This is a genomic window from Vibrio cortegadensis (assembly GCF_024347395.1).
GTDB lineage: Bacteria > Pseudomonadota > Gammaproteobacteria > Enterobacterales > Vibrionaceae > Vibrio > Vibrio cortegadensis.
Genome location: NZ_AP025472.1, coordinates 115,343 through 173,013, shown reverse-complemented (window position 1 = coordinate 173,013; position 57,671 = coordinate 115,343). Strand labels below are relative to the sequence as shown.

57 protein-coding genes (2 of these 57 running past the window's edge) are annotated in these 57,671 nt (G+C 43.5%); 17 read left to right on the top strand and 40 right to left on the bottom strand.

Going from position 1 to position 57,671, the window contains the following annotated elements; all coding sequences use genetic code 11:
* The 13 genes from OCV39_RS00790 to OCV39_RS00730 form a co-directional block, all read right to left on the bottom strand.
* Positions 1-186, bottom strand: the start of a protein-coding gene (locus OCV39_RS00790) for an acylneuraminate cytidylyltransferase family protein (protein WP_261888735.1). Its footprint begins 510 nt before the window's first position; the window shows 186 of its 696 coding nt (coding positions 1-186); its start codon is at positions 184-186; the stop codon falls past the left edge of the window.
* Between the two features lie 9 nt (positions 187-195).
* The gene (locus tag OCV39_RS00785; RefSeq protein WP_261888734.1) at positions 196-1,179 is read right to left on the bottom strand and encodes a Gfo/Idh/MocA family protein; all 984 of its coding nucleotides are present in this window, start codon (positions 1,177-1,179) and stop codon (positions 196-198) included.
* Positions 1,180-1,184: 5 nt separating this feature from the next.
* Entirely contained in the window at positions 1,185-2,243 is a 1,059-nt protein-coding gene (locus tag OCV39_RS00780) for a nucleotidyltransferase family protein (RefSeq protein ID WP_261888733.1), read from the bottom strand.
* A gap of 59 nt (positions 2,244-2,302) precedes the next feature.
* Entirely contained in the window at positions 2,303-2,956 is a 654-nt protein-coding gene (locus OCV39_RS00775; protein WP_261888732.1) for an acetyltransferase, read from the bottom strand.
* Positions 2,949-4,022: an N-acetylneuraminate synthase gene (neuB, locus tag OCV39_RS00770; RefSeq protein ID WP_261888731.1), complete on the bottom strand. Its 1,074-nt coding sequence runs from the start codon at positions 4,020-4,022 to the stop codon at positions 2,949-2,951. Before neuB ends, OCV39_RS00775 begins: the two co-directional genes overlap by 8 nt.
* A 7-nt stretch (positions 4,023-4,029) precedes the next feature.
* On the bottom strand, positions 4,030-5,214 hold the full coding sequence (neuC, locus tag OCV39_RS00765; protein ID WP_261888730.1) for a UDP-N-acetylglucosamine 2-epimerase: 1,185 nt from the start codon (positions 5,212-5,214) through the stop codon (positions 4,030-4,032).
* A gap of 35 nt (positions 5,215-5,249) precedes the next feature.
* Positions 5,250-6,395 (bottom strand): LegC family aminotransferase, encoded by a 1,146-nt coding sequence (locus tag OCV39_RS00760; RefSeq protein WP_261888729.1) that lies wholly within the window; start codon positions 6,393-6,395, stop codon positions 5,250-5,252.
* A 59-nt stretch (positions 6,396-6,454) separates the two neighbouring features.
* Positions 6,455-7,645 carry a UDP-N-acetylglucosamine 4,6-dehydratase gene (locus OCV39_RS00755; RefSeq protein ID WP_261888728.1) on the bottom strand — a complete coding sequence of 397 codons (1,191 nt, stop codon included), beginning with the start codon at positions 7,643-7,645 and terminating at the stop codon, positions 6,455-6,457.
* Between the two features lie 174 nt (positions 7,646-7,819).
* Complete coding sequence (locus OCV39_RS00750; protein WP_261888727.1) at positions 7,820-9,793, bottom strand: acyltransferase family protein; 1,974 nt, start codon at positions 9,791-9,793, stop codon at positions 7,820-7,822.
* A gap of 107 nt (positions 9,794-9,900) precedes the next feature.
* On the bottom strand, positions 9,901-10,512 hold the full coding sequence (locus OCV39_RS00745) for a PhoP regulatory network YrbL family protein (protein WP_261888726.1): 612 nt from the start codon (positions 10,510-10,512) through the stop codon (positions 9,901-9,903).
* 105 nt (positions 10,513-10,617) lie between these two features.
* Positions 10,618-12,474 carry a DUF3413 domain-containing protein gene (locus OCV39_RS00740; RefSeq protein ID WP_261888725.1) on the bottom strand — a complete coding sequence of 619 codons (1,857 nt, stop codon included), beginning with the start codon at positions 12,472-12,474 and terminating at the stop codon, positions 10,618-10,620.
* A gap of 9 nt (positions 12,475-12,483) precedes the next feature.
* Positions 12,484-13,227 (bottom strand): 3-deoxy-D-manno-octulosonic acid kinase, encoded by a 744-nt coding sequence (locus tag OCV39_RS00735; protein WP_261888724.1) that lies wholly within the window; start codon positions 13,225-13,227, stop codon positions 12,484-12,486.
* Between the two features lie 33 nt (positions 13,228-13,260).
* The gene (locus tag OCV39_RS00730; protein ID WP_136994049.1) at positions 13,261-13,653 is read right to left on the bottom strand and encodes a diacylglycerol kinase; all 393 of its coding nucleotides are present in this window, start codon (positions 13,651-13,653) and stop codon (positions 13,261-13,263) included.
* Positions 13,654-13,757: 104 nt separating this feature from the next.
* Between OCV39_RS00730 and OCV39_RS00725 the strand changes: the two genes are divergently transcribed.
* The 4 genes from OCV39_RS00725 to coaD are packed head-to-tail and all read left to right on the top strand — an operon-like array spanning position 13,758 to position 17,150.
* Positions 13,758-14,816 (top strand): glycosyltransferase family 9 protein, encoded by a 1,059-nt coding sequence (locus tag OCV39_RS00725; RefSeq protein ID WP_261888723.1) that lies wholly within the window; start codon positions 13,758-13,760, stop codon positions 14,814-14,816.
* Positions 14,806-15,600, top strand: coding sequence for a glycosyltransferase family 2 protein (locus tag OCV39_RS00720; protein ID WP_136994051.1), 795 nt, complete (start codon positions 14,806-14,808; stop codon positions 15,598-15,600). The genes OCV39_RS00725 and OCV39_RS00720 overlap by 11 nt, the downstream gene beginning before the upstream one ends.
* A gap of 36 nt (positions 15,601-15,636) precedes the next feature.
* Complete coding sequence (locus OCV39_RS00715) at positions 15,637-16,668, top strand: glycosyltransferase family 4 protein (protein WP_261888722.1); 1,032 nt, start codon at positions 15,637-15,639, stop codon at positions 16,666-16,668.
* Complete coding sequence (gene coaD / locus OCV39_RS00710) at positions 16,665-17,150, top strand: pantetheine-phosphate adenylyltransferase (protein WP_017052181.1); 486 nt, start codon at positions 16,665-16,667, stop codon at positions 17,148-17,150. The genes OCV39_RS00715 and coaD overlap by 4 nt, the downstream gene beginning before the upstream one ends.
* A gap of 60 nt (positions 17,151-17,210) precedes the next feature.
* Here the strand turns inward: coaD and OCV39_RS00705 are convergent, their stop codons facing one another.
* The 7 genes from OCV39_RS00705 to OCV39_RS00675 all read right to left on the bottom strand — a co-directional run bounded on the left by OCV39_RS00705 (position 17,211) and on the right by OCV39_RS00675 (position 24,025).
* Positions 17,211-19,202, bottom strand: a complete 1,992-nt coding sequence (locus tag OCV39_RS00705; RefSeq protein ID WP_261888721.1) for an LTA synthase family protein — start codon at positions 19,200-19,202, stop codon at positions 17,211-17,213.
* 86 nt (positions 19,203-19,288) lie between these two features.
* Positions 19,289-20,098: a bifunctional DNA-formamidopyrimidine glycosylase/DNA-(apurinic or apyrimidinic site) lyase gene (gene mutM / locus OCV39_RS00700; protein ID WP_261888720.1), complete on the bottom strand. Its 810-nt coding sequence runs from the start codon at positions 20,096-20,098 to the stop codon at positions 19,289-19,291.
* 2 nt (positions 20,099-20,100) lie between these two features.
* A complete protein-coding gene (locus tag OCV39_RS00695; RefSeq protein ID WP_241807257.1) occupies positions 20,101-20,523 on the bottom strand; it encodes a hypothetical protein in 423 nt (140 codons plus the stop codon).
* A 302-nt stretch (positions 20,524-20,825) separates the two neighbouring features.
* Positions 20,826-20,993, bottom strand: coding sequence for a 50S ribosomal protein L33 (rpmG, locus tag OCV39_RS00690; RefSeq protein ID WP_002535344.1), 168 nt, complete (start codon positions 20,991-20,993; stop codon positions 20,826-20,828).
* Positions 20,994-21,006: 13 nt separating this feature from the next.
* Complete coding sequence (gene rpmB / locus OCV39_RS00685) at positions 21,007-21,243, bottom strand: 50S ribosomal protein L28 (protein WP_004728407.1); 237 nt, start codon at positions 21,241-21,243, stop codon at positions 21,007-21,009.
* Between the two features lie 309 nt (positions 21,244-21,552).
* Positions 21,553-22,227: a RadC family protein gene (gene radC / locus OCV39_RS00680; RefSeq protein ID WP_261888719.1), complete on the bottom strand. Its 675-nt coding sequence runs from the start codon at positions 22,225-22,227 to the stop codon at positions 21,553-21,555.
* A gap of 118 nt (positions 22,228-22,345) precedes the next feature.
* Complete coding sequence (locus OCV39_RS00675; RefSeq protein WP_017052176.1) at positions 22,346-24,025, bottom strand: methyl-accepting chemotaxis protein; 1,680 nt, start codon at positions 24,023-24,025, stop codon at positions 22,346-22,348.
* 200 nt (positions 24,026-24,225) lie between these two features.
* Here OCV39_RS00675 and coaBC point away from each other — a divergent pair, with 200 nt between their 5' ends.
* Both coaBC and slmA read left to right on the top strand, forming a co-directional pair.
* Positions 24,226-25,431, top strand: a complete 1,206-nt coding sequence (gene coaBC / locus OCV39_RS00670) for a bifunctional phosphopantothenoylcysteine decarboxylase/phosphopantothenate--cysteine ligase CoaBC (RefSeq protein ID WP_261888718.1) — start codon at positions 24,226-24,228, stop codon at positions 25,429-25,431.
* 58 nt (positions 25,432-25,489) lie between these two features.
* Positions 25,490-26,080, top strand: a complete 591-nt coding sequence (slmA, locus tag OCV39_RS00665) for a nucleoid occlusion factor SlmA (protein ID WP_017052174.1) — start codon at positions 25,490-25,492, stop codon at positions 26,078-26,080.
* A gap of 103 nt (positions 26,081-26,183) precedes the next feature.
* On the opposite strand, the gene pyrE is transcribed toward slmA, so the two are convergent.
* Together pyrE and rph are read right to left on the bottom strand one after the other, a co-directional pair.
* Positions 26,184-26,825, bottom strand: a complete 642-nt coding sequence (gene pyrE, locus OCV39_RS00660; protein WP_017052173.1) for an orotate phosphoribosyltransferase — start codon at positions 26,823-26,825, stop codon at positions 26,184-26,186.
* A gap of 106 nt (positions 26,826-26,931) precedes the next feature.
* Positions 26,932-27,648 carry a ribonuclease PH gene (rph, locus tag OCV39_RS00655; protein WP_017052172.1) on the bottom strand — a complete coding sequence of 239 codons (717 nt, stop codon included), beginning with the start codon at positions 27,646-27,648 and terminating at the stop codon, positions 26,932-26,934.
* Between the two features lie 162 nt (positions 27,649-27,810).
* On the opposite strand from rph, the gene OCV39_RS00650 reads away from it, so the two are divergent.
* Positions 27,811-28,677 (top strand): YicC/YloC family endoribonuclease, encoded by an 867-nt coding sequence (locus OCV39_RS00650; RefSeq protein ID WP_017052171.1) that lies wholly within the window; start codon positions 27,811-27,813, stop codon positions 28,675-28,677.
* 77 nt (positions 28,678-28,754) lie between these two features.
* Here the strand turns inward: OCV39_RS00650 and OCV39_RS00645 are convergent, their stop codons facing one another.
* Genes OCV39_RS00645 through OCV39_RS00635 form a run of 3 tightly spaced genes read right to left on the bottom strand, consistent with a single transcriptional unit; the run spans position 28,755 to position 30,705 of the window.
* Positions 28,755-29,720, bottom strand: a complete 966-nt coding sequence (locus OCV39_RS00645; protein WP_113796209.1) for a sensor domain-containing diguanylate cyclase — start codon at positions 29,718-29,720, stop codon at positions 28,755-28,757.
* Positions 29,717-30,340: a chemotaxis protein CheC gene (locus OCV39_RS00640; RefSeq protein ID WP_017052041.1), complete on the bottom strand. Its 624-nt coding sequence runs from the start codon at positions 30,338-30,340 to the stop codon at positions 29,717-29,719. Before OCV39_RS00640 ends, OCV39_RS00645 begins: the two co-directional genes overlap by 4 nt.
* On the bottom strand, positions 30,337-30,705 hold the full coding sequence (locus OCV39_RS00635) for a response regulator (protein ID WP_017052042.1): 369 nt from the start codon (positions 30,703-30,705) through the stop codon (positions 30,337-30,339). The genes OCV39_RS00640 and OCV39_RS00635 overlap by 4 nt, the downstream gene beginning before the upstream one ends.
* A 354-nt stretch (positions 30,706-31,059) precedes the next feature.
* Between OCV39_RS00635 and gmk the strand changes: the two genes are divergently transcribed.
* The 5 genes from gmk (at position 31,060) to OCV39_RS00610 (ending at position 38,372) form a co-directional block, all read left to right on the top strand.
* Positions 31,060-31,683: a guanylate kinase gene (gene gmk, locus OCV39_RS00630; protein ID WP_113796207.1), complete on the top strand. Its 624-nt coding sequence runs from the start codon at positions 31,060-31,062 to the stop codon at positions 31,681-31,683.
* A 142-nt stretch (positions 31,684-31,825) separates the two neighbouring features.
* Positions 31,826-32,098: a DNA-directed RNA polymerase subunit omega gene (rpoZ, locus tag OCV39_RS00625; RefSeq protein WP_004735648.1), complete on the top strand. Its 273-nt coding sequence runs from the start codon at positions 31,826-31,828 to the stop codon at positions 32,096-32,098.
* A 39-nt stretch (positions 32,099-32,137) separates the two neighbouring features.
* Entirely contained in the window at positions 32,138-34,258 is a 2,121-nt protein-coding gene (gene spoT, locus OCV39_RS00620) for a bifunctional GTP diphosphokinase/guanosine-3',5'-bis pyrophosphate 3'-pyrophosphohydrolase (protein ID WP_017052044.1), read from the top strand.
* Positions 34,259-34,528: 270 nt separating this feature from the next.
* A complete protein-coding gene (recG, locus tag OCV39_RS00615) occupies positions 34,529-36,607 on the top strand; it encodes an ATP-dependent DNA helicase RecG (protein WP_261888717.1) in 2,079 nt (692 codons plus the stop codon).
* Between the two features lie 373 nt (positions 36,608-36,980).
* Entirely contained in the window at positions 36,981-38,372 is a 1,392-nt protein-coding gene (locus OCV39_RS00610; protein ID WP_261888716.1) for a uracil-xanthine permease family protein, read from the top strand.
* A 132-nt stretch (positions 38,373-38,504) separates the two neighbouring features.
* Here OCV39_RS00610 and envZ read toward each other — a convergent pair whose 3' ends face one another.
* The 4 genes from envZ to OCV39_RS00590 form a co-directional block, all read right to left on the bottom strand.
* Positions 38,505-39,800, bottom strand: a complete 1,296-nt coding sequence (gene envZ, locus OCV39_RS00605; RefSeq protein ID WP_171756970.1) for a two-component system sensor histidine kinase EnvZ — start codon at positions 39,798-39,800, stop codon at positions 38,505-38,507.
* Between the two features lie 105 nt (positions 39,801-39,905).
* Positions 39,906-40,625 (bottom strand): osmolarity response regulator transcription factor OmpR, encoded by a 720-nt coding sequence (ompR, locus tag OCV39_RS00600; protein WP_017052048.1) that lies wholly within the window; start codon positions 40,623-40,625, stop codon positions 39,906-39,908.
* Positions 40,626-40,870: 245 nt separating this feature from the next.
* Entirely contained in the window at positions 40,871-41,356 is a 486-nt protein-coding gene (greB, locus tag OCV39_RS00595; protein WP_261888715.1) for a transcription elongation factor GreB, read from the bottom strand.
* Positions 41,357-41,432: 76 nt separating this feature from the next.
* Positions 41,433-43,313, bottom strand: coding sequence for a putative ATP-dependent zinc protease (locus OCV39_RS00590; protein WP_449369322.1), 1,881 nt, complete (start codon positions 43,311-43,313; stop codon positions 41,433-41,435).
* 382 nt (positions 43,314-43,695) lie between these two features.
* Between OCV39_RS00590 and OCV39_RS00585 the strand changes: the two genes are divergently transcribed.
* A complete protein-coding gene (locus tag OCV39_RS00585; protein ID WP_261888714.1) occupies positions 43,696-46,050 on the top strand; it encodes a Tex family protein in 2,355 nt (784 codons plus the stop codon).
* Positions 46,051-46,229: 179 nt separating this feature from the next.
* On the opposite strand, the gene OCV39_RS00580 is transcribed toward OCV39_RS00585, so the two are convergent.
* Entirely contained in the window at positions 46,230-46,700 is a 471-nt protein-coding gene (locus tag OCV39_RS00580; RefSeq protein ID WP_029203301.1) for a hypothetical protein, read from the bottom strand.
* A 175-nt stretch (positions 46,701-46,875) separates the two neighbouring features.
* Positions 46,876-47,646 (bottom strand): pimeloyl-ACP methyl ester esterase BioH, encoded by a 771-nt coding sequence (gene bioH, locus OCV39_RS00575; protein WP_261888713.1) that lies wholly within the window; start codon positions 47,644-47,646, stop codon positions 46,876-46,878.
* Between the two features lie 87 nt (positions 47,647-47,733).
* On the opposite strand from bioH, the gene OCV39_RS00570 reads away from it, so the two are divergent.
* The 4 genes from OCV39_RS00570 (at position 47,734) to cysQ (ending at position 50,867) form a co-directional block, all read left to right on the top strand.
* Positions 47,734-48,441, top strand: a complete 708-nt coding sequence (locus OCV39_RS00570; protein ID WP_261888712.1) for a ComF family protein — start codon at positions 47,734-47,736, stop codon at positions 48,439-48,441.
* A 119-nt stretch (positions 48,442-48,560) separates the two neighbouring features.
* Entirely contained in the window at positions 48,561-49,145 is a 585-nt protein-coding gene (nfuA, locus tag OCV39_RS00565; protein WP_029203303.1) for a Fe-S biogenesis protein NfuA, read from the top strand.
* Between the two features lie 324 nt (positions 49,146-49,469).
* Positions 49,470-50,027: an ADP compounds hydrolase NudE gene (gene nudE, locus OCV39_RS00560; RefSeq protein WP_261888711.1), complete on the top strand. Its 558-nt coding sequence runs from the start codon at positions 49,470-49,472 to the stop codon at positions 50,025-50,027.
* A 12-nt stretch (positions 50,028-50,039) separates the two neighbouring features.
* A complete protein-coding gene (cysQ, locus tag OCV39_RS00555) occupies positions 50,040-50,867 on the top strand; it encodes a 3'(2'),5'-bisphosphate nucleotidase CysQ (RefSeq protein WP_017052057.1) in 828 nt (275 codons plus the stop codon).
* Positions 50,868-51,034: 167 nt separating this feature from the next.
* On the opposite strand, the gene OCV39_RS00550 is transcribed toward cysQ, so the two are convergent.
* The 9 genes from OCV39_RS00550 to gspF all read right to left on the bottom strand — a co-directional run.
* Complete coding sequence (locus OCV39_RS00550; RefSeq protein ID WP_261888710.1) at positions 51,035-51,799, bottom strand: type II secretion system protein N; 765 nt, start codon at positions 51,797-51,799, stop codon at positions 51,035-51,037.
* Position 51,800: 1 nt separating this feature from the next.
* Positions 51,801-52,295: a type II secretion system protein M gene (locus OCV39_RS00545; RefSeq protein WP_261888709.1), complete on the bottom strand. Its 495-nt coding sequence runs from the start codon at positions 52,293-52,295 to the stop codon at positions 51,801-51,803.
* 11 nt (positions 52,296-52,306) lie between these two features.
* Complete coding sequence (gene gspL, locus OCV39_RS00540) at positions 52,307-53,545, bottom strand: type II secretion system protein GspL (protein WP_261888708.1); 1,239 nt, start codon at positions 53,543-53,545, stop codon at positions 52,307-52,309.
* Entirely contained in the window at positions 53,514-54,566 is a 1,053-nt protein-coding gene (gene gspK / locus OCV39_RS00535; protein ID WP_261888707.1) for a type II secretion system minor pseudopilin GspK, read from the bottom strand. Before gspK ends, gspL begins: the two co-directional genes overlap by 32 nt.
* Positions 54,559-55,278, bottom strand: a complete 720-nt coding sequence (gene gspJ, locus OCV39_RS00530) for a type II secretion system minor pseudopilin GspJ (RefSeq protein ID WP_261888706.1) — start codon at positions 55,276-55,278, stop codon at positions 54,559-54,561. Before gspJ ends, gspK begins: the two co-directional genes overlap by 8 nt.
* Positions 55,265-55,624: a type II secretion system minor pseudopilin GspI gene (gene gspI, locus OCV39_RS00525; protein WP_017052063.1), complete on the bottom strand. Its 360-nt coding sequence runs from the start codon at positions 55,622-55,624 to the stop codon at positions 55,265-55,267. Before gspI ends, gspJ begins: the two co-directional genes overlap by 14 nt.
* Positions 55,614-56,231 carry a type II secretion system minor pseudopilin GspH gene (gene gspH, locus OCV39_RS00520; protein WP_261888705.1) on the bottom strand — a complete coding sequence of 206 codons (618 nt, stop codon included), beginning with the start codon at positions 56,229-56,231 and terminating at the stop codon, positions 55,614-55,616. Before gspH ends, gspI begins: the two co-directional genes overlap by 11 nt.
* Positions 56,232-56,319: 88 nt before the next feature.
* Positions 56,320-56,763, bottom strand: coding sequence for a type II secretion system major pseudopilin GspG (gene gspG / locus OCV39_RS00515; protein ID WP_017052065.1), 444 nt, complete (start codon positions 56,761-56,763; stop codon positions 56,320-56,322).
* 104 nt (positions 56,764-56,867) lie between these two features.
* Positions 56,868-57,671: the 3' portion of a type II secretion system inner membrane protein GspF gene (gene gspF, locus OCV39_RS00510; RefSeq protein WP_113796186.1), read on the bottom strand. The gene runs 423 nt beyond the window's last position; only the last 804 of its 1,227 coding nucleotides appear in the window; the start codon falls outside the window, past its right edge; its stop codon occupies positions 56,868-56,870.

Sequence of the window (57,671 nt, the reverse complement as noted above, 5' to 3'; positions counted from 1 at the left end):
TGATTCAATCGCCACCTTTGCAATATCGGTGTCATCAGTCGAAACAAACACTTTATCGATAGATGGCGATGCAAGTGCTGTATCAATGGAGTATTGCAACAGCGGCTTTCCAGCTAACGGCTTAATATTTTTTCCAGGGAGACCTTTAGAGCCTCCTCGAGCAAAAATGAACGCAAAATTTTTCATTCTATTTCTCTATAGCTTACAAGCTTTGTTCTTAATATCGTTAATTAGGTGGACGGTCGTTACTGCTTCTGCCAACTCTGTACACGTATGCCCATTTTGCCCAATCATCTGTACAAAATCTTTTATCATAGCAACGTACATCTTATTCTTATCCCACTCAGGTTCACTATAAAGTACGCGAGTTTCTGTTGCAGTCGTCAAAGTAAGCTGGTTCTGAATCAAGTCCCAATCTATTCGCCCGTTGCTCCCCACAAAGCTGCATTTTCTATGCGCTTTGCGCTGTAAAAAATCCAAATGAATGGTCGCGACAGCACCAGTATCGGTTAATGCAGTGATATCCGCCATGTCCTCGACCTCTAAATTAAGCTCTTCAGAGGAACGTAATAAAGCATGCTGCAAATGAAGGGGACCTAGTAACCACTGAGCGTAATCTAACTCATGACTGAGCTCAAAGAGAGCCCCACCACCTAAATGTCTATTAGCCGACACACAATCGCGATAATCTTTACTCGGACGCCAATCTGGTAGGTATTGACCAATTTCGATATGCGCATTGTACAAGGTACCAATCACCTTGTTATCGAGCAATCTCTTCAGCTCCTTGGCTGAAGGAAGATAACGTAAGCAATAGCCTACCGCGACAGGCGTACCATGCTCATCTATCGCTTTTTGAATTGAATCGGCATCTTCACTCGTGGTTGTTACTGGCTTCTCTATTAACGTAGGAATACCAGCTTCAATCAATGGGATTGCATGCTGAGCATGAAAAGGGGCCGGCGACGCAACAATAACCAACTCAACTTTCGCTTCTATTAAAGCTTCAACACTCGCCACAATTCCGTCGCTATCACTGATGGCTTCTTCCGGTATGCGTCCACTTGCCGACATAACCAGCAATTCAGCCCCTGGAAATACAGCCTTCAAATTACGACGATGACGAGTGGCTATATTACCCAACCCAATTACAGCAACTTTATTAATGATGCTATTCATAATCATTAATCCAACCCTAGCGTATGAATATCCGCTTGCGCACGATTAAAGTCATCCATACGACCTATATCTAACCAATATTCATGAATAGGGAACATGAGAATATTTTCACGCTCAACCATATGCTCTTCAAGCAGTGTTGGCATGTCGATATGGTGGTTCTCGGGAACGGATTGAATTACTCTCGGCGACACAACATAAATACCCGCATTAACAAAAAACCGTTGAATTGGCTTTTCAACCATGCTGGTAATTTTATTGCCTTCGCCATTGATAACCCCATAAGGGATCTGATAATCATATTCACGAACGCACATGGTTGCATCTGCTTGATTTTCTGTATGGAACTCAAGCAACCGTTGAAAATCAACCTTCGTCAAAACATCACCATTCATCATGATGAGTGGCAGGTCTTGCGGTAAATCTTTTGGTAAAAGGCCTAATGCTCCACCCGTTCCTAGCGGCGACTCTTCGTAAACATAAGTGATGTTAACGCCCAAATCGGAGCCATCGCCAAAATGTTGTTCGATCTGCTCTGGCATATAGTGAGTCGAGATATAAAAGTTCACAAATCCAGCTTTGATGAAGCTACGAATTACTGTTTCTAAAATAGGTTTGTTACCAATTTTTAGCATCGGCTTTGGGCAAGTATCGGTCAATGGTCGTAAACGAGTACCAAAACCACCAGCCATTAAGAATACAGGGTTTTGATACACTGGTTTACTCAACATACCATGTAGAGTTTCAAGCCCAACAACTTTGCCACTTTCAAGCAATGGAAGAGAAAGAATCCCTTTACTTTCCATTGTGGCAATTAGATCATCACGAGGCGTCTTGGCATCTGCGGTCATTGGGTTAGTATTCATGACCTGAGTAATTTCAGCTGTTAGTGCAAGATTATTCAATAAGCCACGACGGATATCACCATCAGTCACAACCCCTTGCAATTGGTGGTTATCATCAACGACCAATACGACACGTAGTGCTTCATTATTAATTATTTCTAATGCATCACGCAGTGTACTGGTTGGCTTTATTAATACATTTTTCCAGCTATGACTCATGATTTACCTTCATGTTTTTATATTAACTTTTAAATGACAACGCACTTTACACAAATCGATCACTTTGACGCTTTTATGATCGATCGACTTGGATAACAAATCTGCTGAGATGCGATGTTTTTTGTCACTATAGCACCAGCACCAGCAATTGAACCTTGTTCTAGCTTAATGTTCTGAATAACGGTAGAACCTGCTCCAACGTATACGTCATCTTGAGTTGTCACTTGTCCACATAACGTCGCTCTTGGTGCTATGTGATTATAACAACCAATATGACAATCATGCTCAATAATGACGCCACTATTAATCACGCTATGAGCACCAACAAATGCGCCGACTTGGACGATGGCCCCCGCAAACACTTGCACACCAGGTTCAATAACAGCAAATGACGACACTTGTGCACTCTCTGCAATCACCGTCTCGAACTGGTAGCCATGGAGGAGGTAATACTCATTAAGTTTACGCTTTAAGTGTGACTTTGGCAGCATACCAATGCCATTAACTAACACGACGTCATCAGGTAAAAACTGCAAGACGTCATCATCTTGCTTCAAGTGCTGGATACCGTTAAACACACTGCGTTGGCTGATATCATCGGGGCAAACAATGGCTATTATTTTCCGCTTTTGAGAGCGTAAAATATCCACTACCACGCTAGCATGGCCGCCGCCGCCAATGACGACAATAGGCTTAAGGTACGAATTACTCAAAAATCAAATCCCCTGCTTGATAATCTTGGCTTGCTGGTTGATTTAATAATGTCCAATAGTGGTATGGTGACATACCTGAGCCTGGACGTTTAATCGTGAGGTTGTCTTCTGTAATAAGCTCACCTTGTTGAATGGCTTTCGCTGCCACTAAACTTTTACGCGCCACCGCTTTATTTTTCACTTCGGAGACCGTTGGGCTTTTTACGCCAACACCTAATGCCACTTCGACTTGACGAATGGCTGTCACCATAGCCGTAAGCTCAGTAGGTTCTAGTGAAGCTTTATGATCGGGCCCTTCCATGTTTTTATCTAGCGTAAAGTGCTTCTCAATTAATACCGCACCACGAGCCACAGCCGCGATTGGGATGGTAATCCCTTCACTATGATCGGAATAACCGGCTGGCAATTCAAATGCACGCCCTAAGGTATCCATAGCTTTAAGGTTAATTTCAGCCATTGGAGCCGGATATTCTGTTGTGCAGTGCAATATCGTCACTTTTTGCCTCAGAGCTTTTTGGCCTTGCTCAGATGCATAAGCTTGTTGAAATGATAATTCCGTTGGCTCCGCGTTTTTATCAGCGGTATAACCGAAAGCGATCACCCCTAAAACGGCTTCAACTTCCGATAACGTTGCCATTCCGGTCGATACAATCAAATCACAACCTGTACGTGCATGTTCTAGTACCAATGGTGCATTTGTGATCTCACCTGAAGGAATTTTAAGGCGGGTTAGCCCTAAATCATTCACTAAAAAATCTAGGCTTTCAGAATCAAAAGCAGTCGAGAGAAACTCAATGCCTAACGATTCACAATGCTTAACTAACTGATGGTGAACATCATAAGAAAGCTCTAATCGGCTTAACATCGCTAATTGTGATTCTTGCTTTTGAGTATTCGTCACTTGGTATTCTGCTTGAACCGCTTCTTCTGTTACTAAATTTTTTGCTTTAAAGGTTTGGAATTTAACAATGTCAGCGCCTGCGTGATAAGCAGCATCGACAAGCTGAAAGGCGAGATTTTCATCACCATTATGGTTAACGCCTGCTTCTGCAATAATTAAGGTCATGACTCTCTCACTCTACATCGTTAAAAGTTATATCGTAAAACGCTTTACTTGGGGTGAATTGCAACGATTTGATCATTTCAATGACTTGACCGCTGGTATCACCCTGACCATATGGATTATGAATATGTTCATCACCATCCTTGTAAGCACGAGAAATCGCGTTCTGAATGGCTTCTGATATTGATGACTGATCTGCTTCCACATTCAAAACACTCTTAGCGGCTAAGCGTCCTTTTTGTCTCGAACCTATATTGACCGTTGGAACATCAAACGCTGGAACTTCAATAATGCCACTTGATGAATTACCAATAACAGCAGTAGCGTGCATAACGGAACTCAGGTAACGAACCTGCCCTAAAGAAGGGATAGCGAACACTCGTTCTGGGTTATTACGCGCGTATTCTTCAAGGATTGGAATAATACGTCGCCCACCATCATCCGCATTGGGGTAGGTTAAAATAACTTGATGATCGGGGTACTCATCTAACGCATTGAGTAAAGCTTGGAAACTCTCTTCTGGCGCTTCATTACCTAGTGTTACGGGATGGTAAGTGACCAAAAAGAAAGGCTTATCGAGAGTAAAATCCAATGACTTGGATAGCTCAGGGACCGACATAAATGTTGCACGCTTAAGGTGATCTAACCCAATCGCTCCAACATTTTGTACTCGATTCGGATCTTCACCAAGCTGTATCACACGTTGGCGATACTCTTCCGTTGATGTGCCATGCAGGTAGCTAAGCTTAGTGATGGCATGACGAATCGAATCATCATATGCGCCTTCGGTGATCTCGCCACCATGCAAATGAACGATGGGTATACGCATGATCATGGCTGTTTGCGCGGCGGCTAACGCTTCAAATCGATCACCCAAAATAACCAATACATCCGGTTTCAAACGTGCTAAAGCATCTGAGAAGCCTAATACCCCAAGCCCCATACTTTTAGCCGTACCTACCGCAGAGTCTGATGAAAGAAGGATCTCAATCTTTTCATCAATCACAAAACCATCCGCTTCTATTTGCTGATACGTTTCGCCAAATTCTGGAGATAAATGCATGCCTGAAACCAAAAGTTGCAACTGAAGGTCTGGATCATTCTGAATATCTTTTAAAAGCCAAAAGAGCAGACCGTACTCTGCTCTTGTGCCTGTAAAAACGGCTATTTTCTTATTCATGACTTGCTTGCTCATAATAAACCGACTATCTCTTGTTATCTTTTTTACAACTACAGAGCTATAGGTGTGCTCGGCAAATTAATCAAATGCGCTTCAATCTGCTCTGACTGGGTTAAATCACCACGAGGCGCATCTTTAAACATAGGCAAACGATGCATCAACTGCCAAATAGGCCGAGTCATAACACCTGATTCGTTTGTTTGCTTTAACATGTCATCACGAGCTTGTACTGATGGACAAATCACCGCATTTAACCAGTAGTTAGATTGAGCATATTCAGGCTCAACCACAAATTGGAAATCACTCTCAGCAAAAAACGCTTGATAACGACCCGCCAACACTCGCTTCTGTGCTAGATATGGCTCTAGCACTTCCATTTGAGCGCAACCCAAAGCTGCGTTTAAGTTTGGCATGCGATAGTTAAAACCAGCTTCATCATGATAAAACTCATAAGGATGCGGCACTTTTGCCGTTGTCGTGACGTGCTTAGTTCGAGCGCCAAGCTCTGCTGTTTTGCATAACACCATGCCACCACCACCAGTGGTAATAATTTTATTACCATTGAAGCTGACCGCACCAAAATCGCCCAAAGTACCTGTATGCTTACCTTTATAGAAAGAGCCTAAACTTTCAGCAGCGTCTTCAACTAAAACAATATTCCACTTCTGACAAACGGCAATCAATTCATCTAACTCAACAGGGTGACCGAAAGTATGCATGGGTACAACCGCACGAATTGGACGTTTAGTTTGTTTATGAATACAGCCAGTATCTGTAACTTGTGCATGTTGCATTAAGTATTCATCCATGGCTTTAGGACAAAGCCCTAAACTCACTGGTGACACATCAACAAAGATCGGTTCAGCCCCCATATGGTGTAAGGCATTACACGTCGCGACAAACGTCAGAGCTTGAGTAATAACGAAATCACCAGTTTGAATACCTGCCATGTAAAGCGCGGCATGAAGTGCAGCTGTCCCATTAACTGTCGCCACCGCTTTTTTTGTACCCGTATAAGCTTCTATTTTCTGCTCAAACTCATCGACAAATTTGCCGACACTCGATACAAAAGTGCTTTGGATGGTTTCTAAAACATATTTCTGCTCATTACCATCAAATGTTGGAGCATGCAGTGGAATAAAGTCATTGGTTTGATAAATATCTCGCACAAACTCAACTAGTGGTGTCTTGCTCATTACTCAACTCTCTACGTTATTTGAAGCTTATCGATTAACACTAAATTAGGCACTCTAGATTACATCTTGCTATCAAGGTATTTGCCTGTCTCTTTGTGCCCGAAATCAGGGATCATGGTAAAGAATAATTTGACAACTTCTTCTTTGGTCCACTGACGTTCTGACTTCATTTGACCAATTTTTTGTTCAAATAATTCAAGAAGTTCTTGCTGATAAAGCGGATCATTTTTGATGATACCTAAATTATCAAAGCGACCCATATCTAGTGTTTCTTTATCGGTAAAAAACTCTTCAAAGTCTTTCTCACCCGTTGTATCACTAGAAGTAAACAAACATGGCCACTTCCCTTGTGCAGGTAATGTTTTAGCGAGTTCACGCGCCTCATCTTCACTCTCACACAAGTGTGGTTCATAACCAATTTGTTTCAAGTACTTAACGGCAATGTCTGCAAATGAAATTAGGTGTAGCGCTTCACTCAGTTTAGGGAAGAAGATGTCGCGGTTTTCGCCAAAGATACAAGACATCAAACAAAGCTCACCGGATTCTTGAGGGGTAACGAAATAGCGTTTGATATCGTTTGGCGCCACAATCGGCTGATTCTTTTGAATGCGTTGATTAAAGCCATGCAGAAGAGATCCATCAGAAAAGGCGACATTCGCAAAGCGGGCGGTTGAGATAGCCATCTGCTCACTCTTCCGCATTAGGAACATTTCCATAATACGTTTAGACGCGCCCATCATGTTGACAGGGTTAGCCGCTTTATCTGTCGACACACAGAAGTATTTCTTAGCTCCCGCATCAATCGATTGTTGAATAGTTTTATCGGTATTAAACACATTCACATCAATCATGCGCATTAAAGTAAACGGATCTTTTTCACTGCGAACATGTTTAAGAGCTGATAAATTTAATACGTAATCGTACTGTCCATCAGCTTTGATGAATGCGTCGTATTCTATAGAACCGATGTCTAGTGCAAAGGTTTGAAAATCACCATTGATATAGCCAAATGAGCTGCGAATATCACGAACCAACTCCACCATATTGTTTTCACTGATATCAACAACATGAAGCTTCTGAGGGTGACGTTTGAAAATTTCTTTGGTCACAGCCTGGCCTATAGAGCCCGCGCCACCTAGAACTAGAAAGCGAGATTCAGACACAATTCGCGACAGCTCAGCTTCATGGCTAGAGATATCTTGAGTAAAAAGGGCATCGGTGCGGCCGATAAGAGAGAGAGTTGAATTCATATGATGGCTACTTTTGTTAGTAATAGTAGGATTTTAAACCAAGGTTACGAATGGCGAAAGCGAAGTCCCAGCTAAAAGTGATTTCAGCTGGGACTAAATTACTCTATGTTCGAAGCGGTTCGCCACTTCACCGCTATTAACCCAGTAATATAGGTTAACCCTTGTGATAAATGCTTAATTTAATGGATTACTGTCACGCTGTAGATACTTTTGCCCAAGAGCTTTTGAACCGACATAATTTAAGTGTCCATTATCTTTGTAGTACGTTAACCCTTCTTTTGCGACGTAACATTGTTGTGAGTCACAAAGCAATTCTCGTGTATTGATAAAAAGAACTTGTGGATAGAGAGGCTTCACTTTCGCAAAGAATTCCGTTTCAAACTGCTGAAAGTCTTCAATAACCGCTCGGTCTTCACTACTTGAACAAAGCGTTGAGCCTTCAAAGCGTGATTTCAAAATTTCACATTTTGACTTATCGACAGGAAAATACGGCACATCCTCAACAATGATTAACCTCTTGTCCTGACTTAAAATATAGTCAATAGTGCTAATCATGCTAGATTTAAAGTTTTCTAAGGATTGCTCATAAGAAGGTGTATCTCCCTCTCTCATAAACCACGAATCATAAAATTCATCCACATATTTTGAATAACGAGCAGTCAGGACAACGGTGTCACCTTTGAAGTTCTCTATCATCTCTTGCGTTTGTTTGTTTTTTGCGGAGTACGATGTGAAACCTTCTCGCTTCGTATCATAACGCTCGACATCCACTAAGAATGGTGTCCCGCCGTTATATACAAGCGTCCCTTGTTTTTCTGCATCATTGGCTAATGAATTAAAAAAGCCTTCCATAGATTGCGCGTGTGAGTCTCCCACTAATAGAAAATCTGATTCTATATAGTCGGTCGAAAATTTGTTCTTATATTCAGGCCCACAGTATGCCGCTGTACAATCATTGTAATTAGTTGAAATAAAAACAGATAAGCGATCGTTACCTTCACCTGAGAACCGCTCAGGAAAGCCATCATGCTCTTTAGTTATTAAAACGGTTGAGAGCAACAAGGCAAACGGAACTCCAAGAAATAGCGCAAAGGTTTTACGTGGTGAAAATACATACTTGAATCTAAAAGCTTGCTCAACAAAATGATAACTCAGAACCGACATGACAAAGGTAAGCGTCAATATCGCAGCTTTAATTGGTAGAGTTTTCTCAATTGAAAGGTAGTTACAAAAAACATTGATCGGCCAATGCCACAGATACAATGAATAGGAAATCAAGCCGATATATGCGACAACCTTATTAGACATCAATTTATTGATAATCCCTTGGTTGTCTTTATCTTTCCCCGTAATTAACAAAATCACAGTCGCAAGGCATACAACCGCGGCGTTGATTCCAGGAAAGACACTCCCCTCTCTTAAAACAAAAGCCATCGCTACAATGCTAACCAATGCAATTATTGATAATAAATGATTCAATTTAGCGTTAATAACGGGTATGCGATGAAGAGTTAATGCTAACCAAGCCCCCATAAGCAATTCATATGAACGAGCGGGTAATAGATAGTAAGCACTGTTTGGGCTATAACGAGCAAGGTATTCTGACAATCCTAGAAATACAACGACCAGCAGTAGCACAAAAGATGAAAGGCGCTGTTTTTTAAACACTTTAAACAGCAACAGAAGAAGAGTTGGCCAAATGATGTAAAACTGCTCTTCAACCGATAGCGACCAAGTATGGATGAGAGGAACAAGCTGACTTCTTGCCCCCCAATACCCTGACGTTATATTGCTGAAATAAAAGTTACTTACAGAAAGGAAAGCCGTCCCGGCTCCATTTACTGTACGATAAAAATCTTCAGGTAAAAGAAAAAACCAGCAAGTCGTGAGAGTAAAAGCAAGTACGACTAGTAGTACCGGAATTAACCGCCTAACACGACGAAGGTAGAACTTCTTGTAGGAGAACTCTCCTGCGACAAGGTCTTTGTACAGTATCGAAGTAATTAAGAATCCAGACAGGACAAAGAATACATCGACACCGACATACCCACCAGAAACCGAAGTAAACCCTGTATGAAAAAGAATGACGATAACAACAGCCAAGGCCCTTAAGCCACTGATATCATCTCTGTATCCACTTGCAATCATTAATCACTCATAAAATAAAAAATAAAGAGTGGTGATTATACAGACAAAAAAAACACTTCAAAAGTACTAAATCAATCACTCCTCACTATTGAAACTGAATAATTAAATCATTCATCATTAGCTTCTCTGAATTTTAAATAAAACTCTTTGTGATTTTTCAAAACTAACCTGTTTACAAATCCGCTCATAAATTTTTTCCATTTCCTCTTAATCTTATGCTGACCCAACAGCTTAATATAATTAGATAAAGGGAAAAACTCTGCCCCACCAAACCCATCAATTATATAAACTTTAAGTTCTTTATTTTTATTACAAACTAATAAATTACTCGTAACCAAGTCACTTGGTATAATATTATTATCAATGAGATACAACTCTAATATTTCAAGTTGACGATAAAATTCATTTAATTCATCATTTGTTCTATTATCAGCTATATAGTCGTAAATATTTTTGGATATTTCTTTTGAATCATCAAGAATAACTTCTTGCTCTATTCCGATAAGATCATCTTTCTCTATGAATTGGAAGATTTGAGGAATATGTGCAAATGATTTATTTTCTTTCTTCAAAAGTTTGAAATATTTAATTTCTCGCAATGATTGTTTGGAGTTTTTCTTATGGCTCACTTTAATACAACGAGAACTGTCATCAGGGTCTTGATAGCACGTTCTTTCACTGCCTTTTCCTATAACTTCCCATTGAGTAAAATCACGCATTCATTGACCTCTTAATTCCAGCTTTTGTGTCACTATATCTACCGCCCTTACCGCAAATTAGATACGTAGTAAGGGCTGTAATTACGATTGTTTGTATTTAAACAACTACTTCCTAAAGCGACTGATCTTCTCGAGCGCTTGCTGGACGTATTGATAGTTCATGGTTTCATCTTTTAACGGGCGATAAGAACTATCAAGAATTTGAGATTGCCCCGTACCATTTACTTCAATGATCACATCATCATAGATAATAGCGTATCCACTGTAACTTGAACTCATGATCCAGTCGCGTTTCACCTTGTCACCAAACAAATCAGCACCTGTAGAGTAGCTTTCAACTTCACCCGTTGACCCTAAATAATGATTCATTAATGTAGGGGCTACATCTTCATGGGAAGTGGTCAGTTTCGCATTATCAGCCAATTGACCAACAGAACTGACGCCTGGGCCGAACATCACAAATGGCACATGGGTTTGAGCGCGAGTGAAGTTGCTATTGTGTCCCCAGTAGTTTTGTTTGTTGTCATTCATCTCTTGGCTGTGATCACCAGTGATAATAACAAGTGTATTTTCCAAATCACCTGCTGCTTTGAGTTTATCTAAAGCACGTTTCACTTGGGTGTCGACATAACGAACACTGGTTTTGTAGCGATTAATGAAACCTTCTCTATCGGAATCGTTATCTAGTTCAAGATAATCAACCCTATCAATCATCGGCTCATATTTATGCTCAAAATCAGCCGGGAAGTCATAGCCGTGTGGCGCATCATAAAATAAGAATGAAAATGCTGGCTTACTTTTATCGCGTTTATCATACCAATCCATCCAATCTTCCGTTAAACGTTTATCACGAGCGGATGGGGATCGACCAATAGAGGTAACGCGTATATCTGGCACATTTACGAATACAGTTTGGTGGAACTCTGGGCTCGTTAGGCGAGCAGCTGAGAATAGACCTAGTTGGTAATCAAGCTCTTGTAATCTATCAACCAATACTGGTGACTGTTGGTTGGCAAGGAAGCCGTGCCAATAAGTTCCAGGCAGCCCATAAAATAGACCAAAGATACCAGTACGAGTAGCGTTACCGGTTGCGATATGATCCTGGAACATTACACCATTTTTCGCGTATTCCCACATATATGGTGTGTTATCTGCGTTAAAGGTATCCGCTCTCCATGAATCGACTACAACGAGTAAGATATTGGTTGGTGCTTCTACAGCATTAAATTTCACTGGCGTCAGTGGATAATTTAAGTCACTTTTCGGACGAATACTCATCGCTTTTTGTTGTTGGATTGCTTTGAGATCGATCCAACCTCTTTTTTCCATAAACGAGTTTGCTGTTGCAGGATAAAAAACCGGAAGGTAACGCTTAACCATAGTGACAGGCTGATAAACATTTGCCGCCGCCCAGATATGGGTAACATTGGTTATTAATAACGTAATAAACGTCACCCAAGCAAATTTCTTACCGAGTTTGTAACGATTTAATGGCGCTTGTCTCACTGGGTTATTACTGCGTTCTAGCCAAGTTACTACTGCAAATTGAGCAGCAAGCAAAACCAACACGCCACCAATAACGGTTAACCACGTCACTAATGGAAAACTCACCACCTGTCCAGACAATACAAGGTCAAGAACGACCGCATTTATATGAAAACGGTATTGCGCAAAGACAATCGTATCAATGAACAAAACAGCAATGCCTAAGGAAGCAATGACCGCTTGAACAATGTTTCTACCACGCTTAGGCAACAGCAAAGCAGGCATAGAGATCAAACCGATCAATGCCGCGAGCAATACCATTTGGCTAAAGGTTCCAGCGAACAGAAACACAATAGTAAGAGAGTCGGATGGGAACTCAGGTAAAAATGCGTAGTAACGGCAAGCAATCGCAATGGCCACTAGCGCATTAAAGAGAATAAACCAGCCATGCGCATGAAGTTTTTGCTTAAACGGCATTGAATCTTCCTATACTGAACGTGATGATTGACGACCAGCACCGCGCTGATAGCCACTAAATAAATACTGGAACTCAGGTTCGTTCCATTGAATATTACGTTTTTTCTGTTCTTTCTTAAACGAGCGCAGCAAACGATCTAGGTTACTTTGCTTCCATTTCCCATTTGATGCGACCGGCTCTTGGGCACATTTATCGAAATCGATAATCCACACCTTGTTCTGCCCATCGATTAAGATATTGTGGATATTAAGATCGGTGTGATTCACGTTTGCCTGATGCATTTTCGCGACTTCGCAACCAATAGAAACATATTCATCTCTGCTCAATGATCTTGTTTGTAATATATCCACTAAATCCTTGGCGTTGGGTATTTTTTCACTTAACAAATCAGCTTTATAGGTTAAGCCCATTTTTGTCACGCGTGCTGCGATTGGCTTAGGTACATTTACGCCTGCATCAATTAACAGATGGAGTAGGTTAAATTCTTCAGCACTACGCGACTGGTTCCAGTCAGTAAACCAGTACTGATCCTTAACTAACTTACCAAACAAGCCACCACGTCGATAATGGCGCAAAGCAGCTTGCATAGTTTCAAGCTGCACAAACCAAGTCGTTCCTCGACCAGTCGCACTACCTGTTACTTTGCTTTGTTCATGCCAATATTTCGCGTCGAAAACACGTTCAACCGGTTCTTTGAGTAGTTGGTCATCAAACCAAAATGCTTGGTTAGCCATTACGATATGTTGAATCATATTAGGTGCTATAAACCGATAATTAAGTCAGTGCTATAAATGAAAGTAATGGCTAACAATGATCGTCAGCCAAATAAAACCGGCGAGAACCAATGCAACTAAAACCGCAGAAGAACCGATATCCTTTGCTCGGCCACTGAGTTCATGGTGCTCAACGCCGATACGATCGACAACCGCTTCAATCGCAGAGTTAATCAACTCCACAATCAACACAAGCACAACTGAACTTAACATCACAAGACGTTCTAGCATCGTCACATCAAGCCAACATAACAACAGAATAGCAACCACTAATAGACCAAGCTCTTGTCGAATGGCAGCTTCATGCTTAAAAGCGGCTTTTAACCCCTGTATAGAGTAACCAGTGGCCTTAATTACACGTTTAATACCAGTATTACCTGGTTTTCCTTGATTCACCTGTGTCATAGTTCTCTATTCTGTCTTTTGTTAAATAGGTCTAGTGCGCGCTATTTTACATTTATCTCGTCTATCTGCATAATCTTAGCCAATTAATTTTATGAGCCTTCATTATGCCTCTCTTTTCTCAAGCGCCTGATTCTGTCTGTTTTTTACGGCTTTCCGCTATTGGTGATGTTTGCCATGCCGTTTCAGCGATCCAAGCTTTGCAAAGCCATTGGCCTGAGACAAAAATCACTTGGATTATAGGTAAAGTAGAAGCTCAACTACTTGACGGGCTCGATGGTGTTGAGCTCATTGTTTTTGACAAGAAAACCGGCCTCTCAGGCATGAGGCAAGTATGGCAACAATTAAAAGACCGCAAGTTTGATGCTTTAGTTCACATGCAGTTAGCATTAAGAGCCAGCTTTCTAACGACTGGCATCAAAGCCAAGTATAAAGTGGGATTTAATTTTAAACGTGCCAAAGAAGGACAATGGCTATTTACCAATAAGAAAATACCGGATACTCAATCACAACATGTACTCGATAGTTTTTTCTCTTTTATCCATTATTTAGGCGTACCACCAAGTGCTCCCAACTGGCAACTACCGATTACTCAGCAAGACTTTGATGCTGCCAACAAGCTTCTCCAACAACTACCAACAATTTTAGTTTGTCCTGCGGCCAGTAAAGACGAACGCAATTGGCTAACAGAGCGTTATGCTCAATTCGCAGATCATGTGATTGAGCAGGGGTATCAAGTGGCTTTATGCGGATCTCCCTCACAAAGAGAACAACAACTCACGCAAGCCATTCAAAGCAAGATGAAACATAGTGCTCTTAACTTAGTCGGGAAGACCACATTAAAACAGCTGACGGCTGTGATTAAGCTTTCAGATTTAGTTTTAGCGCCTGACTCTGGCCCTGCTCATCTAGCCACCACTCAAGGCACTCCGGTTATCGGCTTGTATGGACACAGTAATCCAAAACGAACAGGTCCATATAATAATTTACACAATGTGGTTAGCGTCTATGATTTATTCGCAGAGCAACAACACAATAAACCTGTCGAGCAATTAGCTTGGAGCACTCGAGTAAAAGGTGATCACGTGATGGCAGAGATTTCACTTGAAGCAGTGATCCAGTCATTTGAACAAATAACAAAAGGTAACGACTCAGATGCCCAATAGCAATACACCTACCATCGCAGTTGCACTTATCGTTAAAAACGAAGCACAAAATCTTGATGCCTGCTTGCGAACTGTCACTGATTGGGTTGATGAAATCGTAATCTTAGATTCAGGCAGCAGTGATGACACGAAAAATGTCGCCCTTAAATACACCGACAAATTTTATGTTAATGAGAATTGGCCTGGATTTGGGCCTCAACGAAGAGTCGCTCAGCAGTATATAGAGTCAGATTTCGTGTTATGGCTAGATGCTGATGAGCGAGTCACTCCAGAATTAAAGCAGAGCATCCAGCAAGCCGTAAGTACTAATGAAAAGAATACGTTATATAGTATCTGCCGTCTAAATTGGGTGTTTGGTCGCTATATCCGCCATTGTGGTTGGTATCCTGACAATGTTGTTCGTCTCTACCCAACGCAACTTACCCAATACAACGATGCTCAAGTGCACGAAAAAGTGGAAGTTACTCAGGGGATGCAGATAAAGCAACTCGATGGAGATGCCATCCACTTTACTTATAATGATTTACAGCATTATTTAAGGAAGTCGAACTCGTATGCTTTAGCCTGGAGTGCAGATAAAGCAAAACAAGGTAAGAAAGGAAGATTTTCTCAAATCATTACTCATTCCATCGCCTGTTTCATTAAAATGTATATCATTAAAGCTGGTTTTCTCGACGGCAAACAAGGATTACTGCTTTCGCTTCTATCAACGCATTATACCATCATCAAATATGCGGATTTGTGGATTCGGACATCGGCTAAAAAACCTGATCAAGCATTCTAAAATCACGCTCAAATTATTGATAAATAAGGATCAAACATGCATATTTGCCATGTTAACTTAGCTACGGGGTTTAGTGGTGGTGAAAGACAAAATTTAGTGCTAATTAAACACCAAATTGAAATGGGTTATGACATAACAGTTGTTGCTCACCCCAGAAGCTCTTTTTATGATGAAGTAAAAAAATTGCCATGTCGGTTATTTCCTACCAAACATTTTTTATTCAATCATAGGCGATGTATTACTAATGATTGCACGGTGATGCATGTCCATGAAGGACGAGCTATCTACTGGGCGTATATACAAAAATTGTTGTTTGGAATTCAATATATAATAACAAGAAGAATTGATAACCCATTAAAAAACAAAAGATTATCACGGATGGCATATGCTGCTGCTGCTCATATTACTGGTGTGAGTAATAAAGTAGTTGAAGTGGTATTAGGGCGTCATCCTGATGCTAAGTGTTCTTTCATTCCCGACTCTCCTGCGCGTTATTCCTACGATCCTGTTGCTGTACAAAAAATAAGAGAGCGGTTTAGCCATAAATTTTTGGTCATAAAAGCCGCTAAAATGTACCCTCATAAGGGGTTTGATGTCGCGATAAACGCGGCAAAAGAGCTGCAATCTCAAACGGATATCCACTTTGCTTTGCTTGGCGATGGGCCAGAAGAAGAATCACTTCAGCAGTTAGCACATGATATCGGCAACGTATCTTTGGTAGGCAATCAACCGAATATTGGAGATTGGTTCGAGGCGGCAGATTTGTTAATTCATACCTCCTACACTGAAGGGATGGGATCGGTAATTCTTGAAGCGATGGCTGCAGGCCTTCCTGTTATAGGCTCCAAAGCCGGAGGAATACCTGATGTAATCCAAGATAGCGTTTCTGGATTATTATTTGATGTAGGGGATGCTGCGCAACTGAGTCAACTCATACAAAAGATCAAACAATCTGACGAACTCTATGAGCAACTCAAGTTAGGCGCCAAGAACAACTTAATTAAGTTTGAAATAGAAACAACAGCACAAGAATATGAAATCATATATCAACAAATAGAGCGTGGATGATGACCAAAAAAGTTTTATACCCAGGAACGTTTGATCCTATGACTAACGGTCATTTGGATTTAATCGAACGCGCGGCCAGTATGTTTGATGAGGTCATTATTGCGGTCGCGGCAAGTCCAAGCAAAAACACCATGTTTACCTTGGAAGAGCGTGTTGAGTTCTGTAAACAAATAACCCAACACCTAGATAACGTTTCAGCTCAAGGCTTCAGCGGGTTAATGGTGGACTTTGCAAAACAGGTCAATGCGAATGTGCTGATCCGAGGCTTACGTACCACCGTCGATTTTGAGTACGAATTTGGTCTTACGAATATGTATCGCCGCCTAATGCCAGGGCTTGAGAGTGTGTTTTTAACGCCAGCAGAAGAGTACTCTTTCATCTCTTCAACCATTGTTAGAGAAGTTGCCATCCATGGTGGTGATGTATCGCAATTTGTACCTAAAATAATTGCGGATGCTCTACACGCTAAAAATGGCGATTAGCAAAAAGCAAAAAACTGTAAAGGCACAGCTTTGTTTATAAAACTGTGCCTCTAACTTCTCTTAATTGTCTTTACCAATAACTACCTGCGAACGTAAATAGTAGTCCTGAAGCTTACGGTACTCTTCACTCCAATCCGCATCTACATTTTCCGTCGTCACTGGATCAGACTTCAAACTGGATAAATCTTTCCATGGATATAACTTTTCAGGCTGAGCATTAGCATAAGAACCTAGGTCATGGACACTTCGAGATGCGTTATAACCAATATTACTAATCGCATTGGATGACAACAAATTCTCACCTCCCAGAGAGACGTAAGATTGATCCGATAAACTAAAGTTATACAGCGTAGGAAAAACATCTCTATGGGAACCGATTCGATTACGATCAAAACGATAATCAGAATGTTCCAATATCACATCTGGCACATACATATAAAATGGAACGCCAAATGTTAAGCCAAACTCACTCGCCGTCTCTGTTTCTAGATATCGCACACGGTGATCACCAGACGCGGCTATGATGGTCTTGCTTCCTAACTCTGAAGCTTTAACACCTTTAACAAACTCTCCCAATGCATTACTCGCATATTGATAAGCTTGTAGCAAATTTTCAGCTTGATCAGCCATAGGCCCAAGCAGTGTTGTTAACCGTTCGCTTACTTTCACTGGCTTAGGCTGATAATCAGCTGGCGCTCTAAATGGAGAATGATTGGTTACCGTCATGATGTAAATCATCAAGGGTTTTTCAGCTTCATCTAGTAACTTACGAGCAAACTTGAACGTATACTCATCGGGAACACCCCAAGTATCAGCGTACTCTTCTGCCGCTGGGAACGCTTTTTTGATGCTGTTTTCATCGTAAACCGTATCAAAACCTTGGCGCGGTAAATAATTCGCCAAATTACGCCACATACTGTTGCCGCCATAAATAAACACCACTTCGTAACCAGCCTGTTTATAAGGCAATACCGCCGAACTTGGTAGTACCACCTTCTGAGCACTTGAATGGCTAATGGTCGGTATATTACTGTGGAACAGCATCATGACGATGCTATCAATGGTTGCGGATGTTCCGGCAAGAAAGCGCTTAAATACAAAATCTTGCTCAAAGCCTTCACGTAACGAGCCAAGTAGGTCGTTATTACTCGCGTCATCCTCAATAAGAACATTCATCCCCATCCCTTCCATCAACGCCATTACAACGTTGGGCTTATTTGCTTCTAAATAATCATTTTTAGGGGTTTGATAAACTGGGGTTGGTTGGCCTAACACTTTCAACATCTGAGCTTCAACGGCTTCGGCTGAAATAGGTTCAAATTTGGACTGCTTCTTATAGTCACTTTTTGCCCAATCGAGCGCCATAAATGCATTGGGAGTAATTATGTTCAACGCTTTGTACTGAGAAACATTCGCGTGATAACGCTTAAGCGGCAAAGTACCAATCGAACCACGAGCAATCACCACATAGACTAAAATAGTCAACACAACAGAGACAGTAGTAACGGCCCAATGACGCTTACTCCACTGCCACTTTTCCGCTCGGCGTAACAGCTTAGCGGTACCTAGAAATGCTAAAGCAGAAATAGCAATTGACGCTAAAAATGAGCGAATTATCGGGTAATCTTCCCACGCATTTTCCAGCACGGCTTTCGTATCATCATCAAACAAACCAAACACGAAAACATCAATGTAGCTACCATATGTCACATAGTAATAGTAATTACCGATTGAGAAGGCCGCTAAGAGAAAGAAAATAAGAGCGACATAACTTGGAATACCACGAGAGAAACGTTGATATACCTTTGGGAAAGCACCAACACTCAACCCAATAAGTAATAGAGGCGCAAAAGCGATAGAGACAATTTTCGCATCAAATCGAGCTCCAACAATAAAGGCTTGCCACACATCACTACTTAAACCAACCAATTGCTCAAATTCAACAATTTGGCTAAAGAAAAGACCACGGGCGAGAGACAAGAGAATAAGGCCACCCAAAACCAAGGTCGAGATCACTCGAATCAGGTGGCGAAAGTTATGCTGGAAGTTCATGATAAATCACTTATAAGGTGTAGATATAATTCAAATATTTTAAGCTCTGCAATATAGCACATTATTTAATCTTGTTTATGTGAGGTTCACTTCTGACATTCTTCACAGAAAAAAGTATTACGTTGGGCAATTTTTTGCTCTTGCAGTATTGACCCACATTTAGGACACGGCTCTCCACCTTTACCATAAACATGAAGCTCTTGAGCAAAATACCCCGGTTTACCATCCGCTTGAGAAAAATCTTTTAGCGTTGTCCCACCTTGCTTAATTGCGGTAGCAAGTACTTGCTTAATGTCATGAACGAATCGAGTCCATTCAAGCAGAGAAAGGCTATTTGCAGGTCGTAAAGGATGAATGTGAGCATTGAAGAGTGATTCGTTAGCGTAGATATTACCGACGCCAACCACCACTTTGTTATCCATAATGAATTGTTTCACCGCAACCCGCTTTTTTTTCGCTTTATCCATTACATACTCAGGATAAAAATCATCAGTTAACGGTTCAGGCCCACAATTATCTAGAACGGAATGAGATTCACCAGGCGCACACCACAGCCAAGCTCCAAAGCGGCGTGGATCGTTATAACGAAGTACTTTTCCATTGGTTAATTTGAGATCCACATGATCATGTTTATCTGCGGGAAAATCATTGTCGAGTACTCGTAATGATCCCGACATACCCAAATGGACTATCGCAGAGCCTTCATCGGTATTAATTAACAAGTATTTCGCACGACGAGTAATGCTTTTGACCACTTTGCCATGCAATAAATGTATCTCTTCCGGTATTGGCCAGCGCAGTTTGGGCTGGCGAACAATAATCTTATCAATGGTTTCACCCACTAGGTGAGGCGAAATTCCCATTTTACTGACTTCAACTTCTGGTAATTCAGGCATGGTTATTCACTGGCCTCCATAGGGAATAGGAAATCTTTCTCTACCGAGATCGCAATCCACTCACCTTGCCAATTTTTTAATAACCAAAATTGAGGCGCTTGATAGTAAGTGATCCTCTGAGGCTCTTCCTGATCTTCATACCACACTTCAACCGTTTTAGGGTTATTCAACAGCGGTTTCAAACCATTGTAAGTATCTGAATCAACATTAGTTCCAACCAGTTCACGCCACCTTTCAACTAACACTTTCGGAGCGACTTCTGTTGGCAAGCTTGATCGCCATCGCCCTTGATTTTGCTCTAATGACCATTGATTAAAGTGCAATGCCTGAACGTCACTGTTTGGATCCAGTAAGTAGGGATAACGACTGATCGGCTCTTCTACTAAATAAGTTTTAATCACCGAAGGTAGGTTTAACACCGCCATGAAAGCAACAACACTTAAAATTAAGATATTGTTCCAACGACGACGACGGGCTGGGCGATTCAATGGCTGCTCCTTGCGGCTAAGTCGGCAAAAACGATCATATTTAATAAGATCATCTATTCGGTATGAGAGTAAATTTAACATAGAAACATTGAAACGAACAAAATCTCATCGAGAGTCTGAAGCTCATTAACACCATAATAGAAATAAGAGTGTAGCCGATAAGCGAAACTTGAATTTTGGGTATAAAAAAACCCAACTCGAAAGCTGGGTTTTTATCTATTTACATCGAAGGAAATCAATTACTTGATTTTAGCTTCTTTGTACATAACGTGCTGGCGAACTACTGGATCAAATTTCTTGATCTCAAATTTGCCTGGCATGTTACGCTTGTTTTTGTCAGTTGTGTAGAAGTGACCTGTTCCAGCAGAAGATACTAGACGGATTTTCTCACGAATGCCTTTAGCCATTGCTTAATTCCTCTTAAACGTTTTCGCCACGTGCACGGATATCAACAAGAACAGCATCGATGCCTTTCTTATCAATAATACGCATGCCTTTAGCAGTTAGACGTAGTTTAACAAAACGTTTTTCGCTCTCTACCCAAAAACGGTGAGTTTGTAGGTTCGGCAGAAAACGACGCTTGGTAGCATTTCGTGCGTGCGAACGGTTGTTACCCGTTACTGGACGCTTACCAGTTACTTGGCATACTCGGGACATGAATGTCTCTCCAAATCGTTTCAGCTCGATATCAACCTTGGTGGCCGAACCTCTCTATCAATTATGAAAATAGAGGTAAAACCATTATGGAAAATCCATTCAAGGCTATCAAAGGTCGCGCATTATACTAACTTGATATGCATTGCTCAAGACCCGAACAGATCCTTTTGACGGATTTCGTGATCTTTTTTTGAGCAAGGCGGCTTTCAATGAGTAATTGAGCTGATTTAGGTTCAAAAATTAGTGGGCGAATAATAGCAGATTCTGACGATGTCACAACCTAAAATGTGAAATAGATCTACGTCATGTTTACATCCAGCCTCTTTCGGCAAAAGAGACGACCTCTCCATCCCCTACAACAAAGTGATCAAGTATCCGAATATCAACAAGTTCCATGGCTTCACACAACCTTCTGGTGATTCTTCTGTCTGCCTGACTGGGCTCTGCAATACCACTTGGATGGTTGTGTGCCAGTATTAAAGCGGCTGAATTATGATAAAGCGCACGTTTAACCACTTCTCTTGGGTACACAGACGCAGCGTCAATCGTTCCTTCAAACATCACTTCATCACGAATGACACGATGCTGGTTGTCTAGAAACAAGATATAGAATGCTTCTCTCTGCCGATCTCGCAACACACTCGATAGATAAAGCTTCGTCTGCTCCGGGCTCGTTAGTGCATCTCCCCGCTTTAGCGTTTCTGCTAAATAGCGTTGAGTCATCTCTACAATGGCTTGTAACTGGACATATTTTGCAGTGCCAAGTCCCTTGTGGCTGCAGAACTCCTCTTCAGTAGAGGAAAAGAGCCGCCGAAGCGATCCAAAGTCTTTAATCAAAAAGTCGGCAAGCTCAAGCACATTCATTCCTTTCGTGCCCGTGCGTAGAAAAATAGCCAGTAGCTCTGCATCAGTGAGTGAGTGGGGGCCATGATTGAGTAACTTCTCACGTGGCATAGATTCAGCTGGAATGGATTTTAGGCTCATATAAGCTCCCTAAGTTTTCACTATAGGAAACAGATTCGGCGAAGGTTGCAATTTTCCTTCGCCGTTATTAGAGAGGATCTAATGTTTAATGTAATTGATAATTAACTAAGATAGATAGCTATAACTTAAAGTGTCCGACCAAAGCGCTCATTTGCTTACCGGATTCTGACAGCGTTGCACTGATCGTTTCAGATTGCTGCAAGTTCCCACTTAACTCATTAACAATATGCTGAATCGACACTAAGTTCTGATTAATATCTTCCGCAACAGCACTTTGTTGCTCGGCAGCAGAGGCGGTTTGAATTCCCATATCTTGAATAGTCCCGACCGCTTGCTGAATTCCCATCAAGCTATCTCGAATTTGCACGGACTCCGCGACAGTTTGATTACCGCGCTCTTGGCTGGAATTCATGGTGCTAACCGCTAAACTCACCCCTGAATGTAAAGACTGCAGCATTTCACTTATCTCTTGAGTACTGTTTTGGGTACGGCTTGCCAACGAGCGCACCTCATCCGCCACCACAGCAAAACCACGACCCTGCTCGCCAGCCCTTGCCGCTTCAATCGCAGCATTCAAGGCCAACAGATTTGTCTGACCCGCAATCTCACCGATCACTTGCAATACATTGGTGATTTTTTCAGTTTGCTGGCTTAATGCCTGAATCGCTTCAGAAGTGGTGTTCACTTCACTCACTAAGCTTTCGATCCCGTTAATAGCCAAATCGACCTCTTCTTGAGCATCTGAAATTTGACGATTTGCTGATTCAATCGCACTTGAAGTCGCATTGGTATTATTGGCCACCTCACGAGAGGTCGCACTCATTTCAGTCACAGCAGTAACCACTTTGTCGGTTTCAAGGCAGTGGGTTTGCATCTGACTGCTAGCACCACATGTTTGACTGTCTAAATCGCTCGCAGCTTGCTGGACAGATTCTGCCGATTGTCGAATATCTTGAATAAGAGGATGTAACTTATCCATGAATTCATTAAATGCTAACGCGACATCACCAATCTCATCTTGGCTCTCTACTTTTAATCGGGCAGTTAAGTCGCCATCTCCAGCCGCCACATCTTTTAACGAATCCACGATATGCTGCAATGGTGCAATGCCTTTTGACACAAAAAAGCTCACGATCAGGATAGTAAGCAACAAACCGACAGACGATAACCCAATAGCAGAAAGTGTATGCTCTTTCAGTTGGTTCTCTCTATCTAACCGATACATCGACACTTGCTGATCAATGTCATCAATATAGATACCTGTGCCTAACACCCAATCCCATTTAGGCATGTATTCCGCATAACCTAATTTCGGAGCTTGTTTATCTATCGATGGTTTATGCCACGAAAAATAGAGAAAACCATCGCCATTTTTAGACGCGTCAATTAAACCTGCAATAACGGGCACACCGTTCTTATCTTTTAAGCCATAAAGATTTTTTCCCTCTAATTGTGGTTTGATCGCATGAAGCGTATTGACCCCTTGAGAATCATAAGCAAAGAAGTAGCCATCACTTTCAAAGCGCATCGCTTTAAGAATTGCCTTGGCTTGAGCTCGATTTTCACCATTGATATCGGAGTCATACAACTCACTAACGGCGGTCACGCCCATCATTAAGTAGGCTTGTAGCTCGCTTTTTTTCGTGTCCACGAGTTCAGTACGATACTCTTCTGCTTCAATATCTAGGCTCTTAGTTCCGTTCCAGTAGTAAACCAGAGTCACCAAAGCGGTAATGGTTATAAGAGGAATGACCGTGAGAAGCAGCAGTTTCGTTTTACTTTTTAGCGCAAGTAACATTGATATTCCTATTGTTGTTATTGTTTGATTATCAATATCATGCCTTCACATTTAGGAATATCTGTGAGTAAGCCGATCTTTCTATAAATTTGAATAAACCGCATCCTATTGCTTTGACTTGTTCCTCTTTTATCCATAAGAAGAGCAAAAATAATCAAATGTCTGTGATAAAATCCTGAGATAAATCTGGAGAATAATTGATGAAAACACTTGCTGGAAAAAAAATCCTACTTGGAATAAGTGGCGGTATTGCAGCCTATAAATGTGCAGAACTCACAAGACGCCTCATCGAACGCGGTGCTGACGTTCAAGTCGTGATGACAAAAGCAGCGAAAGAGTTTATCACTCCGCTCACCATGCAGGCCGTATCTGGCAGACCAGTATCAAGTAGCTTGCTTGACCCTTCAGCTGAAGCCTCGATGGGACACATTGAGTTAGCCAAATGGGCGGATCTCATTTTATTGGCCCCTGCGACAGCCGATCTCATTGCTCGTATGGCTGCTGGCATGGGTAATGATTTATTGAGCACTCTGGTTCTTGCGACAGATTCACCGATTTCGGTCTCTCCTGCAATGAATCAACAAATGTATCAAAACCTCGCGACTCAAGAGAACATCGCCACATTACAGCGCCGTGGCATGACAATTTGGGGTCCAGCGGCTGGTGAGCAAGCTTGTGGAGATGTTGGCCCGGGACGCATGCTCGAACCTATGCAGTTAGTGCATCACTGTGAAGCATTTTTTCAACCTAAAGCACTGCAAGGAAAATCAATCCTGATCACTGCAGGCCCAACTTGTGAAGCGATAGATCCTGTCCGTTATATTACCAACCATAGCTCTGGAAAAATGGGTTACGCGATTGCTCAATCTGCGGCAGAACAAGGGGCAAAAGTGACACTTATCAGCGGCCCTGTTTCCCTTAGCACTCCTACGAATGTAGATCGAATTAATGTTTCTAGCGCACAACAGATGCATGATGCCGCACTGGAACGTGCAACGAGTCATGATGTTTTCATTAGCTGTGCTGCTGTCGCAGATTACCGCCCTGTTCAGGTTGCCGATCAAAAGTTGAAAAAAACCGATGATGTCGACTCAATGACCATTCATATGGTGAAAAATCCAGATATCGTTGCAGCCGTTGCCAATTTAAAAGAGAACCGACCTTTTACTGTTGGCTTTGCAGCAGAAACACAAGATGTAGAAACCTACGCTCGCTCTAAACTAAGTCGTAAAAACTTAGATATGATCTGTGCAAATGATGTCTCTCTGCCGGGGCAAGGGTTTAATAGCAACGACAACGCTTTGCACCTATTTTGGCAAGGTGGCGAAAAGGCGTTACCTCTCGCTTCTAAGTTAGAGTTAGGACAAGAAATCATCAAACAGATTAGAATCAACCTATTGGGATAACCCCCAAACAATAAAAATAATGTCTATTCAAATATAGTTATAACAAGGAATCGGAGTCATGGCCGGTACAAGAAAAACCAATCGTCGTGAAGAGATACTTCAGGCGCTTGCTCAGATGTTAGAGTCTACCGATGGTGCTTCACGCATAACAACGGCAAAGCTGGCAAAACAGGTCGGAGTATCTGAAGCTGCTTTATATCGACACTTTCCAAGTAAAGCTCGAATGTTTGAAGGGCTGATTGAATTTATTGAAGATTCACTCATGTCACGAATTAACCGTATTCTTGATGAAGAAAAGGATACGCTGGAACGCATTCGACTTGTGCTTCAATTAATACTGGCATTTTCAGAGAGAAACCCAGGGTTAACTCGGATCTTATCGGGTCATGCGTTGATGTTTGAAAACGAACGACTGCGTGAACGAATTAATCAACTGTTTGAGCGTATTGAAACCTCTTTACGCCAGATTCTAAGAGAAAGAAAACTACGTGAAGGCAAATCTTTCCCTGTTGATGAAGGTATTTTAGCGGCACAACTTCTTGGGCAAGTGGAAGGGAGTTTGAATCGTTTTGTTCGTTCTGATTTTAAATATCAGCCGACTGAAAACTTTGATGCTTACTGGGCTCTGCTCAGCGCTCAAATTAAATAGCGAATCAACAAAAACGCGGACCCCAATTGGGTATCCGCGTTTTTTTAACCACTCATAGTATTAAGCAGCGCATCAGCTTGGGTGCTTTACCCGTGCGTAAAGACTAAATCCCGTATTGAGCGCGATACGCTTTCACCGCATCTAAATGCTCAACACTGGTGCCCTTCTCTTCTAAGAAAGTCACAAGGTCTGTCAAACTGACGATTGAAATGATCGCACAACCGAAATCTCGCTCCACTTCTTGAATCGCAGACAATTCACCTTTACCTTTTTCTTGGCGGTCAATCGCAACCAATACGCCAGCCAAGTCAGCACCGTTCGCTTGGATGATCTCCATAGATTCACGAATTGCAGTGCCTGCCGTAATTACATCGTCAACCAACATAATTCGTCCTTCAAGATCGCTTCCGACAAGGTTGCCACCTTCACCATGGTTTTTCGCTTCTTTACGGTTAAAGCAGTAAGGCGTGTCCACATCATGATGATCAGCCAGAGCAACCGCGGTTGTAGTGGCGATTGGGATCCCTTTGTAAGCAGGGCCAAACAACACATCAAATTCAATGCCAGAATCCGCCAACGCTGCGGCATAGAAACGACCTAGGCGCGCTAAATCACGTCCTGTGTTAAACAATCCAGCATTAAAGAAGTAAGGGCTCTTACGACCAGACTTTAAAGTAAACTCACCAAACTTTAGAACTTCTTTCTCTAGTGCAAACTCAATAAATTCACGTTGATATGCTTTCATGTTTTTCCTCTCATAATAAAGGCCACGACTACTGGCCTATATAAAGTCACTGGTTGGGGAAAACCAGATAAAAAAATAGCCCCCAAATTGGGAGCTACTCAATAAATTATTCGGCTAACGCCAATTTCTGCGCTTCGACAATGTCGGCAATGCCTTTATTTGCCAGAGCCAGTAATTCTAACAACTCTGCATGACTGAACGGTTCGCCCTCTGCGGTGCCTTGAACTTCAATCATCTTGCCATCTTCTGTCATGACAACATTCATGTCTGTGTCGGCTGCTGAGTCTTCCGTGTATTCTAAGTCACACAGTGCTTCTTGGTTTACGATACCAACAGAAACGGCCGCAACGTGCCCTTTCATCGGGTTACTTTTCAGTTTGCCTTTTGCAATCAAGCTTTGGATTGCATCAGCCATTGCCACACTTGCACCAGAAATAGAAGCAGTACGAGTTCCGCCATCCGCTTGGATTACGTCACAGTCAACGGTGATCATGATTTCACCCATCGCTTTTAAATCCACAACAGCACGTAGGCTACGAGCGATAAGACGTTGGATTTCCATTGTACGACCACCCTGCTTGCCACTTGCAGCTTCACGGCGGTTACGAGTATGAGTTGCACGCGGTAACATGCCGTACTCAGCGGTTACCCAGCCTTTACCTTGGCCTTTCAACCAACGTGGCACGTTCTCTTCTACTGTTGCGTTACACAATACTTTGGTGTTGCCGAACTCCACCAATACTGAGCCTTCAGCATAAGCAGTAAAGTTACGAGTAATTTTAATTGGACGAACTTGATCTACAGCGCGGTCATTTGGACGCATGAAATACTACCTATGAATGGGATGAATTCGGTTGGGGCGAGATTATAACGAAAGAAGGCTTTAGGGTCGAGTACGCGATAGGCTCATCTCGTCTCTTTTCTATTTTCTGTGCTAACATATCGACCACATAATTTTCATCTCTCCTAAGTAAAGGACAATTCAATGATCTACAGCATGACCGCTTATGCACGTAAAGAAGTAAAAGGTGACTGGGGTACCGCCGTTTGGGAAATCCGCAGCGTAAACCAACGTTATCTAGAAACTTATTTTCGCATGCCAGAGCAGTTCCGTGGTTTAGAGCCAATTCTACGCGAACGTTTTCGCAAGCGTCTTGCTCGCGGCAAAGTTGAATGTAACCTGCGCTTTGAAGCGAACCCTGCAGCTAAAGGCGAATTAAGCATTAACGAAGGCCTAGCTCAGCAAGTGATCAATGCAGCCAACCAAGTAATGGGTATGACTGGCGAAGAGAGCCGCTTAAATCCATTCCAAATCATGAACTGGCCTGGAGTGATGGAAACACCAGAGCAAGACATGGATGCCATCAATAAAGACCTACTTGAAGCGTTCAACGATGCGATTGCAGAATTTATTGACGCCCGTGCTCGCGAAGGTGAGAACATGAAGGCGCTCATTGTACAGCGTCTAGATGCAATTACCGATGAAGTGGTAAAAGTACGCGCTCGTATGCCTGAAATCCTAGAGTGGCAACGTGAACGTCTACTGACTAAATTTGAAGACGCTAAAATCGAACTTGAAGGTTCTCGCGTGGAGCAAGAGCTTATTCTGCTGGCACAAAAATCTGACGTAGCAGAAGAGCTAGATCGCTTAGACTCTCACGTTAAAGAAGCCAACGTAGTATTGAAGAAAGGTGGCGCATGTGGTCGTAAACTGGACTTCATGATGCAAGAGTTCAACCGTGAGTCGAACACGCTGGCATCAAAATCAATCAGTACCGATATCACCGCGTCAGGTGTTGAACTGAAAGTGCTTATCGAACAAATGCGCGAGCAGATCCAGAATATCGAGTAATCGCCATTCTGACTCTATCGGATCAAAAAAGCCCTAATCACTAGGGCTTTTTTGATATTAATCGAAGCATATAAAAATCAATCATTCTTGCAATCAGAAGCCATTACGACACAGTTCCTGCCACTCTGTTTTGCTTTATAAAGTGCTTTATCTGTATCAGATAAAATATCTTTTGCAGGCACTTCGAAATCCACAATGCCGCCGCCCACGCTGATCGTAACTGGAATGTCTACACCATCGACAGTAATTGGTTTTTTCGCGATAGATTGGCAAATTCTCTCTAATACACCGCGCGCGAATTCATCGGGTAAATTAGGCAGTAGAAGAACAAACTCTTCGCCACCAAAACGGCATAACGTATCAGATGTTCGCAAACAGTGATGAACACGATTTCCCAGCTCTTTTAAGACTTCATCGCCAACTGGGTGACCATAGGTATCATTGATATGTTTAAATTTATCGACATCAAAAATCGCGTATGTCAGAGACCATTCATAACGCTTACAACGCGCAATGTCATGGTTTAGCTGTTCAAAGAAGTAACGACGGTTGTATAAACCAGTAAGTTCGTCACGGTTACTTGTCTCTTCAAGAGTCAATACTTGCTCTGTCGCCTCTTCAAGCAACAACTGTGCTTGAGCCATCTCGGTCACATCATGTATCGAGATACATACACCTTGGACGGTGCCATTCGTATCCAGCAACGGCCACATTGCACAGTTTTGATACATTTGCGATGACTCAACGCCCGAAAACTGACTAGTTGGGAAATGCAACAAATACGGACGTTGCGTCCAGTTGGTGTAGGATTGATTTCCTAGCACCATCACTGAACGTACTTTTTTGGCAAACCAGCCCTCTTTGAGTTCTGGGAAAAACCGAGGTAAGTGTTGATTAAGAATCTCTTCTGATTTGAGTTTGCTATGGATCTCCATGAAGCGATTCCAAAAAATCACATTCAGACGGCGGTCAACAGCAAAAACGCCCGCTGTTGACATCGACTCTAGAACCGAAGAGAAATCAAATTCACCACTTTCTATCATGCCATCAGTTTCCGTAGTGAAGAGACTAGGTTAATAAGCCCTTCCTCTTTTAAAGAGATAATATTGTCACAATGCACGCCTTTCTCTTCGATCTCTAACTTAATATCAATCAATAGAATATGTGCATCTGAATCCGAGTACGCTAATCGGCTATCATCAACTTGAGTACTTTGCGTATCAAAGAACAAAATTGCAGGCTGAGACAGGTGTAAATCAAGTTGCAACTCTTCCGATAAACCAGAAAGGCTCGCACTATTAATGACATTCGTTAACTCATTAAGAATTTCATGTTGAGTTGCCGTTGATGTTGCGTCTTCTTCATCATAGCCTAAGTAACCCATTAATGAAGTAAACGTTCCACCACCGTACATAACTGAAGAGCGACCAATCATTTCACCAATGAATTCTTGTTGCACGATATTCACTGGATCAGATTTTTGACCAAAATCTTGGACTAAAGCGGTGATCTTTTCTTGTGATACTAAATCAACATGAGGGACAGATAGCTTCACCTTACTTTCAAACAGCTCAGATAATTTAGCACCTGCACGGCCCATACCAATATTAGTCAGCTCACGCAGCGCATCAAACTCATCAGCATTTAAATGGATCGAACTCATAATTGCACGCCCTCCTGGCGTAAAAATGATTCAAGCTCTTCAGCAGAGATCGGTTTTGGTAAAAAGCCTTTTGCGCCAAGTTGGAACGCTTCTTCACGTATTGCAGGTTGAATATCCGCAGAAATAACGTAAACACTTGCACTGTATTCCATCGTTTTAAGGCGCTTAAGCACTTCAATACCATCTATGTCCGGCATTGTAATATCAAGGAAAAGAATATCAAAATTAGAGTTTGAGCATTGAGAAAGTGCATCTTCTCCGCCCGAAGCTTCAGTAATGCTTACTTCCCAGCTTTGTGGAATTGCGCGCTTGATCATTCGGCGAGAAAACGATGAATCATCAACGATAAGTAAACTGTCTGACATTTTAAAACCCTAACTAACTACAAATTAAATGACATAATATACTATTAAATTTCAATTAAAAATCACATTGATATTATGAATAATAAGTAACTATTTCACATTATTTTGACATCGAACATAATTCAAGCAGTCTTTGCTCGTTATTAAAGCTTACTTGAGCGTTTTTCTTACACGAGCACAAACAGCTTTTTCTTGAGAAGATCTTCAAGATCGTGCTACTCTTCGCCTCCATTTTTCTGACCTGAATATCGATAAAACTCACAATCACGTTTTTTGATACAGGTTGGTGCTATCTTTACTATGTCGGCAATTTTTAGCTGGCATACAATCCAAAACAACAGTGGAATAATACAGATGGGCAAAGGTACTCTTTACATCGTGTCTGCACCAAGCGGCGCAGGAAAATCGAGCTTAATCTCAGCTATGCTGGAAACCAACCCAACCTACGCAATGAAGGTATCTGTATCTCATACCACTCGTGGCATGCGCCCAGGTGAAGAAGATGGTATGCATTACCATTTCGTAGAAAAACACCATTTTGAAGATCTCATCAAGAAAGAAGAGTTCCTTGAGTATGCTGAAGTATTTGGCAACTACTACGGCACATCACGAGTTTGGATTGAAGATAACCTAAACAAAGGTATTGATGTTTTCCTTGATATTGATTGGCAAGGTGCACGTCAGATCCGCAAACAGATGCCTCAGGCAAAAAGCGTCTTTATTCTGCCACCATCAAATGGTGAGCTAGAGCGTCGCTTAAATACGCGCGGCCAAGATAGCGAAGAAGTTATTGCAAAACGCATGAGTGAAGCGAAATCAGAAATCTCTCATTACAGCGAATATGATTATGTGATCATTAATGATGACTTTGATGCTGCATTGATGGATTTCAGAGCAATTATTCGTGCTGAACGTTTGAAACAAGATAAACAGTCTGCCAAGTATACTGGTATGCTGACCGCACTGTTAGCGGAGTAATCACTCTCAACTAACCCGTTTTCTTATGAGAACAGTGCTTTCCTTAGAGAATAAGTAAACAGCAAGCTAGAAAGTAATCTTTTTAGCTTGTATACTTTCTCGTCATTAAAAATAAATTTAATAAACTATTTGGAGTTCTCTTATGGCACGCGTAACTGTACAAGACGCTGTTGAAAAAGTTGGTAATCGTTTCGACCTAGTTCTTATCTCTGCACGTCGCGCACGTCAGATGCAGACTGGCGGTAAAGATTCACTAGTGCCTGAAGAAAATGATAAGCCAACGGTTATCGCACTTCGCGAAATCGAAGAAGGCCTTATCACTAAAGACGTATTAGATGCTCGTGAACGTCAAGAGCAACAAGAGCAAGAAGCGGCAGAGCTAGCAGCAGTTAGCAGCATCGCTCACACTCGTTAATACGATTATTCGAATCAAGTAACCTTCCGGGCCTTTAATTTGTATCTATTTGATAGCCTCAAAGACGTTGCCCAAGAATACCTAACAGAGCCTCAAGTTGAGGCTCTGCGTCAATCTTATGTGGTAGCGAGAGACGCCCATGAAGGGCAAACCCGCTCAAGCGGTGAACCGTATATTATCCACCCTGTTGCTGTTTCTCGTATTCTGGCGGAAATGCGCCTAGATATTGAGAGCTTGCAAGCAGCCCTTCTTCACGATGTTATTGAAGATACTGAAGTGACCAAAGAGGAGCTCGAAGCTCAATTTGGTACTACTGTGGCTGAGCTTGTGGATGGTGTATCTAAGCTGGATAAGCTTAAATTTCGTGATCGCAAAGAAGCGCAAGCCGAAAACTTTCGTAAGATGGTTCTTGCCATGGTGCAAGACATTCGCGTTATCTTGATCAAACTTGCCGACCGCACTCACAACATGCGCACTTTGGGAGCATTACGCCCCGATAAAAAACGCCGCATTGCTCGTGAAACGTTAGAGATCTACTCTCCTCTTGCTCATCGTCTTGGTATTCATAATATTAAGACTGAACTTGAAGAGCTCGGTTTCGAAGCTTTATACCCTAACCGTTACCGCGTTTTAAAAAATGTGGTGAAGGTCGCGCGTGGCAACCGAAACGAAATGATCGAGCGTATCCATACCGAAATCAAAGGCCGTCTTGAAGATGTTGGCCTTAACGTTCGTGTATTTGGTCGTGAAAAGAACCTGTTCTCCATCTATAACAAGATGAAAACCAAAGAGCAGCGTTTCCACACCATCATGGATATCTACGCTTTTCGTGTCGTTGTAGACAGTGCCGATACTTGTTATCGTGCGCTTGGTCAAGTACACAGCCTGTACAAGCCACGTCCTGGTCGCATGAAAGATTACATTGCAGTACCAAAAGCCAATGGCTACCAATCTCTGCACACTTCAATGGTTGGCCCTCACGGCGTGCCTGTGGAAGTGCAAATCCGTACTGAAGATATGGATCAAATGGCAGACAAAGGTGTCGCGGCACACTGGTCTTATAAAGGCAATGGCGATCGCACTGGCACAACCGCTCAGGTGAAAGCTCAGCGCTGGATGCAAAGCTTATTAGAGTTGCAACAAAGCGCCGGTAACTCATTTGAATTTATTGAAAATGTGAAATCTGATCTGTTCCCAGATGAGATCTACGTTTTCTCGCCAAAAGGTCGCATCGTTGAACTTCCAGTAGGCGCAACGGCTGTCGATTTCGCTTATGCCGTGCATACTGACGTTGGCAATATGTGTGTAGGAGCAAGAGTCGATCTTAATCCTTACCCACTCAGCAAAGCGCTCAAAAATGGCCAAACCATTGAGATCATCAGCGCGCCTGGTGCTCGTCCAAATGCTGCATGGCTCAACTATGTTGTGACTTCTCGCGCTCGAACTAAGATCCGTCAAGTTCTGAAAACCATGCGCCGTGAAGATTCCGTCACATTGGGTCGTCGTCTGCTAAATCACGCATTGGGTGAGAGATCCATTACGGATCTCGCAGAAGAGAACGTTCAACATGTTCTTTCTGAGCTGAAAATGGCTGACATGGATGAGTTATTGGCTGCGATTGGACTGGGTGAGTTAATGAGTATTGTTATTGCTCGTCGCTTACTTGGCTCAGCAGATGAATTGACAGAAGTCGAAGGCACAGATGGCAAGCCGAGGAAAAAGCTGCCTATCCGTGGTGCTGAAGGCATACTGCTCAACTTCGCCAAATGTTGTCACCCAATTCCTGATGATCACATCATTGCGCATGTATCACCGGGTAAAGGCTTAGTGGTTCACCGTGAAACGTGTCCGAATGTTCGCGGTTATCAACGTGAGCCAGACAAGTACATGGCGGTTGAATGGTCTGATGAATACGATCAAGAGTTTACCGCTGAATTGCAAGTTGATGTTCAAAACCATCAAGGTGCATTGGCAGAGTTAACCAATGTGATCTCTAAGACGGGTTCAAACATTCATGGTCTTTCAACAGAAGAGCGCGATGGCCGTCTGTACACCGTGACGGTGCTATTGACCACCAAAGACCGCGTACATCTTGCGAAAATCATGAAACGTATTCGTGTCATGCCGCATGTTCTCAAGGTTCGCCGAAAGAAGAACTAACGGCTAGCGTACTCGTTTGGGACTCGTCAATATTGCGCCCATAAACGAAACGCAAACAGAGCCGATTTAGATATTGAATACCCTGTGTTTTACTTATTCTCAATAAGCCAAATACAGGGTATTTTTGTATCTCATCGCTCAATATTTCACACCGTCATCATTAGCTCAATTCAATAACTGTCTCATATCACTGCAAATTCTCCCTGTACAAAAAGACAGTAAAATGCTTGAATAGTTTATCTATTTTTCCTTTCTGTAAGAGCGCTATTTATGTCCCAACTCCTTTCAGCCATCTCCCTTACTTCGCTCTCTGGAGTGGGTGCCAAAGTCGCTGAAAAGCTAGCAAAAGTCGGGCTCAATAACGTTCAAGATCTGCTCTTTCATCTGCCACTTCGCTACGAAGATCGCACTCGTATCTATCCCATGGTCAAACTGCATGCTGGGTTATGGGCGGCGGTACAAGGCAAAGTCATGAGCGTCGATACCATCTTCGGCAAACGTAAAATGCTGTCGGTGAAAATCAGTGACGGCAATGGCACGGTGAGCCTGAAGTTTTTCAACTTTACCGCCGGCATGAAGAACAACTTTACCGAAGGGAAACAAGTTCATGCTTATGGAGAGATCAAGCGTGGGGGAATCGGACTCGAAATTGTTCATCCTGATTATAAATTTTACGTCCCAACTCAAAAGCCGGATATTGAACAAAACCTAACGCCCGTCTACCCCACCACCGATGGGTTAAGGCAAATAACACTACGTAACCTGACCGATCAAGCCTTAGCGCTACTCGATAAAGCAGCCGTCAGTGAACTATTACCGTCAGGATTATACGATCACCAAATTACGCTAGGGGAAGCGCTGCATACCATTCATCGTCCTCCACCAAGTATTAATCTTGAGGAGTTTGATGAAGGGCGACACCCAGCTCAGCAACGCCTTATTATTGAAGAGTTGCTGGCACAAAATCTTTCTATGCTCTCTGTTCGAAGCAAAGGACAACAAGATGTTGCTTTGCCACTCGCGGAAGTGTCCAATCTCAAACAGCAGTTACTGCAACAACTTCCGTTTACTCCAACCAATGCCCAATCTCGCGTGGTGAAAGAGATTGAAGATGACCTAGTCAAGTCTCACCCTATGATGCGCTTGGTTCAGGGCGATGTTGGTTCCGGAAAAACATTGGTTGCTGCACTTGCCGCGGTTAGAGCGATTGAGCATGGTTATCAGGTGGCACTAATGGCCCCAACAGAACTACTCGCAGAGCAACATACCATCAATTTTGGCCAATGGTTTGAAAGCATGGGAGTACAAGTAGGTTGGCTTGCAGGCAAACTCAAAGGTAAAGCCAAAGAGACTGAACTGGCGCGCATTGCCAGCGGCGAAGCGCAAATGGTAGTGGGGACTCACGCACTGTTTCAGGAACATGTAGCGTTTAAAAATCTCGCTCTTGTGATCATTGATGAACAACATCGATTTGGTGTCCACCAGCGTCTAGAGTTACGTGAAAAAGGAGCAAAACAGGGCTCGTATCCACATCAATTAATCATGACCGCAACTCCCATTCCAAGGACGCTGGCCATGACTGCTTATGCCGACCTCGAAACCTCGGTGATAGATGAACTGCCACCGGGAAGAACCCCGATCCAAACCGTCGCCATTCCCGATACCAAACGCGATGATATTATTGAACGAGTGCGAAATGCCTGTCTTAATGAGGGAAAACAAGCTTATTGGGTCTGCACACTGATTGATGAGTCAGAAGCTTTGGAAGCGCAAGCGGCAGCGGATACGGCGGAAGAGCTGCAACGCATTTTGCCAGATGTGAAAATTGGTCTGGTGCACGGTCGAATGAAATCGGCAGAAAAACAAGCGGTCATGAAGCAGTTCAAGGATAACGAGCTGCATCTATTAGTCGCGACGACGGTTATTGAAGTCGGTGTGGATGTGCCTAATTCAAGTTTAATGATCATCGAAAATCCAGAAAGGCTCGGTTTAGCGCAACTCCACCAGCTAAGAGGCCGTGTAGGGCGAGGTTCAGTCGCGAGTCATTGTGTACTCTTGTATCACGCACCATTATCAAAAACCGCACAAAAGCGCTTAGGGGTGCTCCGCGAAAGTAATGATGGATTTGTAATTGCACAGCGTGATTTAGAGATCCGTGGACCCGGTGAACTGCTTGGCACCAAACAAACCGGAATGGCCGATTTCAAAATTGCAGACTTAGTGAGAGATCAACGCTTAATTCCAGAAGTTCAGCGCATGGCGCGCTACATTCACGATAGTTATCCTGATAATGCCCTCGCAATTATCGATCGTTGGCTAGGTGATCGCGACGTCTACGCTAAGGCATAGCTATTATTGTTAGGAGCTTCTTGTTCAGAGTCTCTTGTTAAAAGCTCTTTACTAAGAGCTCCTTGCTAAGAGCCCTTTTCCTACGAAATCCTTTTTAGGCTCTCCTTTCCAAGCTGAGCTTTCCTCAAATATACCGAATGGGCACAACCCGTTCGGTTTGTTTATTTCAGATCAATTTCTCGCCACAACACGCATGCAACCGTTTGCTTTTTGTTTTCGTTTATTTATAATCGCGCACAAATTTTGAGTAAGAACACTACTCAACCCAACCTGAGTCGATTCTGATTAACAGCAATCACAGATGAAGACCGACTCAACTTAGCGTTCCCATTCAGCGAACTCTAAGCAACTTAGTCACAATTAGGATAAACACATGAAAACCCCGAACGCAGCACGCAAGTCGGAACTGATCTATCAACTCAATGATCGCCCACCGCTTTTACAAACACTTTTTGCGGCCACACAGCACTTGCTCGCCATGTTTGTCGCCGTCATCACGCCCTCTTTGATTATCTGCCAAGCTCTAGGTGTCACACCTGAGCAGACAAATACCATTATCAGCATGTCACTGTTCGCTTCTGGTATTTCATCGTTTATCCAAATTAAAACCATCGGTCCTATCGGATCTGGCTTGCTCTCCATTCAGGGCACAAGTTTCAATTTTATCGGTCCTATTATTGCGGCAGGTTTGTCGTTAAAAGCCGGAGGCGCAAGCATTGATACCGTCATGGCAGCCATTTTAGGCACCATCCTTGTAGCATCATTTAGTGAAATTCTACTTTCTCGCGTACTTGAACATGCGCGTCGTATTATCACTCCACTCGTATCTGGCATCGTCGTAACACTTATCGGCCTAACCTTGATTCAAGTGGGTTTGGTTTCTATCGGTGGAGGCTACTCAGCATTAGCCGATGGCAGTTTTGGTAGCTTAGATAAGCTTGCGTTGGCAGGGACGGTTCTTGGCTTAATCGTCATATTAAACCGTTCAAGTAACTCTTATATTCGTGTTGCCTCCATTGTGATTGCCATGTTTGTCGGTTACATGATGGCCTACTTCATGGGCATGATTGACACTTCAACACTGGCAGAAACAGAACTTATTGCGCTACCGGTTCCGATGCAGTTTGGCTTAAGCTTTGACTGGTCTCTATTCATCCCACTGGTTCTTATTTTCCTCATCACGGCACTGGAAGCGATTGGCGACATTACAGCTACTTCAGAAGTATCCGGAGAGCCAGTAAAAGGCCCTGTTTACATGAAGCGCATCAAAGGTGGTGTACTCGCGGACGGTCTGAATTCGGCGATTGCGGCGGTATTTAATACTTTCCCGAACTCTACCTTTAGCCAAAACAACGGCATCATTTTACTGACAGGTGTTGCAAGCCGTTACGTGGGCTACTTTATTGCAGGCATGCTAATACTGCTTGGTTTGTTCCCGGGCGTTGCAAGTTTTGTACAGTTGATCCCTGAGCCTGTTCTTGGCGGAGCGACGATTGTTATGTTTGGTACGATTGCCGCTGCGGGGGTACGAATCATTTCACGTGTAGATCTTAATCGCCGTGCCATTCTCATCATGGCACTCTCATTTTCAATGGGATTGGGCATCGCACAAAAACCTGAGATCTTGCAGTTTATGCCGGAGTTCATCAAAAACATCTTCTCTTCAGGTGTGGCCGCTGGCGGGGTAACTGCGATTTTGCTTAACCTTTTACTTCCTGAAAAATTAGAAGATGAAGAGATCGAAGCAGAAGAAGCTAGAAGCTAGAAGCTAGAAGCTAGAAGCTAGAAGCTAGAAGCTAGAAGCTAGAAGCTAGAAGCTAGAAGCTAGAAATGAGTTTGATGCCATATCGCGTCAAACTCATTTTTATTTTTAAGAGACAGTCATAAATTCGATGATCTAACCACGAACAGGAAAATTAATTTGAGCTTTGAGCCCACCGTCACTGCGATTATTCATCACAACTGAACCGTGATGCTGGCTCACAATCCGTTTGACGATGGCTAAACCTAATCCTGTTCCCTCACTCCCTCTTGCGGTATCGCCACGAGTAAAAGGTTCGAATAGTTTATCAATCTGATTCGATTCAATTCCGGGCCCATTGTCTTCAACGCACACCCAAATCAATTTGCTATCAGCCGTCATTCCAGTACTCACTCGTACCCAACCATTACCGTAACGCAGTGCATTTACCACCAAATTACTCACCGCCCGCTTCATCGCAATGGGATTGCCTCGCGCCAGTTTTAAGGTGTGGTCAATATGTGTTTCAATTTCAACCTCATACCCCCCTTCAGCACTGGCAACATCGCTGGCAATATCGTTCAAATCCACACTTTCAAACGACTCCACATTCACAGGCTTCAAATAATCCATAAACTGACTGATGATCTGATTACACTCTTCGGTATCACTGATGATCCCTTCCGCTAAATAACTATCTTCTGGTGACATCATTTCAGTCGCAAGACGTATACGAGTCAGAGGCGTTCGTAAATCATGGCTAATGCCCGCCATTAATAACGCGCGGTCCTCTTCTAACTGCTGAATACCTTTGGACATCTGGTTAAATGCTCGCGTCACCGAACGAATTTCTGACGGACCTTTTGCTGGTAAGGGGGATGGGATTTCTCCGCTCCCAACCACTTTGGCCGCTTTTTCGAGGGCGACTAATGGTCGATTTTGCAGGCGGATGAATAGCCAACCTCCAGCGATGATTAACAGTGCCATTAACAAACTATTGTTAAACAAAGGCGCAAAGTCTTCCTCTTGTAACTCCGATAATGGGATCCGAATTAACGAGTTTGGCAACGCATCGATATCCATCCATAATACGTAGCTATCTTCACCGAGAATCAATCTAACATTAGTGGTGGAGCCAAGTTCTTCACTCATCTCTTCACTCATTAAATCGATGGTCACAGCGTGCTCAAACTCTTCCGTCGAAGGGGTGCCTTTGCCATGAATAGTGACACCAAGCTCTTCAAGCAACTGTCTTCTTAAGGGTGTTTTTAAGTCGAGTTCATCTTGCTCGTCTAGCACCAAGCGTAATTCATGCGCTAAAATTTTATTAAACTGCTGCATGCTCGGCATCAGAGCGTAATAGAACACGGCGTAATACGAATAAGCTTGGCTTGCCACCAACAGAGTGATGAACAGCAATATAGATTGAGTAAGGGAGCTACGAATACGCATCTAGAAAACCTTTAGCGAGTGAGAAACAGGGAGTGGGAGGTGAGGAGAAAGTCTAACCTGAAAATAAAAAACCCTCGGAACATGCCAAGGGTTTATCGAATTGGGTTATGCCTCTTTTCCATCTGGCACAAACACATACCCCAAACCCCACACGGTCTGAATATAGCGTGGTTTGCTTGGATCTTCTTCTAACATTCGGCGTAAACGTGAGATCTGAACATCGATAGAGCGTTCCATTGCAGAATACTCTCGGCCACGAGCCATGTTCATCAACTTATCACGCGACATCGGTTCACGCGCATTGGTCACTAGAGATTTAAGTACCGCAAATTCACCCGACGTTAGCGGCATCGGCTCTTCATTACGGAACATTTCGCGAGTACCAAGATTTAAGCGAAACTCACCAAATTCAACCATCAACTCTTCTGAGCTTGGTGCGCCCGGAGCTTCTACTACTTGGCGTCGCAACACCGCTTTAATTCGAGCAAGCAGTTCACGTGGGTTGAAGGGTTTTGGCAAATAATCATCGGCACCCACTTCCAGCCCAACAATGCGATCAACCTCATCGCCTTTTGCCGTTAACATTAAGATAGGTAGCATGTTATTGGCACTACGAAGACGACGACAAATCGATAAGCCATCTTCCCCAGGTAACATGAGATCCAGCACCATAAGGTGGAAATTTTCACGAGTTAACAGGCGGTCCATCTGCTCACTGTTAGCGACACTACGTACTTGGAAGCCTTGCTCAGACAAGTAACGTTCTAGTAATGCACGCAAACGCGCGTCATCATCGACCACTAATATTTTATGATTTTCTTGCATCTACTGATTCCACCTATTAAAAGCGTCCACCTCAAGAGATAAGGCAGTGAAAAATGTAACAGACTCAGGGAAAAAGTCGCCTAAATAATTGTTAACGTTTGTTGCCTTTGCCTACATAGTAACGCATCAACTCGCCTAACTTGGTCAGTATTTCGACAAGTATGTCACATCAAGCATTACCTATAGCCCCACCGTTCGTTGAGGCCAAACTCAATGCTTAACGATATTATTAACTAAGCGCTCGGCTATGCTTGCGGCTTCTCGTAAGTGATTGAGTTAATGAACCACTCTTTATCACCTTCTGGTGTGCGCACCACAAATTCATCATCCACTTCTTTTTTGAGCAGTGCTCTCGCCATTGGTGAATCTATCGAGATGTAGCCTTTACTATCTCCATAAATTTCTTCAGGGCCAACAATACGAAACTTTTTCACTTCACCAACTTCATTTTCGATCTCTATCCACGCACCAAAAAAGGCTTTTCCTTCTTGCTGAGGTGAATAATCAACAATCGTGACATCCGGTAAGAACTTACGTAAAAACCGAACCCTGCGATCAATTTGTCTTAATAAACGCTTATTAAAAGTGTAATCTGCATTTTCAGAGCGATCGCCTAAGCTTGCTGCCCAAGTAACAATTTTGGTCACTTCTGGACGTCTCTCATGCCATAAGTAATCGTGCTCTTGCTTCAGTTTGTTGTAGCCTTCCCGAGTAATCAGTTTGGTTTTCAATGTCGCATCTCTATACGAGTAAAGTTTTATCTAGTAGTACCGAAAATGAGTCATCATTGTCAATCAGTCTCGGCTGTCATTGATTCAGTAGGTAGTCCTCATCACTCCCCACCAGCGCTCCGTACTTCAGTAAGTTCTTACCTAAGATCATGCTGTAGCGGAATCGAGAGCGATCTTGAAGGTTTACCCGAATGGTTTTATTTACCTTCCCCAGTTGCACGTTCATCTCAACTACAGGCCTAATGGTTGGTTTCTCACCTTTCTTCGCTTTGATTCGCATGACATCCACCATAGGTCGAGTGAAATCTTGTTTTTGTCCCTGCTCATTTTGATAGGTGAAGCTCACCATCGGTTTTCCATCTTGCTTGAATTGTTTAATATTGAGAGCATGCATTGAACTTACATCGGCACCGGTATCCAATTTAACCGGAAAGGTCATCCCTTCCACGGTCGCCTTTTCAATGTGTCCTGCTCGAAACAGTGGATAGTCTTCCAATAAGTGATCAGAGCGCGTATTGATAAGCACGCCATCTTTTACCATTTTCTTACCAATCACAAAGTAAGCGTCATCTTCCTTACCGTTGTCGAGTGTTTCTAAAGCAAATTGAAGCGTTTTATGTCGCCCACCTAATTCAAAATCCCCCTCAATAATCGGTCTTACTGAATTGCCCACTTTGATTCTTTTGATCATTGGTTTGGTTATTTTCTGTTTATTGCCTGCACTATCTTTCAAGTAGTAGCTAACCGTGCGGTTTTCCCCCGTGGTCATCTCATAGCTGTCGACTTTAAGCATTGGCGTTTTTACTGTAAAAGAGGGCTCAGCTTGAAGTTTGTAACCATCAATCACAACGTGTTCAAAGGTAGAGACAACTAAAGGCTTATGTTGATCAATTCTCTGCTGATAAGTGTATTGGGAAGCGTTCACTTTGCCGTTTTTTGTCGATGGTTCAGCTTTCAATTGAGTCGCAAGGAAATCTTCTTCATCGGTATCAATCATAAAGTATTGATTCAACGTATCCTGCCCCACACTCAATATGGAAGATGACTCACCTCTGTCTTTTAAATACGCCTGCATATAGTGAACCTCATCACCAAGTATGACAGGTAAATTGACCAGTGGGCGTTCGTGACCATTCACATTCAGCATTCGATCTAAAGGCAAAGAGAGCGTCTTTTTTACCTCATCAACACTGATTGCATCAAAAGTGACACGTTGCGCTTGTGGATCGACATGGATGTTTTCAGCATGCATATTTGAGTATTTATTGCTCCCAAGGAACCGCGTCTCAATCGGTAAGCCCGCTAACTCTAACTGCTCTTTTTTCCCCACAATTTTCGAGTTCGGCTGCTGTTGTAAGTAATCATAGCCTGCTAATACCCAAGCGTTATGCTCAAGAAAGCTTTTTCCTATCAAAATAGAGGCTGAAAAGTTACCTCGATCGGTCAAGTTCACCTTGGTGTTCACCGTCTTTCCTGCAATGGTCAATGGTAGGCGAATGACGGGCCTATAAAGGGGAGTTTCACTGGTTCGGCTGCGGATCACACCTATATTTTCAAGAGGACGTTGCACCTTAACCTCTTTTCCAGTGTAAGGGTGTCGTAGAGTAAAAGAGACGCTCGCACTTACCCTGTTCGGTGTTTTATCAAACGCTTTTTCTAACGCTTTCAATAATTCTAGCTTTGGCAAACCTTGCAGTTCAGGAGCGTCGCTGAAGACTTGAATATTGTCGGCATGCATGGAAGTGGTGTCGGCTCCGGTATCAATTTTCCCGACAAAAGGGACACCACTTAAAGCATCAATATCTGAATAATAGACACGCTCAACTCGCCCTAAGACAATTTTATTATCGACTTCATACACCGGGTATTGAGTGGTCGCAGAAGAGAGTTCATTTGCTTGTAAACCGACGCTCCACGACATCAAAATGAGCAGTAACATGAACGATATAAGCGACATAAGGGATAAACGAGCAGCCAATACTGTTTTCGCTGGCGTAACAATAAGCGAAAAAGACCGAGTAGCAACGGTTCGTATCTCATCGACCAATGATGTCAGTATTGATGGTATCTTCAGCATTCTATATTCCCATATCGTTCATGATTACTAATTATCCACATTCGAGCCCTCATATGCTCATAAGTTCTGATTGAAGTTGAGGTTTTGACAAAATATTAACTTAACAGCGTAATAAAAATTCAATATCTATTTAGAATTGACAACTTCATCGGGTGAGATTGGAAACAGCTAACTTCGCCCCCATGTTATTAGCATAAAATTATTCATACCGACGGCTAGAGCTAAGAAAGTTTAGCCTGAAAATAGAGATGAGACCCCACGGATGAGCCAAGTTATTTGCCAACAAATTGCTCAAGAGCTGAATGTACGCTCTGAGCAAGTGATCGCAGCGGTTACCTTAATCGATGACGGAAACACCGTCCCTTTCATTGCCCGATATCGTAAAGAGGTGACGGGGGGATTAGATGATACTCAACTGCGTAATTTAGACACTCGCTTATCTTATCTCAGAGAGCTTAATGATCGCCGTCAAAGCATCATCAAGGCGATTCAAGACCAAGGCAAGATGACACCTGAACTGCAAAAAGAGATCAATGATGCAGACAGTAAAACTCGCCTCGAAGATTTATACCTTCCATACAAACAAAAGCGTCGAACCAAGGGTCAAATCGCTATCGAAGCAGGACTTGAACCACTCGCCGACAAATTATGGAATGAACCACAGACCAACCCTGAGTCTGAAGCGGATAAATACATCAGCAGCGACAAAGGCATTGCGGATACCAAAGCGGCACTAGACGGGGCAAGAGTCATTATCATGGAACGCATTGCCGAAGATGCGAATTTACTCGAAAAAGTCCGAACTTATCTAACCCGTAACGCTGAACTTTCTGCGCGAGTGGTCGCAGGCAAAGAGCAAGCAGGCGAAAAATTTAAAGACTATTTCGAACATAATGAGGCGATCAGCAAAGCACCCTCACACCGTGCGCTTGCGATGCTACGTGGCCGCAACGAAGGCTTCTTACAACTTTCTATGAATGCCGATCCCGCGCAAGATGAAAGTATTCGTAGCTCTTACTGCGAAACGATTATTTCCGACCATTACGGCATTTCACTGAGCAATGCACCCGCCGATGCTTGGCGTAAACAAGTGATCAGCTGGGCGTGGCGCATTAAAGTATCAATGCACATGGAAACTGAGCTGATGGGCAGCATGAAAGAGCGTGCGGAAGTGGAAGCCATTGAAGTATTTGCCACCAACCTAAAAGATCTACTCATGGCGGCACCGGCTGGGCCTCGTGCAACGCTGGGTCTTGATCCGGGTTTACGTACTGGCTCTAAGATTGCGATTGTTGATCCGACAGGTAAAGTCCTCGCGACGGAGACCATCTACCCTCACCCACCACAAAAGCAGTACGACAAATCCGCTCATGTCGTTGAGCAGATGGTACGAAAATACAACGTTGATCTGATTGCGATTGGTAATGGTACGGCTTCACGTGAAACGGACTCTTTCGTTGCTGATGTCATTAAACGCGGCAACCTAAAAGTACAAAAAATCATTGTGAGCGAAGCTGGGGCATCGGTTTATTCAGCTTCCGAGTTAGCGGCGAAAGAGTTCCCAGACATGGATGTATCGATCCGTGGCGCGGTGTCGATTGCTCGTCGTTTGCAAGATCCTCTCGCAGAGTTAGTGAAGATTGATCCAAAATCTATCGGGGTGGGCCAATACCAGCACGATGTGAGCCAGAGCATGCTAGCAAAACGTCTAGACGCGATTGTTGAAGATTGTGTGAATGCGGTTGGTGTTGATGTGAATACCGCTTCTGCCGCTCTACTGACGCGGGTTGCTGGCCTCTCAAATACAATTGCACAAAACATTGTCGATTACCGCGATGAAAATGGACGATTTGAAGCTCGTACTGCATTGAAGAAAGTCGCGCGTCTTGGGCCAAAAGCTTTTGAACAGTGTGCGGGTTTCTTACGAATCATGGATGGTAAAAACCCTTTGGATGCCTCTTCTGTTCACCCAGAAGCGTACCCGTTAGTGAAAGCCATCGCAGCAAAAAACAGCAAAGATGTGAAAGGCTTGATTGGCGATAGCCAGTTCCTACGCGGTTTGCATGCGATTGATTACACTGACGATAACTTTGGTGTCCCTACGATCACCGACATCATCAAAGAGCTTGATAAACCAGGACGAGATCCACGCCCGGAGTTCAAAACCGCGACATTTGCAGAAGGGGTAAACACGGTTTCCGATCTTGAGATTGGTATGGTGTTGGAAGGCGTTGTATCAAACGTGGCTAACTTTGGTGCCTTCGTTGATATCGGCGTTCACCAAGATGGCTTAGTGCATATTTCTGCACTAACCGATCGCTACGTTGCCGATCCACGAGAAGTGGTGAAAGCGGGTGATATCGTGAAAGTAAAAGTCATGGAAGTTGATGCCCAGCGTAAACGTATCGCTCTGACAATGCGCCTTAACGATGAGCCAGGACAAGATAATCGCAGCCAACGCTCTTCAGGACAAAACCAAGCATCGAAACCGGCACGCCAACAGCAAGAGCGTCAACAGTCAGGTCGACAACAACAAAACCGAGATCAGCGTTCTGCTCCTCAAAATGCAGCAATGGGTGGCGCTTTCGCGGCGGCATTTGCTAAAGCCAAAAAGTAGTCGCTGATCTGCCATGAGCTAATCTTTCGTAAACTAATCGGTCATGGGCTAATAATCCGATGAACAAATAGCGCGATGAACCAGTTAGTACGATGAACCAGTTAGCGCGATAAACCAATAAAAAGGCCAATACTTGCGTATTGGCCTTTATTCGATGGCTCTGATCATTAACATCATGTTCATAGTATCGCTATTACTTCTGAAGGTGTATTGGGTACAACAGCATGACCATAATGATATTTAATCACCTTTCGCCGTCGCTCCATTTGCCCCTCTTTAATCGCTGCATCTAAAATGTGCTTAGGCAGCCGAAATCGTATGGTGTAACTCTTGCCTTGATCTTTGCTATAGGTCTGTAAAGCAATCAAATCGAATAACCTATCTATTGGGTCCTTCAACTCTTCATGATTAACAGCAGCAGTCTCTGACTCTGTTTCCATCGAATACCCAGGGTGCTCTGATGGATCCCAAGAAGATTGCCTTCGACGTTTATCGTCTGCTTTAACCTTACGCTCCGCATTGGCTTTTGCTAACGCTACGGTCGGCATTACGGGTTCTCGCACTTTATTGTCGCGCGCAACCTGTTCCGTTTGTACATTTACCGATGGGGCGATCAGTGGCACACTTACTGTCGTGGGTGACACAATCATCGTCGAAACCTCCTCAGCATCGCCCGAAGTTACTCTCTGCTTGTCTCCAAACAGCCCCATTCAAAGCAATCGCTCGTTTTCATCAACTCACTACAGGTCAGTTCAAACCTAGTGCTCTGTTTGGTTAGGTTATATATCGACCAGTTTGTTCATTTATTTAGCAATTTATTTACACTTATACTTGCTCGTCAAAACGAATCAACTGATGACAAAATGCCTCAGGCTCGGTCATGAAAGGCGCGTGCGACGATTGAGTGAAAATAAACTGCTCACTTTCCGGTAAGCTTTTATCCAAATCCTTTGCGACCTTAATTGGCACCAACCCATCTAAACGCCCATACAAACGCAGTAACGGCATCGAGAGATCAGGCAGTTGATGGCGCAAATCCACATCCGCGAGCATGGTTAACCCTGCGAGTAACGATTTTGGGTTGGGCATCGGCCTCGACAATACCGCTTGTTTTAGCTGCTTAAGATCGTGCCTTGCAGAAGGACTCCCCATCGCTTGCAGCGCCATAAAACGTTCGATGGTCGTTTGAAAATCTTCCACCAGCTGATCGGTAAAAGCACTCAATACATTTGGTTGTATTCCGCGCCACGGTTTTTCGGCTGAAAATTTAGGAGAACTGGCAACCGTCACGAGCTTACTGACATAATCCGCATGATGCAGCGCCATGTGCGTGGCGACTAATCCACCTAAAGACCAACCAACCCAAATCGCTTGCTTGGGCGCTTGTTCAAGAAGCTGCTGAGCAATTTGTTCAAGATTTTCAGCGTGGCATTCCGCACTGTGTCCATAGCCGGGTAAATCGACAACATGAACACGAAAATGAGAAGACAACGCATCAACCGTCTGCTGCCAAACCGCGCCATTCATTCCCCAGCCATGAACTAAAACCAGATCATTGCCTCGCCCAGTGACATGCCAATATAAAGGTGTGCTCATGCTCTCAAACTCTCCCACTAATTCCATACTGAGATACGTTGCTATCACGCTAACGTATCTCTGTTGTCCATCTATTAAGTGAAATTCATGTTATCTCATTGGCGAGAAAAAACCACACTCCTCAACCGATTAAGCCAGTGCCATTTGTGCGGGCTCAATATAGAGAATCGCTTGGTAACGGACATGTGGTGCCAGCACTGCTATCAATACTTTCAGTCTCAACCCCGCTGCCTACGTTGTGGGATCCCCACCTTAACGACGGTAGATCAATGCGGTAACTGCTTATCAAACCCACCGTTATGGCACCGCTTATATTGTGTCAATGATTACACTTTCCCGACCTCTGGCTACGTTCATCAATTTAAGTATCAAAAGAAATACTGGTTCGCTAAAAACTTGGCTCGACTACTCGCTAATAACATTGATCAACCCGCTCCCATCATCACTGGCGTCCCCTTACATTGGCAACGATACATAAGAAGAGGTTTCAATCAGAGTGAACTGCTCGCTCACTATCTGGCAAAACAATCCCCAAACTCAATCCACCTTAAACAAGCTTTTATTCGCACTCGGTCTACCCCCGCACAACAGGGGTTATCTAAAGAGCAGAGGCAAGTGAACCTTCATCAAGCGTTCCAATTATCACGGATACCAAAGGCTTCTCACGTCGCGATTGTTGATGATGTCGTTACCACAGGATGTACAGTACGACATTTATGTAAATTACTACTTGAAGTGGGCGTCGAAAGAATTGATATTTACTGTGTATGCCGTACTCCTGAACCAGCCAGCTAAAACTCTTGCGATTCATTTGGTTATAACAAGAGGTGAATTAGAATAAAAAAGGGCTGAATTCATATTCTGACAGGAGTAGAATGGTGCTAATAACCTACAATTTTACTCAGGTATTCGTCGTGTCAAATATTACAATTACAGAAACTGCTCAATCTCATTTTGCTAACCTATTAGGTCAGCAGCCTGAAGGCACGAATATTCGCGTATTCGTGGTTAACCCTGGAACTCAAAACGCAGAGTGTGGCGTATCTTACTGCCCACAAGAAGCGATTGAATCCACGGATACACAGCTACCTTTTGAACACTTTTCAGCGTATGTTGATGAGCTGAGCTTACCTTTCCTAGATGAAGCAGAGATTGACTTTGTCACTGATAAGATGGGTTCTCAGTTAACGCTAAAAGCGCCAAATGCGAAAATGCGCAAAGTGGCTGACGATGCATCACTGATGGAACGTGTAGAATACGCCATCCAAACTCAAGTTAACCCACAACTGGCAGGCCACGGCGGTCACGTAAGCCTTGTTGAGATCACTGAAGATGGCGCAGCAATTGTTGCCTTTGGTGGCGGTTGTAACGGTTGTTCTATGGTTGATGTCACTTTAAAAGAAGGCATCGAGAAAGAGCTGCTTCAACAGTTCGAAGGTGAACTAACGGCGGTTCGTGATGCAACAGAGCACGATCGTGGCGAGCACTCTTACTACTAAGAAGAGAGTGCTTACTACTAAGAAAGCGTTTACTTAGAAAAAAGTAGTTCCAACCCAAATATTGAGAGGCTGACATGAAAGTGTCAGCCTTTTCTTTACCTGAACATCACCGATGAATGAATGCCCTTCTCAAAATAGGTGACGCCCCAGTTCCGGCAGTAAAACGATTCTGTTGTGACACTTTACGAATAGAGCCCTCATTACTGATATATATTTATAAATAAATCGATTGCTTAAAAACTCACCCTTTCCAAATCATCACTTTTTCCCATATATTAGAGGCTCTCATCATTGAAAGTGACCAACGCTAAGGAGTGAGCGAACATGAGCAAAAAGAAAGGGCCTGAGATTCTGGCTCAACAGGTCGTCGCTCAATCAAAACTATTCTCTATCGAATCAATGGATCTGCGTTTCTCTAATGGGGTTGAACGAACCTATGAACGCATGAAACCGAGTGGTCGCCACGCAGTCATGATGGTTCCTATTACGGAACGCGGTGATATTTTATTAGTGCGTGAATATGCTGCCGGAACGGAACGTTATGAGCTAGGCTTTCCAAAAGGGCTCATTGATGCAGGTGAAACCGCGTTGCAAGCTGCAGATCGTGAATTAAAAGAAGAGATAGGTTTTGGTAGTCACAAACTAACACCGTTAAAAGAGGTCATTCTCGCCCCCTCTTATTTTTCCAGTAAAATGACGCTGTTCATCGCTCAAGGCCTTTACCCACAAACACTGGAAGGGGATGAACCAGAGCCACTGGAAATAGTACGTTGGCCACTGGCACAAGCCGAAGAGTTACTGACTCATTTAGATTTTTGCGAAGCCAGAAGCATTACTGCGCTACTACTCACATTGCGAGCTTTACCGACACTCGGAGAATAAATAGGAACGTTTATGCCCATTACAAAAGATTTGTCTCATCTTATTCCATCAGTCATTGAAGTCGCTCGTTCTGCTGGACAGTTGATTCTAGATATCTACGAATCCAAACAGTATGAAGCGTTTACTAAAAGTGATGAAACTCCAGTAACGAGTGCCGATCTTGCCGCGCATAAATTGATCATGGAGCGACTGACCGAGCTCACGCCAGACATTCCGGTTCTTTCTGAAGAAGATACCGATATCAGCTTCGAACAGCGCTCTCAATGGAATCGATACTGGTTGGTTGACCCTCTTGATGGCACCCAAGAATTTATTGCTCGTAGTGGTGACTTCGCAACCATCATCGCTCTTGTCGAAAATAACAAACCGGTGATGGGTGTAGTATATGCGCCAGTGTCTGGTGTCACCTATTATGCCTATCAAGGGAAAGGGGCATGGAAAATCCCTGACATGGCTGAGAGCGTTAAGATTAAAACTCACAAGCATGAAGGCAGTCAGCAATCTATTGCCATCGCGATCAGCCGTCGCCAAGACATCAATTGCATCACCAATCGCATGAGCGCTCAGTGGAATTATGATCTTGTCCCTCTCGGCTCTGCGGCACTCAAAGCGTGCTTAGTCGCAGAAGGAGCTGTAGACTGTTACCTTCGTTTAGGACCGACTGGAGAGTGGGATACCGCCGCGACTCAATGCATCGTTGAAGAGGCCGGTGGCCGAATATTAAGTACCCTACTGGATCCACTCTCATACAACGAAAGAGATACATTGGAGAACCCTAACTTTATTGTTATCGGTGATGAAGCCCTACCTTGGGACAATATTCTGCAAGTGAAAGATTAATCACTCCATACTCACTGGCATTCATGCAAACAAAAATCCCTCGACAAGTGCGAGGGATTTTTATTAAGTGCAGAAGCAATACACAGCTCAGTTTCAGCGAAACGTAATCCGTCTCAGCTAGACCTAGCCAGTGACAGCTAACCTAACCAGATTCTGAGAAACATCGCTTAAAAACGGCCTTGGTAGTTAAACTGATACTTACCTTGTCCATCAGGATTACCTAACCATTTTAATTGTGACTTCATAGCCGCTGGGAATTCGGAGCCAGGTTTAAACCACGCTTGGCTGCTATAACGACGGTTAGGGGTTAACTCACCGGTAAATTCACTGCTAACATTGGAACTCTGCTGTCCACCCTTCGCACTGATCTTACTATCCGCACAAGTAAAGTCGGCAATCACTGGCCCTAAATCAAGGCTTCCAATTGGCGATTCAACACTGCTACTACTCCACGCCAGTGAACCTTCACCCGCTTGGCACCAAGGGCTCGCGTAAGTCATCTGCTTAATGGTTAGCTCCAATTGACCATTCAGAGTCACAGGAACGGGAATTGGCATAGGAGATAAGGCTAATGCTTGCTCTGCTGGCATTGACGCCACAACACTCTCCGCATAAGGGCCCGACAAACCATACCCAACCATGCCTTTACCATGCAGCCCAATATCACTGCCACGTCCAAAGCGGACGGCAAATTCAGCTTTCGCTTGGAATAGTTGGCTTAATTGAAAATCCCATTTTGCAGCACCATAATTTCGCTTCTGCCAACTCACTTGATCCGCTCGACCCTGCCAAACCGTACCTTGAGCGCCTTCGATTTTAAGCCCTCGAACGCTCGGCATGTGTTGCAGTACAAAAGAGATGGGTAGATGAGCCAACAAACTGACTGAGAATACCAATACAAATATGACGCTATAAAGAATCCCGCGTTTCACTTCAATTGCCTCGCTTAAATTGGAGTCTATTCACATCAATCACACCCGGTTTTTCTGAGCGGTCAATATCCATAAATTCAACCTCAACCCCTTTCTGATCTTTTAGATAAGCGATCCAAGAGAGGAACTGATTGAAAGGCACAGGTTTAATCCAAACCTGTAGCATTTCATTACGAGGTTGAACCCGAATTAATTCAATTTTATAACCTCGAGTCGAGGAAGAAATAATCTGGTTAAGTGGCTGATTAGAGACTTTAATGCCGCCAGCACTGCGTAACGCAACGATTTCATCCGCTTTATTTTCTACCCAACTAAGCAGCTGTTTCTCACTGGTGATACGAAGTTGAGCCTGTTCCGCTCGTACATTCAATGGTTGCAACAGCCCCCAGTAAATCACGCCAATTGTAAGTAACACTGAGCAACCAATCACTAATCGCTGCTCACGCTGGCTAATACTAGTCCACCACGTTTGTAGTAAGGAAAGTAAATTCTTCACTGTTTTCTCCCTCACTTACGCTTTAAGACGAAACTGCCCATCACTGAATCACCGGTGCGATTCAGTTGGCCTTGTTCAACATTAAATTGTTCAGACAACTTAACTCGTGCTTGTTCAAAATTTTGGAAATCGGCACCGCTTGCTTGGAGGCGAACTTCGCCACGATTGCCATCATATTTTAAGCTTTGCAACTCAATACTAGAGATGGTCCCCAACGTTTTAGGCAGTAGGTTTATCCATGTAAGCATGGAATCCGCTTGGCCAGAACCAGACAAGCGTTGCTGCTCAGTCGTCATTTGACGCTTTAGGTAACTCACCGTTGGGATCTTTCTTTTATCAGGGAACACGCTACGGAAAATGCGTTCACTTTCGGCGCGATAAGCTTTCACCTGAGCTTCATACTGATTAACGAGTAACACTTGCTGCGTAGCTAAAACGGCGATCAAAAAGGTGCTAGCAATCGCGACTTTTTGCCACGTTTTCCAGTATTTCAGTAATGATGACTTGGGTTTAAAGTGGCCCGTTAATAAGTTGATAGAGCTGGCTATCGCCTCTTGCGCGAGGATCTGCATCACAAGCGTTGCTGGCTGCTGCTCCCACTTACAGGTTGAGCCAACTAACACGGATTCGTCGGGCAGTTCGCTGTAGCACTGTATACTTTGCTCAGCAGCACCTTCAGTATCCGCTTCCGATCCTAAAAACCAATCTGACTGGCAGAACAGTGGAAGCCAATCTTGATCAACCGCCACCGCTTGATAAGCATTTTTGCGCATCAACCACTGCTGACCAACCTGCACCGCACTCATACCTTTGTCTACGACTGGCAGTGCTAATCCATCCGGTAAGACTTTTTTGATCTCAATACCAAGCTGTTTGAATTGACCTAATATTTGGCTGAGCCAATTCTGATCAACCCCACAAACTGACGCTTTCTGACCTGATTTCTCTAAGACACTAAAATGCAGCTCATCGGCATCTTGAGCGATCTCATCTTCCACCAAATAAGGCAACATACTTTCAAACTGACGCGCCGCGCCTGCCGGAATATCAACCGTCGTCATAACCACATCGCTGCTCGACAGTAAGACGATCGTGGTTCTCTGCTGTGCATAAGGCACCAGCTCTTCTAATTGTAAATAACTGTCTAACTGGCCACTCGCAATCACTTCACTTTGGTTTGTAGACCAAACAAGCCATTGGATCGGTACATTATGTTCGCTACTCAGCCGAACGGTCAGAAACTCGCTCACTGATCCCTCCAAAACGACGGCGTACTACCGTCACAGTTTTCCGATTATCGCTGTACAAAAGGCTTCGGATCCGCACCCGCGAATCATCCACTAAAATTTGTGCATCCAATTCAAAATAAGCACTATCTACACTTAAGTAAGATTTTGCCTGCTTTTTTGTTTTCTCATTAACAGCGGCAATATCGGCCTCTGCCATAAATTCATCCACACTTGCCCAACCATCAAAAGGACGGCTTTCGATCAAGTCTTTAGCATTCGACTCACTGAGTTCAGGATCAAACATTGCGACTAAAAGCGTGGCCTGCTCCGGCGCGAGTGTATTCACATTTAAACGCCAATTGTCGGTTGGTAGAGCGCACACGAGATTATCGACGTTCTGAACCACGTCACCTTTAACTTGGTACACCGCTCGCAATTCACTGCTATCTGCCATTAAACTATTCGGCGAGAGATACGAGGGTTTCAACGCTTCATAAGTACTGTCTTCTACACCAGAAGAGGAGGTCACATTGGTATCGCTGTCGACAAATTCCCACACCGAATCCGAGATGACCTCTGCTGAATAATTTTCAACATCAGATTCCTCTAACAACCGTTGCAATACTTTAACTAAATATGGACGATCCGTAGACGAAAGATTCGCTTTTACTTGAGCTAATGCATTCAAATTAAAACAGGCTTGGCGATCAAGAATTCGCCCAGATACTTGTCCATAATCAAGTGGATACACTTGTTCTTCTAACGCCCAACCTTGGTTAAGGTTCACGGTATCACTGTCTTTGTAACTCTGTTCAATCGCCACTTTTGCTAACGATTCAACCCCTAAACTGTACCAATAGGCTTGCTGGTAATTCACCTGATTTCCGGCACGCTGAAATTGCACAAACAGACGCTCAGACATGCTGGCTGCGATGGAAGCCATGATGGCTAGTAACATCAAAACCACGATCAACGCGACACCCGTTTGTCGGCGTCTTGGTTGATTGAGCGCTTTCAGCTTCACACGAGAGGTATTAACCATTGTTGCCACCACTCACTTGAGAACTGCTGCTCGAATCCTGAGAATTAGCATTATCTTGAAGCTTAATGCTTCCGCCCGACGTGAGGTAAATCCGCTCAATTTCGCCAAAATCTTCAAGAGTTAGCACCACAGAAACGGCTTTGGGTAGAGAGAGTTTACTCTGCCACTGTTTCTGCCAGCTTTTTCCATCGTAAAAACGTAAATCTAAACTTTCCACTTGAGTCAGCAGCGGTGTCACCACGCCAGCTTGCCCTGCTGGTGTATCGGGATAACGCCACCAAACACGCTCAAGGGTGGATTCTTTTAATCGATAGCCGACTTTAGTCACTTCCCCACGAGGAAATTGCTGTTGTGGGTTATGCCAACCCAAACGAGTAAACATGACCCCTTTCGCGTCAGAGTCCAACAGGTACTCTTGCCACTGAAGAAGGGCAGATGTCGGCTCTTCGCCATCAGTACGGAACTGCCTCAACGCCATTTGACGAAAATCACTGTCCATCATGACCAGTGAACGTTGAAGTTCATTAATTCGAGTGCTGCGCTCTAAAGAGACTTCATTACTGCGCTGTATTTGATTCACCACCTGATAAGCCGCAAGACTTAAGGTAGAGAAAATGGCTATCGACACCAAAACTTCAATCAGGGTAAAGCCTGAAGATTTGATGGATGAACTCGCGGTTGAGCGGTTTGAGGATCGTTTATTTAACCACATAACTTCTCACCGTCGATAATGGGCTTCCGCCTTTCTCTAATGAAGCACTCACATCAAACGCCTTGAGTAAGTCGCCACTGGTGTTAACCGGCGTTACTTTCCAATACCAAGTTCTACCTGCCATTTCAGCTTCGCCTTTCTGAGCTTTTAACTTATCAGTGCTCAGCAGTACTTTCGCCATCTGGTTATCAACCACCATTCCTGCGAACATCTTCTCTTCTAGATAGCTGACAGTATTAATATGCTGAGTCACCGATCGAATCACGCTTATGGCTGCGGTCGCAAAAATCGCGAGTGCCACCAGCACTTCTAACAACGTCATCCCACGAGTTCGGTTATTCTTCATCGCTCTCTCCAGGGGTGAGTAGATGCACCGCTCCCGTCTCTTTCACGGAAATACGCCAACCATCTTGAGCAGCATCTCCAACGTTGGGATAAATCGCTAAAACAAACGGAGTCAGTTCACCACTTGAGAGTAAAAAGAGTTGTGGTGGTTTTTGAGGTTTTTTCTTCTTTTCATCAGCGAAGAGATTGTCAGATTGGGTATCTCCGCCGAACATGTTCTCATCAAATAAGTTGCTCGGCTCAAAAAGTCGGTCATCACTTCCCCACGCACCACCGCCCAAGGTTAGCTGAAGTGCGATACTTTCATCTAACTCTGTCACTGCTGGAATTCGGTCCATCTCAAGCTCTTGCCAACCATCAGCCGCCAGCGTGAGGTAAACATAAGTAGACTTACTCTCATCAACTCGAATACCAAAATCTTTACCGCTTAGCACTGCTTCTTCATTGAGTAACATGAAGCGCTGATAAAAGCGTTGAGCCTGTTTTTTACTAAGATCATCACTATTATCAGGCAGCGTCGCGATCACCGCTACGGCACTAACGGAAAGTAGTACCAATACCAGCATAATCTCAATGAGGGTAAAGCCTGTGGCTCGTTTGATTGTCATACTATGTTATATAACCGCCGTATCACTTGATATTGATCGGGGCTCATAAGAGTAAAATGGGCAGCGAAATCGCTACCCACGCTATCTCTTATTGAAAGTCCTGAATGTTCCAGTTGCCAATATCGGCTGAAATATCTTCACCACCTTCTTGACCATCAGCACCAAGCGTAAAGATATCAATATTACCGTTATCACCAGGGCTAAGGTATTGGTACTCGTTGCCCCATGGGTCATTTGGAAGACGCTTGATGTAACCATTGTCACGGTAATTACGTGGCTCAGGGCTGCTTGGTTTGGTGACCAACGCTTCTAAGCCTTGGTCTGTTGTTGGGTAAACGCTGTTATCTAGCTTATACATATCTAACGCATTTTCTAACGCGATAATATCGGTCACGGCTTTCTGTTGGTCGGCTTTCTCTTTGTTACCTAACAAGTTCGGAACAACAAAACTTGCGAGTACGCCTAAGATAACCACCACAACCATGACTTCTAACAGTGTAAAGCCCGCTTGTTTTTTCATTCTATTTTTCATGTTTCTCTCCGAACTAAAATTCTCTAATTGCTGACAAGACAGCTCTAAAATTGACGATGCATTATATTAATAGTGTGTAAAATTGACTGCGTATATTGACGACACTACCCACTAATTAAGTTATTCATTTCCAGCATTGGCATCAAGGTTGCCATCACAATAAACAGCACCAAACTCGCCATTAACGCGATCAGTGCAGGGGTAAAAATACCCAACGCGATATTGACGGTAGATTCAAAGTTTTGATCTTGCGTGTTCGCCGCTCGTGTCAGCATCTGCTCCAACTGACCACTTTGTTCACCACTGGCGATCATATGCAGCATCATTGGTGGGAACAATTTGGTTTGTTCAAGGGCTTTACGCAAACTCGAACCTTCGCGCACATTATCGGCTGCGGCCGTGACTTGATTTTTCACATACTGATTCGACATCACATCCACTGCCACTTTCATCCCTTCCAGAATAGGGATCGCACTCGACGTACAAATCGATAATGTATGAGCAAAGCGGGAGGTGTTTAATCCTTTCGAGATCTTTCCGATCAGCGGCATCGAGAGGATTTTTCTATCCCAACTCAGACGAATGCTAGGTTTACTCAAGGCAAGCTTGCAAAGATATATGCTGACCACGACCACAAAGAGCAACATCAGCCCCCAGTTTTGAATAAATTCGCTGGATGCTAGCAGTATTTGAGTGGATTGAGGCAGCTCTTGACCCATCTGCAAAATAGGTTCGACGATTTTTGGCACCACGCTTGCCAGCAAAAATGACACAATCACCACGGCGAAGACGACAAGCACAACCGGATAGATCATCGCTTGTTGCAACTTAGAACGCATCTTTTGGCGGTTTTCAGCATAGTCGGCAAGTCGCTCCAAAACGCCATCTAAATGACCAGATTTTTCACC

What these genes read in the sequence shown, in the direction of transcription:
- OCV39_RS00785 (WP_261888734.1), bottom strand. Translation starts at nt 1,179, where the DNA reads ATGAATAGCATCATTAATAAAGTTGCTGTAATTGGGTTGGGTAATATA.
- OCV39_RS00780 (WP_261888733.1), bottom strand. Translation starts at nt 2,243, where the DNA reads ATGAGTCATAGCTGGAAAAATGTATTAATAAAGCCAACCAGTACACTG.
- neuB (WP_261888731.1), bottom strand. Translation starts at nt 4,022, where the DNA reads ATGACCTTAATTATTGCAGAAGCAGGCGTTAACCATAATGGTGATGAA.
- neuC (WP_261888730.1), bottom strand. Translation starts at nt 5,214, where the DNA reads ATGAGCAAGCAAGTCATGAATAAGAAAATAGCCGTTTTTACAGGCACA.
- OCV39_RS00760 (WP_261888729.1), bottom strand. Translation starts at nt 6,395, where the DNA reads ATGAGCAAGACACCACTAGTTGAGTTTGTGCGAGATATTTATCAAACC.
- OCV39_RS00755 (WP_261888728.1), bottom strand. Translation starts at nt 7,645, where the DNA reads ATGAATTCAACTCTCTCTCTTATCGGCCGCACCGATGCCCTTTTTACT.
- OCV39_RS00750 (WP_261888727.1), bottom strand. Translation starts at nt 9,793, where the DNA reads ATGATTGCAAGTGGATACAGAGATGATATCAGTGGCTTAAGGGCCTTG.
- OCV39_RS00745 (WP_261888726.1), bottom strand. Translation starts at nt 10,512, where the DNA reads ATGCGTGATTTTACTCAATGGGAAGTTATAGGAAAAGGCAGTGAAAGA.
- OCV39_RS00740 (WP_261888725.1), bottom strand. Translation starts at nt 12,474, where the DNA reads ATGCCGTTTAAGCAAAAACTTCATGCGCATGGCTGGTTTATTCTCTTT.
- OCV39_RS00735 (WP_261888724.1), bottom strand. Translation starts at nt 13,227, where the DNA reads ATGATTCAACATATCGTAATGGCTAACCAAGCATTTTGGTTTGATGAC.
- OCV39_RS00730 (WP_136994049.1), bottom strand. Translation starts at nt 13,653, where the DNA reads ATGACACAGGTGAATCAAGGAAAACCAGGTAATACTGGTATTAAACGT.
- OCV39_RS00725 (WP_261888723.1), top strand. Translation starts at nt 13,758, where the DNA reads ATGCCTCTCTTTTCTCAAGCGCCTGATTCTGTCTGTTTTTTACGGCTT.
- OCV39_RS00720 (WP_136994051.1), top strand. Translation starts at nt 14,806, where the DNA reads ATGCCCAATAGCAATACACCTACCATCGCAGTTGCACTTATCGTTAAA.
- OCV39_RS00715 (WP_261888722.1), top strand. Translation starts at nt 15,637, where the DNA reads ATGCATATTTGCCATGTTAACTTAGCTACGGGGTTTAGTGGTGGTGAA.
- coaD (WP_017052181.1), top strand. Translation starts at nt 16,665, where the DNA reads ATGATGACCAAAAAAGTTTTATACCCAGGAACGTTTGATCCTATGACT.
- OCV39_RS00705 (WP_261888721.1), bottom strand. Translation starts at nt 19,202, where the DNA reads ATGAACTTCCAGCATAACTTTCGCCACCTGATTCGAGTGATCTCGACC.
- mutM (WP_261888720.1), bottom strand. Translation starts at nt 20,098, where the DNA reads ATGCCTGAATTACCAGAAGTTGAAGTCAGTAAAATGGGAATTTCGCCT.
- OCV39_RS00695 (WP_241807257.1), bottom strand. Translation starts at nt 20,523, where the DNA reads ATGGCGGTGTTAAACCTACCTTCGGTGATTAAAACTTATTTAGTAGAA.
- rpmG (WP_002535344.1), bottom strand. Translation starts at nt 20,993, where the DNA reads ATGGCTAAAGGCATTCGTGAGAAAATCCGTCTAGTATCTTCTGCTGGA.
- rpmB (WP_004728407.1), bottom strand. Translation starts at nt 21,243, where the DNA reads ATGTCCCGAGTATGCCAAGTAACTGGTAAGCGTCCAGTAACGGGTAAC.
- radC (WP_261888719.1), bottom strand. Translation starts at nt 22,227, where the DNA reads ATGAGCCTAAAATCCATTCCAGCTGAATCTATGCCACGTGAGAAGTTA.
- OCV39_RS00675 (WP_017052176.1), bottom strand. Translation starts at nt 24,025, where the DNA reads ATGTTACTTGCGCTAAAAAGTAAAACGAAACTGCTGCTTCTCACGGTC.
- coaBC (WP_261888718.1), top strand. Translation starts at nt 24,226, where the DNA reads ATGAAAACACTTGCTGGAAAAAAAATCCTACTTGGAATAAGTGGCGGT.
- slmA (WP_017052174.1), top strand. Translation starts at nt 25,490, where the DNA reads ATGGCCGGTACAAGAAAAACCAATCGTCGTGAAGAGATACTTCAGGCG.
- pyrE (WP_017052173.1), bottom strand. Translation starts at nt 26,825, where the DNA reads ATGAAAGCATATCAACGTGAATTTATTGAGTTTGCACTAGAGAAAGAA.
- rph (WP_017052172.1), bottom strand. Translation starts at nt 27,648, where the DNA reads ATGCGTCCAAATGACCGCGCTGTAGATCAAGTTCGTCCAATTAAAATT.
- OCV39_RS00650 (WP_017052171.1), top strand. Translation starts at nt 27,811, where the DNA reads ATGATCTACAGCATGACCGCTTATGCACGTAAAGAAGTAAAAGGTGAC.
- OCV39_RS00645 (WP_113796209.1), bottom strand. Translation starts at nt 29,720, where the DNA reads ATGATAGAAAGTGGTGAATTTGATTTCTCTTCGGTTCTAGAGTCGATG.
- OCV39_RS00640 (WP_017052041.1), bottom strand. Translation starts at nt 30,340, where the DNA reads ATGAGTTCGATCCATTTAAATGCTGATGAGTTTGATGCGCTGCGTGAG.
- OCV39_RS00635 (WP_017052042.1), bottom strand. Translation starts at nt 30,705, where the DNA reads ATGTCAGACAGTTTACTTATCGTTGATGATTCATCGTTTTCTCGCCGA.
- gmk (WP_113796207.1), top strand. Translation starts at nt 31,060, where the DNA reads ATGGGCAAAGGTACTCTTTACATCGTGTCTGCACCAAGCGGCGCAGGA.
- rpoZ (WP_004735648.1), top strand. Translation starts at nt 31,826, where the DNA reads ATGGCACGCGTAACTGTACAAGACGCTGTTGAAAAAGTTGGTAATCGT.
- recG (WP_261888717.1), top strand. Translation starts at nt 34,529, where the DNA reads ATGTCCCAACTCCTTTCAGCCATCTCCCTTACTTCGCTCTCTGGAGTG.
- OCV39_RS00610 (WP_261888716.1), top strand. Translation starts at nt 36,981, where the DNA reads ATGAAAACCCCGAACGCAGCACGCAAGTCGGAACTGATCTATCAACTC.
- envZ (WP_171756970.1), bottom strand. Translation starts at nt 39,800, where the DNA reads ATGCGTATTCGTAGCTCCCTTACTCAATCTATATTGCTGTTCATCACT.
- ompR (WP_017052048.1), bottom strand. Translation starts at nt 40,625, where the DNA reads ATGCAAGAAAATCATAAAATATTAGTGGTCGATGATGACGCGCGTTTG.
- OCV39_RS00590 (WP_449369322.1), bottom strand. Translation starts at nt 43,313, where the DNA reads ATGTCGCTTATATCGTTCATGTTACTGCTCATTTTGATGTCGTGGAGC.
- OCV39_RS00585 (WP_261888714.1), top strand. Translation starts at nt 43,696, where the DNA reads ATGAGCCAAGTTATTTGCCAACAAATTGCTCAAGAGCTGAATGTACGC.
- OCV39_RS00580 (WP_029203301.1), bottom strand. Translation starts at nt 46,700, where the DNA reads ATGATTGTGTCACCCACGACAGTAAGTGTGCCACTGATCGCCCCATCG.
- bioH (WP_261888713.1), bottom strand. Translation starts at nt 47,646, where the DNA reads ATGAGCACACCTTTATATTGGCATGTCACTGGGCGAGGCAATGATCTG.
- OCV39_RS00570 (WP_261888712.1), top strand. Translation starts at nt 47,734, where the DNA reads ATGTTATCTCATTGGCGAGAAAAAACCACACTCCTCAACCGATTAAGC.
- nudE (WP_261888711.1), top strand. Translation starts at nt 49,470, where the DNA reads ATGAGCAAAAAGAAAGGGCCTGAGATTCTGGCTCAACAGGTCGTCGCT.
- cysQ (WP_017052057.1), top strand. Translation starts at nt 50,040, where the DNA reads ATGCCCATTACAAAAGATTTGTCTCATCTTATTCCATCAGTCATTGAA.
- gspK (WP_261888707.1), bottom strand. Translation starts at nt 54,566, where the DNA reads ATGGTTAATACCTCTCGTGTGAAGCTGAAAGCGCTCAATCAACCAAGA.
- gspJ (WP_261888706.1), bottom strand. Translation starts at nt 55,278, where the DNA reads ATGTGGTTAAATAAACGATCCTCAAACCGCTCAACCGCGAGTTCATCC.
- gspI (WP_017052063.1), bottom strand. Translation starts at nt 55,624, where the DNA reads ATGAAGAATAACCGAACTCGTGGGATGACGTTGTTAGAAGTGCTGGTG.
- gspH (WP_261888705.1), bottom strand. Translation starts at nt 56,231, where the DNA reads ATGACAATCAAACGAGCCACAGGCTTTACCCTCATTGAGATTATGCTG.
- gspG (WP_017052065.1), bottom strand. Translation starts at nt 56,763, where the DNA reads ATGAAAAATAGAATGAAAAAACAAGCGGGCTTTACACTGTTAGAAGTC.